This window comes from Pseudomonas sp. WS 5021, from assembly GCF_012985535.1.
In the GTDB taxonomy this organism is placed as follows: domain Bacteria; phylum Pseudomonadota; class Gammaproteobacteria; order Pseudomonadales; family Pseudomonadaceae; genus Aquipseudomonas.
Window position 1 is genome coordinate 57,672 of the sequence record NZ_JAAQWP010000010.1, and the last position, 57,671, is coordinate 115,342.

General features: G+C 58.7%; 44 protein-coding genes, 1 other RNA gene and 1 pseudogene (2 of these 46 cut by a window edge). 25 read left to right on the forward strand and 21 right to left on the reverse strand.

Annotation, left to right across the window (positions count from 1 at the left end; genetic code table 11):
- The 6 genes from carB to grpE form a co-directional block, all read right to left on the reverse strand.
- A protein-coding gene (carB, locus tag HBO19_RS25115) for a carbamoyl-phosphate synthase large subunit (RefSeq protein ID WP_169955084.1) crosses the window boundary here: on the reverse strand, positions 1–1,689 show its 5' portion. The gene continues 1,533 nt to the left of window position 1, outside the view; only the first 1,689 of its 3,222 coding nucleotides appear in the window; the start codon lies at positions 1,687–1,689; its stop codon lies off the left edge, out of view.
- 105 nt (positions 1,690–1,794) lie between these two features.
- Positions 1,795–2,931 (reverse strand): glutamine-hydrolyzing carbamoyl-phosphate synthase small subunit, encoded by a 1,137-nt coding sequence (gene carA / locus HBO19_RS25120; protein ID WP_170058511.1) that lies wholly within the window; start codon positions 2,929–2,931, stop codon positions 1,795–1,797.
- Between the two features lie 259 nt (positions 2,932–3,190).
- Entirely contained in the window at positions 3,191–3,997 is an 807-nt protein-coding gene (gene dapB / locus HBO19_RS25125; RefSeq protein ID WP_170058512.1) for a 4-hydroxy-tetrahydrodipicolinate reductase, read from the reverse strand.
- Positions 3,998–4,007: 10 nt separating this feature from the next.
- Positions 4,008–5,132, reverse strand: a complete 1,125-nt coding sequence (dnaJ, locus tag HBO19_RS25130; protein ID WP_169955087.1) for a molecular chaperone DnaJ — start codon at positions 5,130–5,132, stop codon at positions 4,008–4,010.
- Positions 5,133–5,448: 316 nt separating this feature from the next.
- A complete protein-coding gene (dnaK, locus tag HBO19_RS25135; RefSeq protein ID WP_170058513.1) occupies positions 5,449–7,368 on the reverse strand; it encodes a molecular chaperone DnaK in 1,920 nt (639 codons plus the stop codon).
- A gap of 103 nt (positions 7,369–7,471) precedes the next feature.
- Positions 7,472–8,041, reverse strand: a complete 570-nt coding sequence (gene grpE / locus HBO19_RS25140) for a nucleotide exchange factor GrpE (RefSeq protein WP_169955089.1) — start codon at positions 8,039–8,041, stop codon at positions 7,472–7,474.
- 232 nt (positions 8,042–8,273) lie between these two features.
- Here grpE and recN point away from each other — a divergent pair, with 232 nt between their 5' ends.
- The gene (recN, locus tag HBO19_RS25145; protein ID WP_170058514.1) at positions 8,274–9,947 is read left to right on the forward strand and encodes a DNA repair protein RecN; all 1,674 of its coding nucleotides are present in this window, start codon (positions 8,274–8,276) and stop codon (positions 9,945–9,947) included.
- A gap of 85 nt (positions 9,948–10,032) precedes the next feature.
- Here recN and fur read toward each other — a convergent pair whose 3' ends face one another.
- The gene (fur, locus tag HBO19_RS25150) at positions 10,033–10,437 is read right to left on the reverse strand and encodes a ferric iron uptake transcriptional regulator (RefSeq protein ID WP_038448157.1); all 405 of its coding nucleotides are present in this window, start codon (positions 10,435–10,437) and stop codon (positions 10,033–10,035) included.
- Between the two features lie 98 nt (positions 10,438–10,535).
- On the opposite strand from fur, the gene HBO19_RS25155 reads away from it, so the two are divergent.
- Positions 10,536–11,063, forward strand: a complete 528-nt coding sequence (locus HBO19_RS25155) for an outer membrane protein assembly factor BamE (protein WP_169955091.1) — start codon at positions 10,536–10,538, stop codon at positions 11,061–11,063.
- A gap of 61 nt (positions 11,064–11,124) precedes the next feature.
- On the opposite strand, the gene HBO19_RS25160 is transcribed toward HBO19_RS25155, so the two are convergent.
- A complete protein-coding gene (locus HBO19_RS25160; RefSeq protein WP_169955092.1) occupies positions 11,125–11,439 on the reverse strand; it encodes an RnfH family protein in 315 nt (104 codons plus the stop codon).
- On the reverse strand, positions 11,432–11,866 hold the full coding sequence (locus tag HBO19_RS25165; protein WP_032862891.1) for a type II toxin-antitoxin system RatA family toxin: 435 nt from the start codon (positions 11,864–11,866) through the stop codon (positions 11,432–11,434). The genes HBO19_RS25160 and HBO19_RS25165 overlap by 8 nt, the downstream gene beginning before the upstream one ends.
- Positions 11,867–12,034: 168 nt before the next feature.
- Between HBO19_RS25165 and smpB the strand changes: the two genes are divergently transcribed.
- Positions 12,035–12,517 carry an SsrA-binding protein SmpB gene (smpB, locus tag HBO19_RS25170; protein WP_029299012.1) on the forward strand — a complete coding sequence of 161 codons (483 nt, stop codon included), beginning with the start codon at positions 12,035–12,037 and terminating at the stop codon, positions 12,515–12,517.
- Between the two features lie 66 nt (positions 12,518–12,583).
- On the opposite strand, the gene HBO19_RS25175 is transcribed toward smpB, so the two are convergent.
- The gene (locus HBO19_RS25175) at positions 12,584–13,351 is read right to left on the reverse strand and encodes an FCD domain-containing protein (RefSeq protein ID WP_070994380.1); all 768 of its coding nucleotides are present in this window, start codon (positions 13,349–13,351) and stop codon (positions 12,584–12,586) included.
- A gap of 260 nt (positions 13,352–13,611) precedes the next feature.
- Between HBO19_RS25175 and HBO19_RS25180 the strand changes: the two genes are divergently transcribed.
- The 16 genes and pseudogenes from HBO19_RS25180 (at position 13,612) to HBO19_RS25255 (ending at position 38,021) form a co-directional block, all read left to right on the forward strand.
- On the forward strand, positions 13,612–15,306 hold the full coding sequence (locus tag HBO19_RS25180; RefSeq protein ID WP_169955093.1) for a lactate permease LctP family transporter: 1,695 nt from the start codon (positions 13,612–13,614) through the stop codon (positions 15,304–15,306).
- Between the two features lie 126 nt (positions 15,307–15,432).
- Positions 15,433–18,267, forward strand: coding sequence for an FAD-binding and (Fe-S)-binding domain-containing protein (locus tag HBO19_RS25185; RefSeq protein ID WP_170058515.1), 2,835 nt, complete (start codon positions 15,433–15,435; stop codon positions 18,265–18,267).
- Between the two features lie 101 nt (positions 18,268–18,368).
- On the forward strand, positions 18,369–18,653 hold the full coding sequence (locus tag HBO19_RS25190) for a hypothetical protein (RefSeq protein WP_169955095.1): 285 nt from the start codon (positions 18,369–18,371) through the stop codon (positions 18,651–18,653).
- Between the two features lie 102 nt (positions 18,654–18,755).
- Positions 18,756–19,149: a transfer-messenger RNA gene (ssrA, locus tag HBO19_RS25195) on the forward strand.
- A 186-nt stretch (positions 19,150–19,335) separates the two neighbouring features.
- A complete protein-coding gene (locus tag HBO19_RS25200) occupies positions 19,336–20,592 on the forward strand; it encodes an integrase domain-containing protein (protein WP_170058516.1) in 1,257 nt (418 codons plus the stop codon).
- A 907-nt stretch (positions 20,593–21,499) separates the two neighbouring features.
- A complete protein-coding gene (locus HBO19_RS25205) occupies positions 21,500–22,867 on the forward strand; it encodes a YfjI family protein (protein WP_048377115.1) in 1,368 nt (455 codons plus the stop codon).
- Positions 22,851–23,210: a hypothetical protein gene (locus tag HBO19_RS25210; RefSeq protein WP_048377114.1), complete on the forward strand. Its 360-nt coding sequence runs from the start codon at positions 22,851–22,853 to the stop codon at positions 23,208–23,210. The genes HBO19_RS25205 and HBO19_RS25210 overlap by 17 nt, the downstream gene beginning before the upstream one ends.
- Positions 23,188–24,168, forward strand: a complete 981-nt coding sequence (locus HBO19_RS25215; protein ID WP_048377113.1) for an integrase domain-containing protein — start codon at positions 23,188–23,190, stop codon at positions 24,166–24,168. Before HBO19_RS25210 ends, HBO19_RS25215 begins: the two co-directional genes overlap by 23 nt.
- Positions 24,165–24,437: pseudogene (locus HBO19_RS25220) on the forward strand (hypothetical protein); the annotation flags it as partial. The gene HBO19_RS25215 and the pseudogene HBO19_RS25220, both read left to right, overlap by 4 nt.
- A 328-nt stretch (positions 24,438–24,765) precedes the next feature.
- Positions 24,766–27,261, forward strand: a complete 2,496-nt coding sequence (locus HBO19_RS25225) for a class I SAM-dependent DNA methyltransferase (protein ID WP_048377111.1) — start codon at positions 24,766–24,768, stop codon at positions 27,259–27,261.
- Positions 27,254–28,540, forward strand: coding sequence for a restriction endonuclease subunit S (locus tag HBO19_RS25230; RefSeq protein WP_048377110.1), 1,287 nt, complete (start codon positions 27,254–27,256; stop codon positions 28,538–28,540). The genes HBO19_RS25225 and HBO19_RS25230 overlap by 8 nt, the downstream gene beginning before the upstream one ends.
- A gap of 1 nt (position 28,541) precedes the next feature.
- Positions 28,542–30,194 (forward strand): ATP-binding protein, encoded by a 1,653-nt coding sequence (locus HBO19_RS25235; protein WP_070413828.1) that lies wholly within the window; start codon positions 28,542–28,544, stop codon positions 30,192–30,194.
- Between the two features lie 77 nt (positions 30,195–30,271).
- On the forward strand, positions 30,272–33,598 hold the full coding sequence (locus tag HBO19_RS25240) for a type I restriction endonuclease subunit R (protein ID WP_070413829.1): 3,327 nt from the start codon (positions 30,272–30,274) through the stop codon (positions 33,596–33,598).
- Positions 33,595–34,296: a SprT family zinc-dependent metalloprotease gene (locus HBO19_RS25245; protein ID WP_048377107.1), complete on the forward strand. Its 702-nt coding sequence runs from the start codon at positions 33,595–33,597 to the stop codon at positions 34,294–34,296. Before HBO19_RS25240 ends, HBO19_RS25245 begins: the two co-directional genes overlap by 4 nt.
- A gap of 5 nt (positions 34,297–34,301) precedes the next feature.
- A complete protein-coding gene (locus HBO19_RS25250) occupies positions 34,302–36,680 on the forward strand; it encodes an AAA family ATPase (RefSeq protein ID WP_048377106.1) in 2,379 nt (792 codons plus the stop codon).
- A gap of 12 nt (positions 36,681–36,692) precedes the next feature.
- Positions 36,693–38,021 (forward strand): McrC family protein, encoded by a 1,329-nt coding sequence (locus HBO19_RS25255; protein ID WP_048377105.1) that lies wholly within the window; start codon positions 36,693–36,695, stop codon positions 38,019–38,021.
- Positions 38,022–38,379: 358 nt separating this feature from the next.
- On the opposite strand, the gene HBO19_RS25260 is transcribed toward HBO19_RS25255, so the two are convergent.
- The 6 genes from HBO19_RS25260 to HBO19_RS25285 all read right to left on the reverse strand — a co-directional run bounded on the left by HBO19_RS25260 (position 38,380) and on the right by HBO19_RS25285 (position 47,054).
- Positions 38,380–39,291, reverse strand: coding sequence for a restriction endonuclease (locus HBO19_RS25260; RefSeq protein WP_170058517.1), 912 nt, complete (start codon positions 39,289–39,291; stop codon positions 38,380–38,382).
- A 27-nt stretch (positions 39,292–39,318) separates the two neighbouring features.
- Entirely contained in the window at positions 39,319–42,519 is a 3,201-nt protein-coding gene (locus HBO19_RS25265) for a DEAD/DEAH box helicase family protein (protein ID WP_170058518.1), read from the reverse strand.
- Positions 42,519–43,877, reverse strand: a complete 1,359-nt coding sequence (locus HBO19_RS25270; protein ID WP_170058519.1) for a restriction endonuclease subunit S — start codon at positions 43,875–43,877, stop codon at positions 42,519–42,521. Before HBO19_RS25270 ends, HBO19_RS25265 begins: the two co-directional genes overlap by 1 nt.
- Complete coding sequence (locus HBO19_RS25275; protein ID WP_170058520.1) at positions 43,874–45,850, reverse strand: class I SAM-dependent DNA methyltransferase; 1,977 nt, start codon at positions 45,848–45,850, stop codon at positions 43,874–43,876. The genes HBO19_RS25270 and HBO19_RS25275 overlap by 4 nt, the downstream gene beginning before the upstream one ends.
- Positions 45,851–46,177: 327 nt before the next feature.
- A complete protein-coding gene (locus tag HBO19_RS25280) occupies positions 46,178–46,606 on the reverse strand; it encodes a TOBE domain-containing protein (protein WP_170058521.1) in 429 nt (142 codons plus the stop codon).
- A 94-nt stretch (positions 46,607–46,700) separates the two neighbouring features.
- Entirely contained in the window at positions 46,701–47,054 is a 354-nt protein-coding gene (locus HBO19_RS25285) for a gamma-glutamylcyclotransferase family protein (RefSeq protein WP_169955100.1), read from the reverse strand.
- 116 nt (positions 47,055–47,170) lie between these two features.
- On the opposite strand from HBO19_RS25285, the gene HBO19_RS25290 reads away from it, so the two are divergent.
- Positions 47,171–47,824 carry a TetR/AcrR family transcriptional regulator gene (locus HBO19_RS25290; RefSeq protein WP_170058522.1) on the forward strand — a complete coding sequence of 218 codons (654 nt, stop codon included), beginning with the start codon at positions 47,171–47,173 and terminating at the stop codon, positions 47,822–47,824.
- On the opposite strand, the gene HBO19_RS25295 is transcribed toward HBO19_RS25290, so the two are convergent.
- Positions 47,818–48,117, reverse strand: coding sequence for a hypothetical protein (locus HBO19_RS25295; protein ID WP_169955102.1), 300 nt, complete (start codon positions 48,115–48,117; stop codon positions 47,818–47,820). The genes HBO19_RS25290 and HBO19_RS25295 overlap by 7 nt on opposite strands.
- 189 nt (positions 48,118–48,306) lie before the next feature.
- On the opposite strand from HBO19_RS25295, the gene HBO19_RS25300 reads away from it, so the two are divergent.
- Genes HBO19_RS25300 through dapF form a run of 4 tightly spaced genes read left to right on the forward strand, consistent with a single transcriptional unit; the run spans position 48,307 to position 52,846 of the window.
- A complete protein-coding gene (locus tag HBO19_RS25300) occupies positions 48,307–49,650 on the forward strand; it encodes a gluconate:H+ symporter (protein ID WP_170058523.1) in 1,344 nt (447 codons plus the stop codon).
- Between the two features lie 26 nt (positions 49,651–49,676).
- Complete coding sequence (locus HBO19_RS25305; protein WP_170058524.1) at positions 49,677–51,032, forward strand: D-serine ammonia-lyase; 1,356 nt, start codon at positions 49,677–49,679, stop codon at positions 51,030–51,032.
- Between the two features lie 33 nt (positions 51,033–51,065).
- Positions 51,066–52,001 (forward strand): DNA-binding transcriptional regulator DsdC, encoded by a 936-nt coding sequence (dsdC, locus tag HBO19_RS25310; RefSeq protein WP_169955105.1) that lies wholly within the window; start codon positions 51,066–51,068, stop codon positions 51,999–52,001.
- 44 nt (positions 52,002–52,045) lie between these two features.
- Positions 52,046–52,846, forward strand: a complete 801-nt coding sequence (dapF, locus tag HBO19_RS25315) for a diaminopimelate epimerase (protein WP_170058525.1) — start codon at positions 52,046–52,048, stop codon at positions 52,844–52,846.
- Here dapF and HBO19_RS25320 read toward each other — a convergent pair.
- The 3 genes from HBO19_RS25320 to HBO19_RS25330 all read right to left on the reverse strand — a co-directional run bounded on the left by HBO19_RS25320 (position 52,843) and on the right by HBO19_RS25330 (position 56,830).
- The gene (locus tag HBO19_RS25320; protein WP_170058526.1) at positions 52,843–55,251 is read right to left on the reverse strand and encodes a TonB-dependent siderophore receptor; all 2,409 of its coding nucleotides are present in this window, start codon (positions 55,249–55,251) and stop codon (positions 52,843–52,845) included. The two genes, dapF and HBO19_RS25320, sit on opposite strands and share 4 nt — an antisense overlap.
- A gap of 104 nt (positions 55,252–55,355) precedes the next feature.
- A complete protein-coding gene (locus tag HBO19_RS25325) occupies positions 55,356–56,318 on the reverse strand; it encodes a DUF4880 domain-containing protein (RefSeq protein ID WP_346266513.1) in 963 nt (320 codons plus the stop codon).
- 2 nt (positions 56,319–56,320) lie between these two features.
- Positions 56,321–56,830, reverse strand: coding sequence for a sigma-70 family RNA polymerase sigma factor (locus HBO19_RS25330; RefSeq protein WP_057440199.1), 510 nt, complete (start codon positions 56,828–56,830; stop codon positions 56,321–56,323).
- Positions 56,831–56,987: 157 nt separating this feature from the next.
- On the opposite strand from HBO19_RS25330, the gene HBO19_RS25335 reads away from it, so the two are divergent.
- Positions 56,988–57,491 carry a hypothetical protein gene (locus tag HBO19_RS25335; RefSeq protein ID WP_170058528.1) on the forward strand — a complete coding sequence of 168 codons (504 nt, stop codon included), beginning with the start codon at positions 56,988–56,990 and terminating at the stop codon, positions 57,489–57,491.
- Here the strand turns inward: HBO19_RS25335 and HBO19_RS25340 are convergent.
- On the reverse strand, positions 57,488–57,671 hold the 3' portion of the coding sequence (locus HBO19_RS25340) for a benzoate/H(+) symporter BenE family transporter (protein WP_170058529.1). It continues 1,019 nt past the right edge of the window; 184 of the gene's 1,203 nt are visible here — the last part of the coding sequence; its start codon lies beyond the right edge, outside the window; the stop codon is at positions 57,488–57,490. The genes HBO19_RS25335 and HBO19_RS25340 overlap by 4 nt on opposite strands.

A 57,671-nucleotide genomic window follows, 5' to 3' on the forward strand; every position in this document is an offset into this window, starting at 1 on the left:
GATGATGATCTTGTCGCGACCCGACGGCGCGGCTTCGCACTCTTCCTCGTAAGTGGAGTACAGGTACGCGGTGTCGGTGGCGAACTCTGCAGCGCACGTGTCAACACGCTTGTAGACCGGGAAGATATCCAGCTTGTGGCGGTGGGTGCGCAGGTTTTTCTCGGTCACACCCAGCAGCTTGGCCAGACGCTGGTCGGAGAAGCCTTTGCGCTTGAGGCGGAACATCAGGTCGCGGTCGATAGAGGAAAGACCCAGGGTCTTGACCTTCTCTTCTTCCTTGATCAGATCTTCGATCTGCACCAGGAACCACGGGTCAATCATGTTCATGCCGAAGATGTCTTCGACGGTCATGCCCGCGCGGAAGGCGTCAGCCACGTACCAGATACGCTCGGCGCCCGGGACGGTCAGCTCGCGCTTGAGGATGCTCATGCTTTCCGGGTTGCTCAGGTCGAGCTTCTCGTCCAGACCGCAAACGCCCACTTCCAGGCCACGCAGGGCTTTCTGCAGGGACTCCTGGAATGTCCGGCCAATGGCCATGACTTCACCGACCGACTTCATCTGAGTGGTCAGGCGGGCGTCGGCTTTCGGGAACTTCTCGAAAGCGAAGCGCGGCAGCTTAGTGACGACGTAGTCGATCGACGGCTCGAAGGACGCCGGCGTAGCACCGCCCGTGATTTCGTTTTGCAGCTCGTCCAAGGTGTAACCGATCGCCAGCTTGGCAGCGATGCGTGCAATCGGGAAGCCGGTAGCTTTTGATGCCAGCGCCGAAGAACGCGATACACGCGGGTTCATCTCGATCACGACCATGCGGCCTGTGTCCGGGCAGATACCGAACTGAACGTTGGAACCGCCGGTTTCAACGCCGATCTCACGCAGTACCGCCAACGAGGCGTTACGCATGATCTGGTATTCCTTGTCCGTCAGGGTTTGCGCAGGTGCAACGGTGATCGAGTCACCGGTGTGCACGCCCATCGGGTCGAAGTTTTCGATCGAGCAGACGATGATGCAGTTGTCCTTTTTATCGCGGACAACTTCCATCTCGTACTCTTTCCAGCCGATCAGGGATTCGTCGATCAACAGCTCTTTGGTCGGCGACAGATCCAGGCCGCGGGCGCAGATTTCTTCGAACTCTTCACGGTTGTAAGCGATACCGCCGCCGGTGCCGCCCATGGTGAAGGACGGACGGATAATGCACGGGAAGCCCAGCTTTTCGAGAACCGCGTTGGCCTCTTCCATACTGTGGGCGATACCCGAGCGCGGGCAATCCAGACCGATAGACTTCATGGCCTTGTCGAAACGCGAACGGTCTTCAGCCTTGTCGATGGTGTCGGCATTGGCGCCGATCATTTCTACGCCGAACTTTTCCAGGACGCCTTCGCGCTCCAGGTCCAGGGCACAGTTCAGTGCAGTCTGGCCACCCATGGTCGGCAGCAGTGCGTCCGGACGCTCTTTCTCGATGATCTTGGCAACGGTCTGCCATTTGATCGGTTCGATGTAGGTGGCGTCGGCCATGTCCGGATCGGTCATGATGGTGGCCGGGTTGGAGTTCACCAGGATGACGCGGTAACCCTCTTCGCGCAGGGCCTTGCAGGCCTGGGCGCCGGAGTAGTCGAACTCACAGGCCTGGCCGATAACGATCGGGCCAGCGCCGAGAATCAGGATGCTTTTTATGTCTGTACGTTTTGGCATGGGTTTGTCACTCAAATCCGCAGGTCAGTCGGCAAGCCGTCTTGAACAATCTTTGAAGAGCCTGCGGGGGCCACCGAAATTCGGGGCCGCCCGCAAGCCACTCAGTCAGCGTCGCTTGGCCATCTCATTGATGAAACGGTCGAACAGCGGCGCTACGTCGTTCGGGCCCGGGCTCGCTTCAGGGTGGCCCTGGAAGCTGAACGCGCTCTTGTCGGTGCGCTCGATACCCTGCAGGGAACCGTCGAACAGCGACTTGTGAATGGCACGCACATTGGCCGGCAAGGTAGCTTCATCCACCGCAAAACCGTGGTTCTGGCTGGTGATCATCACCACGCCCGTATCCAGGTCTTGTACCGGGTGGTTGGCACCGTGATGGCCATGGCCCATTTTCAGGGTCTTGGCGCCGGAGGCCAGGGCCAGCAGTTGGTGACCGAGGCAGATACCGAATACCGGGATCTCGGTGTCCAGCACTTGCTTGATGGCCTTGATGGCGTAGTCGCATGGCTCCGGGTCACCCGGGCCGTTGGACAGGAACACGCCATCCGGTTGCAGGGCCAGTACGTCGGCGGCCGGGGTTTGCGCCGGCACCACGGTTACGCGGCAACCGCGCTCGACCAGCATGCGCAGGATGTTGTACTTGATGCCGTAGTCGTAGGCCACGACGTGGTACGGCAGCTCGCTGGCTTCGATAGTCGCGTGGCTATCGGTCTTCAAGTCCCAGACAGTGGAGCGCCACTCGTACTTCTCTTTGGTGCTGACAACTTTCGCCAGGTCCATGCCTTTCAGGCCAGGGAAGCCCTGCGCTGCAGCAATCGCAGCTTCTTCGGAAATATTGTCACCGGCCATGATGCAGCCGTTTTGCGAACCTTTTTCACGCAGGATGCGCGTGAGTCGGCGCGTGTCGATACCAGCGATTGCCACCACGTTGTTGGCTTTCAGGTAATCGGACAGAGACATCGTGTTACGCCAGTTGCTCGCAACCAGTGGCAGATCACGAATCACCAGACCGGCCGACCAGACACGATCAGACTCGACGTCTTCCGGTGTGGTACCGGTGCTGCCGATGTGCGGATAGGTCAGGGTAACGATCTGTTGGGCGTAGGAAGGATCGGTAAGGATTTCCTGATAGCCGGTCATGGCGGTGTTGAACACCACCTCTCCAACGGTCTGACCGTCGGCTCCAATGGCTTCGCCGCGAAAAATGCTGCCATCAGCAAGGGCGAGTATGGCTGGCTTAGTCAAGAAGACCTCCCGTAAATAAAGCCTGAAAGGGCGATCGCAGGTTGTAAAAAAGCGGAGTGACGTATGGACACGTCACCCCGCTTCTTCACTGAATTATTCTGCGCGCTTTTAGTGGACACACTAAAGCTGTAGCTTACAGAAAAAGGCTTTTTTGGTCCACCGCTAATGAGCCGAAAAGGCAGGAGAATGCGACAGGACGTCGCTTAGCGGGTAAAAACGGGGCCCTAGAGTAATACCCGGGGCCCGTTTTTGCTACTGATTAACGCAGATCCAGCACATCTTGCATGTCATAGAGGCCCGCTTCGCGCCCCTCCAGCCACAATGCCGCACGCACTGCGCCCTTGGCGAAAGTCATGCGGCTGGAGGCCTTGTGGGTGATTTCCAGGCGCTCACCTTCGGCAGCAAACAGCACCGTGTGATCACCGACCACGTCACCGCCGCGCACAGTGGCAAAGCCAATGGTCTCGCGCTCGCGAACACCGGTATGCCCCTCGCGACCATACACCGCGACTTTCGACAGATCGCGCCCCAACGCATCGGCAATCACTTCACCCATGCGCATGGCGGTCCCCGATGGCGCATCGACCTTGTGCCGGTGATGGGCCTCAATGATCTCGATATCCGCATCATCACCCAGCACCCGTGCAGCCATGTCGAGCAACTTCAGCGACAGGTTGACGCCCACACTGAAGTTGGCGGCAAACACGATAGGAATGTCCTTGCCCGCCGCGACGAGCAACTGCTTCTGCTCGGCATTCAGGCCGGTGGTGCCAATGACCATGGCCTTGCCCGCCTTGCGGCAGAACGCCAGGTTTTTCAGCATCACTTCGGGCAGGGTGAAATCGATCAACACATCGAATTCATCAACCACTTGCTCCAGGCTGCCGGACAGCGCCACACCGATCCGCCCCAGCGCAGCCAACTCGCCAGCATCGGCGCCGATCAGCGTACTGCCGGGGCGTACGATTGCCGCAGTCAACCCCGACAGAGGCGAGCGCTGCTGCACCGCCTCCACCAGGTTCTTACCCATGCGCCCGGAGGCGCCCATCACTGCTATACGTCGCATATCCACGTCCTTACAGGTCGCCGAAGAAGCGCTTCACGCCTTCGAACCAGCCAGCAGTCTTGGGCGAATGGGAGCCATCACCGGCCAGCGAGCCGCGCAGCTCTTCGAGCAACTCACGCTGGCGACGATCCAGGTTGACCGGCGTCTCGACAGCCACACGGCACATCAAGTCGCCCGCACCACCGCCGCGCACCGGCGCCACACCCTTGCCACGGATCCGGAACTGCTTGCCGGTCTGCGTCCCCTCGGGGATCTTCAGCTTGACCCGACCTTCGAGGGTCGGAATCTCCAGCTCGCCACCCAGGGCCGCATCGACAAAGCTGATCGGCACTTCGCAGAACAGGTGCTTGCCGTCACGCTGGAAGATCGCGTGCTCGCGCACATTGATCACCACATACAGGTCGCCCGTCGGACCACCCTGTGTACCCGCCTCGCCTTCACCGGACAAGCGGATGCGGTCACCGGTATCAACACCCGCAGGCACTTTCACCGACAGGGTCTTGTACTCTTCGACACGCCCTTCGCCGTGGCAGGAATCGCACGGATCGGAAATGATTTTGCCCTGACCATGGCAGCGCGGGCAGGTTTGCTGCACAGAGAAGAAACCCTGCTGCATGCGCACCTGACCAATACCGCCACAGGTTGGGCAAGTGATCGGCGAAGAGCCCTTCTTGGCGCCCGAACCATCGCACGGCTTGCAGTTGACCAGCGTCGGTACACGGATGTTGACGCTGGTGCCGCGCACGGCTTCTTCCAGGTTCAGCTCCAGGGTGTAGCGCAAGTCGCTGCCGCGCTGAGCACCGCCGCGCTGACCGCCGCGACCGCCACCAAAGAAGTCGCTGAAAACATCACCAAAGATGTCGGAGAAGTTCTGCCCGCCAAAACCGGCACCGCCGCCACCCATGCTTGGATCGACACCAGCATGGCCGTACTGGTCGTAGGCGGCACGCTTGTTCGGATCACACAGGCATTCGTAGGCCTCATTGGCCTCTTTGAACATTTCTTCGGATTCTTTGCTATCCGGATTACGGTCAGGGTGATGCTTCATCGCCAGGCGACGATAGGCCTTCTTCAGGTCCGCCTCGCTGGAGCCGCGCTCCACACCCAACACTTCGTAATAGTCACGCTTTGCCATAAGTCTTTGCACTCTTAAGGACGTTCGGCAAAACCCTCCTGAGCCTGCCAAACTCGTTGAGCCCCAATACAGGCCCGGACCCAACTCACGTCAAATTCAACGATCCTGGTCTTTACTGCTCTCAGCCGAGACCCAGCTAAAAACGCGGTGACTGTTGATCGCAAAGCAGGAGCATTCCCGATCACACCGCCAGCATCCGAACCTTGTCGCATGCTGTAAAAATTCCCGTACCCCAGACACGCCAACGCGGGAGCAAGCTCCCGCGCGGCGACATCCTACCAGTCACCGCTTGATAGCGGTCAACCGGGCGACCAAGTTACTTCTTCTGGTCGTCAACTTCTTCGAAGTCAGCATCGACAATGTCGTCGTGCTTGGCTTCAGGCTCTGCCTGTTGCGCCGCAGCGTCACCTTGCGGGTCCTGCTCGGCGTACATCTTCTGAGCGACCGGCGCGGAGACTTTCGACAGTTCCTCAACCTTGGCGTCGATGGCGGCCTTGTCGTCGCCTTTAACAGCGGCTTCCAGGGCAACCACGGCGGCTTCGATTGCGGTCTTCTCTTCAGCAGTCACTTTTTCGCCAGCATCAGCGATCATTTTGCGAGTCGAGTGAACCAGCGCATCACCCTGGTTACGGGCAGCGGCCAGCTCTTCGAACTTGCGATCTTCCTCGGCGTTCTTTTCAGCATCGTTGATCATCTGCTGAATTTCTTCCTCGGACAGGCCGGAGTTGGCCTTGATCACGATCGACTGAGTCTTGCCAGTAGCCTTGTCCTTGGCGCCTACGTGCAGAATGCCGTTGGCGTCGATGTCGAAGGTCACTTCAATCTGTGGCACGCCACGTGGAGCTGGTGGAATCTCGGCCAGGTCGAACTTGCCCAGGGACTTGTTCTGCGCGGCCTGCTTACGCTCACCTTGCAGCACGTGAATGGTCACTGCGCCCTGGTTGTCATCGGCAGTCGAGAACACTTGCGATTTCTTGGTAGGAATCGTGGTGTTTTTCTCGATCAGCGCGGTCATCACGCCACCCATGGTTTCGATACCCAGGGTCAGCGGGCTGACGTCCAGCAGCAGCACGTCCTTCACGTCACCGGCCAGTACCGCACCTTGGATGGCAGCACCCATGGCAACTGCTTCGTCCGGGTTGACGTCTTTACGCGCTTCTTTACCGAAGAACTCTGTGACCTTCTGCTGCACCAGCGGCATACGGGTCTGACCACCGACCAGGATCACGTCGTTGATCGAGCCAACATCGATACCCGAATCTTTCAGGGCGATGCGGCAAGGCTCGATGGTGCGTTGAACCAGGTCTTCAACCAGCGATTCAAGCTTGGCGCGCGAAATCTTCACGTTCAAGTGCTTAGGACCGGTGGCGTCTGCAGTAATGTACGGCAGGTTCACGTCGGTCGAATTGCTCGAAGACAGTTCGATCTTGGCTTTTTCAGCGGCTTCTTTCAGACGCTGCATCGCCAGCGGGTCACCCTTGAGGTTCATGCCGCTTTCTTTCTTGAATTCGTCAACGAGGTAGTCGATCAGACGAATGTCAAAGTCTTCACCGCCGAGGAACGTGTCACCGTTGGTCGCCAACACTTCGAACTGGTGCTCGCCATCAACTTCAGCGATTTCGATCACGGAAACGTCGAAAGTACCGCCACCCAGGTCATAAACGATCACAGTGTGGTCGCCCTTGGCCTTGTCCATACCGTAGGCCAGAGCGGCCGCGGTAGGTTCGTTGATGATACGTTTTACGTCCAGGCCCGCGATGCGGCCGGCGTCTTTGGTCGCCTGGCGCTGGCTGTCGTTGAAGTAGGCAGGAACGGTGATCACCGCTTCAGTCACTGCTTCACCCAGGTAGTCTTCGGCGGTCTTCTTCATCTTTTTCAAGATTTCAGCCGAGATTTGCGGTGGCGACATTTTCTGGCCGTTCACTTCAACCCAGGCGTCACCGTTGTCGGCCTTGGCGATTTTGTACGGCACCATCTTGATGTCTTTCTGTACGACTTCTTCGTCGAACTTACGACCGATCAAACGCTTTACCGCGTACAGAGTGTTATGCGGATTGGTCACAGCCTGACGCTTGGCGGACTGGCCTACCAGGATCTCGCCGTCGTTGGCATAAGCCACGATGGACGGAGTGGTACGCGCGCCTTCTGCGTTCTCAATAACCTTGGATACGCCGTTTTCCAGCACGGAGACGCAGGAGTTGGTAGTCCCCAGGTCGATACCGATAATTTTGCCCATGATTCACTCTCCCGAAACTTTGGATTTGGTTGCCGCAGCAGTGGTGGCTAACTGCGGTAGCACTTAAACGCTTGACTTATAAATGGGGTCGTTACGAACGATTTCAAGCCTGCTCGTCAATCGATGGCGAAACCGGTGCGGGAGCCTTGCTCACCACCACCATCGCCGGACGCAACAGGCGACCGTTGAGCTGGTAGCCCTTCTGGAACACCTTCAACACGCTATTGGGCTCAAGGTCAGCATTTTCCTGCATGGCCATGGCCTGGTGATGCTCCGCGTTGAACGGCTCGCCGCCTTGTGGATCGATGGCTTCCAACTGATAACGCTTCAGGGTGTCCTGGAACATTTTCAGGGTCAGTTCGATCCCTTCGCGCATGGCTCGGATGTTTTCGTCGTCCGGGCTGGACAGCTCCAGGCCGCGCTCCAGGCTGTCGATGATCGGCAACAGATCACCGGCAAACTTTTCCAGCGCGAACTTGTGGGCTTTCTCTACATCCTGCTCGGCGCGGCGGCGGACGTTCTGCAGATCGGCAGCAACACGCAAAGCCTGATCCTGAGCGCCTGCCAGTTGCTCTTCGAGCACCTGCACACGAGCCACCAGGTCTTCACCCGCTGCCTGCGAGGCCTGGTTGGCGTCTGGGTTTTGCGTATCCAGCGTCTGTTCGTCAGCCATAGTTTTCTCCTTTCAAAATCCTGCGCGAACTCAACTCGCGCTTCTGTTCCGGTATATGGGGCCACAATTTCCAGGTTCAAGGGCCGACATGTCCTGACCGACACTTTCCCGCACATTCCACATCGCGCTAAAAAACATCGCCATCCAAGCAAATTGAGCTAAGCCGCAGGATTGTCAGCGCCAAACAAAACACTGTATAAATAACCAGACCTAAAGCCTGGGAGCAGCCATTATGCTGGTTCACCTGTCCGTACATAACTACGCCATCGTTGAGCATCTGGATCTTGAACTGGATCGCGGGATGAGCGTAATCACAGGCGAAACCGGCGCCGGCAAGTCGATCATGCTCGACGCCCTGGGCCTGACCCTGGGCGATCGCGCCGACAGTGGCGTGGTTCGCCCGGGTGCAGACAAGGCCGATATCCTGGCGACCTTTGACCTGGCAGATATCCCGGAAGCCAGCGCCTGGCTCGCCGAACGTGACCTGGACAACGACGGCCCATGCATCCTGCGCCGCGTGATCACCGCCGAAGGCCGCTCCCGAGGCTACATCAATGGCACGCCCTGCCCCCTCGGCGACCTGAAGGCCCTCGGCGAGTTGTTGATCGACATCCACAGCCAGCACGAGCATCAATCCCTGCTGAAAACCGACACCCACCGCCGCCTGCTGGATGAGTACGCCGGCGCCACCGACCTGGCTCGCCAAGTGCAGTTAGCCGCGCAGCGCTGGCGCCAGACCCGCCTGGAACTGGAGCGCCTGTCCAATTCCGGCGACGAACAACGCGCCCGCCACCAACTCCTCAGCTATCAACTGGAAGAGCTGGAAAGCCTGGGCCTGGGCGAAACCGAACTGGAACAGTTGGAGCAGGAACACAAGAACCTGACCAATGCCGAAACCCTGCTGGGCATCTGCCGCCAGGTTGTCGAGCAATGCAGCGAAAGTGACTCCGGCAATGTGCTGAACGCACTGACGGCAAGCCTTAACCGCCTGTCGAGCGTAAACAGCGGCTCCGGCTCACTAAATGAAGCCACCACACTGCTGACCAGTGCGCAGATCCAGGTAGAAGAGGCGGTTGGCGAGTTGAACCGCTTCCTTGACCACTTCGATGCCGACCCGGCTCGCCTGCAAGAGATCGAAGAACGCCTCGACACTATTTATACCTTGGCGCGCAAACACCGGATCCAACCAACAGAAGTCGCAGCCATGCAGCAAAAACTGCTGGATGAGATCGAAACCCTGAACGCCAACGATGAATCCATTGAGCGCCTGGGTGATGAACTGGCCTCTTTCGCCCGCCACTACCAGGAAAAAGCGCGGGAGTTGAGCGACCTGCGACACCAGGCCGCAACCGCACTGGCCTGCGCGGTGGAACAGGAAATCCAGCGCTTGGGCATGCCCGGCGGGCGCTTCACCATCGAGCTACACGCCAATAGCGGCAATGAACTGCAGCCCAACGGCCTTGAGCAAGTCGAACTGCTGGTCAGCGCCAACCCGGGCCAACCCCTCAAGGCACTGGCCAAGGTGGCGTCTGGTGGCGAGCTGTCACGGATCAGCCTGGCGATCCAAGTCATCACCGCCCAGACCTCTCGCGTACCGACCCTGGTCTTCGACGAAGTGGACGTGGGGATCGGCGGGCCAACCGCAGAAATCGTCGGCCAACTGCTGCGTCGCCTCGGTGAGCGCGGGCAGGTATTGACCGTTACCCACTTGCCCCAGGTGGCAGCCCAGGGGCATCAGCATCTGTTTGTGCATAAGGTGCGGGGCAGTGATGCAACACACACTGCGGTGTCCAAGTTGAACAAGACCGAACGGGTGGAAGAAGTTGCGCGCATGCTCGGCGGCATCGACCTGACCAAGGAGTCCCTGGCCCATGCGAAGAAAATGGTGGTGACGGCGAAGGTCTGATCGCGAGTTTCCCCTCGCTAGAAAGCACGAAGGCGACCCTAAGGTCGCCTTCGATCGTTTCGCAGAGCGAATCTGCGTAGCTTTCTTACTTTTTCTTACGTATGTACAGGACCAGATTATGGTCCACCAAATCGAATCCGTGCTGCTCAGCGATCTCATGCTGGAGCTTCTCGATTGCAGGACTGGTGAACTCGATTACCTCATTGGTATCCAGGTCAACCATATGGTCGTGATGACCACCGTCAGCCAGTTCAAACACTGCATGACCGCCGTCGAAATTATGACGAACCACCAGCCCTGCGGCTTCAAACTGGGTCAGTACACGGTAAACCGTGGCCAGGCCGACGTCCTCGTTAGACTCCATCAGTGCCTTGTAGACATCCTCGGCACTCATGTGGCGCTGCTCGGCGGAATCGAGCATTTGTAGAATCTTGACTCGTGGCAGAGTCACTTTAAGACCGGCTTTGCGTAGTTCGCTATTTTCAACCATGGTTAGCTTTCTCGCGGATGCTGCTTCGCAGCTTCTCTTAATACGGGTATGATCGGCGTTTACGTTGTCCCAGCCAAGATAGTGGAAGTCGCCCACCGATGCAAAACACCAAGCTCTTGCTAACCAGTTTCACCCTTGTGGGACTGCTCGCACTCGCCGGTTGTTCATTCCCCGGGGTTTACAAAATCGACATCCAGCAGGGCAATGTCGTCACGCAGGACATGATAGACCAGTTACGCCCGGGAATGACCCGACGGCAAGTACGGTTTATCATGGGCAATCCCCTGCTGACCGACACATTCCATGCCGATCGCTGGGATTATCTCTATAGCCTGCAGCCTGGAGGCGGGGAACGCCAACAGGAGCGCGTCAGTGTCATCTTTAATGGCAATGACCAACTCGTCAGCCTTTCCGGCGACTTCATGCCTGGCGTAAGCCGCGATGAAGCCCTGTTGGGCAAGGACAGCGGGACCAGCGTCACTGCGCCAGCGCAGAATGCTGAAAAACCCAAGTCCGAAGTGCCGGCCAAGCCTGGCTCCTTGCTGGACACCATCCAGAAAGATATCGACAGCGTCGAAACCGTTCCGGTGCCAACACCAGAACCTCTGGATACAGGCCCGCAATAATTTGCATCGCTCAACAAAAAGCCCGGCATGCCGGGCTTTTTGTTGCCTGCTATTTCGCAGGTTATGGATTTTGCCGTCGCGCTTCGGCTGCTTTAGCCGCTCGCAAGCGCCTTACCTCTTTGGGATCCGCCAACAAAGGGCGATAAATCTCGATGCGATCGCCGAGCTGCACGCTACGCGTTTCAGCATCCGCCACAACCTTGCCGAAAATTCCCAAGGGGCAACTGGCAACATCCAGTTCAGGAAACTGAGCCGCAATACCTGAAACCAGCACCGCCGCCCGCAGGCTCGTCCCCGGCGCAACCGCCAGATTCAACAACAATTGGCGATCCACTGCCGCACAGACCACCTCAATCTCAATCATGGACTCAGCCATGCAGTTGCTTGGCGCGCTGGCAAAACGCATCCACCAGGGTGTTCGCCGCCTGATTGAACAGCGGCCCCAAGGTCGCCCGCACGATGGAGCCTGCGTAATCAAACGTCAGGTCCAGGCTGATCTTGCACGCCTTCTCCCCCAATGGCTTGAATACCCAGACACCATGCAGTTGAGTGAACGGCCCCTCTTCCAGATTCATCTCGATGGATCGACCAGGCACCAGGACGTTGCTCGTCACAAACTTCTGACCAAGCCCGCCCTTGGACACCTCCAGACTCGCACGCATATGCTCATCGCTGCTCTCCAATACCGTGGATGAGGAGCACCAGGGCAGGAAATCCGGGTAGCTCGCCACGTCGTTGACCAGGTCATAAAGCGCTTGCGCCGGATACGGCAGCAGGGCCGAGCGTTGAATATGCGTCGTCATGGGAACGTTATTTCCGAAGCTGAGCGGCAAACATCGCGAAAAGACTGCCCGATTCGCGAGAGAAAAAAACCAGAAAACTGGCGGTATTGTCCGGGATTCGTCCAACACGCTCAAGCACGCAGGTTGACCGTAGCCGACACGCTCGCAACTCCCTATAATGCCGCCCCTATGGCTAAACAAAAGAAACACCCAACAGGGACCATCGCGCAGAACAAAAAGGCGCGACACGATTACTTCATCGAACATCGGTTCGAGGCTGGTCTGGTCCTGGCCGGCTGGGAAGTAAAAAGTCTGCGCGCCAGCAAGTTGCAGCTGGTCGACAGTTACGTGCTGCTCAAGGATGGCGAGGCCTGGCTGCTCGGCAGTCATATCACGCCGTTGATGACCGCCAGCACCCACGTCATTGCCGACCCAGTGCGTACGCGCAAGCTGCTGCTCAATGCGCGCGAACTGGAAAAGCTCGCCGCTGCCGTACAACAGAAGGGCTACGCCTGCGTCTGCCTGTCGTGGTACTGGAGCAAGCACCTGGTCAAGTGCGAGATCGCACTGGGCAAGGGCAAGAAGGAATACGACAAGCGTGATACCGAGCGCGAGCGCGACTCCAATCGGGAATTGCAGCGCGCCGTACGCAACAAGGGCAAGGAAGACTGATCTTCCCCGGCCCTTGATGCGAGCCCGTGTGGCCAGGGAGCCTGCTCCCTGCGCCGCAACTGCCGGTCACATCCCCTTGCGCCGCTCCGCCCGCGCCATGCGCTGGACTTCCTGACGCACTTCTTCCAACACTTCCTGCACGTACAGCAGGTGACGTGTTGAAACCTCCCGCGCCTGTTCCGCCCGCCCTTCGATAATCGCCAGGTACAAGTCGCGATGCTGATTGATCAGCATGTCGCGGGTTTCGCTGCGTTGCTGGTACATGCCACCGATATTGGTCACCACGTTACGCTTGAGCAGATCAAACAAACCGCGAATAGTGTGCAGCAATACCGCATTGTGGCTCGCTTCGGCGATAGCCAAGTGAAACCTGGCATCGGCCGCGCCCTCTTCAATACGGCTCACCTCATCGTCACGCGTGTAGCAATCCTGCAAGGCATCAAAGGCTGCCGTCAGCCGCTCACGGTCCACTTCCGTGGCGCGCAACGCCGCGTAATAGGCGCAAGACGCCTCGAGCGTCTGACGAAACTCCAACAGATCACGCTGGGCTTCGGGGTTGTTTTCCAGCAGATGCAGCAATGGGTCGCTGAAGGTTGAACCCAGCGTCTCCACCACATAGTTGCCGCCGCCCTGGCGACTGACCAGCAACCCCTTGGCCGCCAGCTTCTGGATCGCCTCGCGCAACGACGGCCGCGACACACCAAACTGTTCAGCCAGTGCGCGCTCGGCTGGCAATCGCTCGCCCGACTTCAACGTGCCCTCAAGGATCATGCCCTCAAGCTGCTCGACAATATCGTCGGACAAACGGCGCTGACGCACCTGATCAAACGCCATAACTGACTCTCCACGATCCCGGCCACTCGCCGGGCCCTCTATTCTGGCCTATTGCCGCGCTGTCGGCACCTATCAGAGCCCCTTTGATTACACCGATCAGACCCCACGCCCGCCGACATGCGACCAAAGTTTCTCAGGCGGCAAATTGACACATCACCCCGAAGGCTCTTAACCTAGCCATCAGCGATTGTAAATTGGTCTTACCAATTACCCAAATCAGCTGAGCATGCATGACCAACAACAATTAGGGGCCACCCCATATGCAAACCTGGCAACAGCTTTACAGCCCACTCGGCAGCCTTGGCCTGTCCGCACTGGCCGCCGTTATTCCCATCGTATTTTTCTTCCTGGCCCTGGCGGTGTTTCGCCTTAAAGGCCATGTTGCCGGGAGCATCACCCTGGCGCTGTCGATCCTGGTGGCGATCTTCGCCTTCCAGATGCCGGTCGACATGGCATTCGCCGCTGCCGGCTACGGCTTTGCCTACGGCCTGTGGCCAATCGCCTGGATCATCGTCGCCGCAGTGTTCCTCTACAAACTGACGGTCAAGAGCGGCCAGTTCGAAGTAATCCGCAGCTCCGTGCTGTCGATTACCGATGACCAGCGCCTGCAAGTGCTGCTGATCGGCTTCTGCTTCGGTGCATTCCTCGAAGGCGCCGCCGGTTTCGGCGCACCCGTGGCGATTACTGCCGCACTGCTGGTAGGACTGGGCTTCAACCCACTGTACGCCGCCGGCCTGTGCCTGATTGCCAACACCGCGCCAGTGGCGTTCGGCGCCCTGGGGATCCCGATCATCGTCGCTGGCCAGGTCACCGGCATCGACGCCTTCAAGATCGGCGCCATGACCGGCCGCCAACTGCCACTGCTGTCGCTGTTCGTACCGTTCTGGCTGGTGTTCATGATGGACGGTGTGCGCGGCGTCAAGGAAACCTGGCCTGCGGCACTGGTGGCCGGCTTGAGCTTTGCCATTACCCAGTACTTCACCTCCAACTTTATCGGCCCGGAACTGCCGGACATCACCTCGGCCCTGGCCAGCCTGATTTCCCTGACCCTGTTCCTGAAAGTCTGGCAGCCCAAGCGCACTGCGGGCGCACAGATTGCTGGCGCCACCTCCAGCGTTTCGATCACCGGCAGCGTCGGCGGTTTCGGCCAGCCGCGCACTTCCGTGGCATCGCCCTACAGCCTGATGGAAATTTTCAAGGCCTGGTCGCCGTTCCTGATCCTGACCGTGCTGGTGACCATCTGGACCCTCAAGCCGTTCAAGGCGATGTTCGCCGCCGGCGGCTCGATGTACAGCTGGGTGTTCAACTTTGCGATTCCGCACCTGGACCAGATGGTGATCAAGGTTGCGCCGATCGTCACCAACCCGACCGCCATCCCCGCGGTGTTCAAGCTGGATCCGATTTCCGCCACCGGCACGGCGATTTTCTTCTCCGCACTGATCTCCATGCTGGTGCTGAAGATCAATTTCAAAACTGGTCTGACCACTTTGAAAGAGACCTTCTACGAGCTGCGCTGGCCGATCCTGTCCATCGGCATGGTGTTGGCGTTCGCGTTCGTGACCAACTACTCCGGCATGTCTTCGACCATGGCCCTGGTACTGGCCGGCACCGGTGCGGCATTCCCGTTCTTCTCGCCGTTCCTTGGCTGGCTGGGCGTGTTCCTCACCGGTTCCGATACCTCGTCCAACGCCCTGTTCAGCTCCCTGCAAGCCACCACCGCCCACCAGATCGGCGTCAACGACACCCTACTGGTAGCGGCGAATACCAGTGGCGGCGTGACCGGCAAGATGATTTCCCCGCAATCGATCGCCGTGGCCTGCGCCGCGACCGGCCTTGTGGGCAAGGAGTCCGACCTGTTCCGCTTCACCCTCAAGCACAGTCTGTTTTTCGCCACGATTGTCGGCCTGATTACCTACGCCCAGGCGTACTGGTTCACCGGCATGCTGGTGCATTAAGACCACAGGCAATACCGTAAGAACCGACGCCGCAGCCGCCTTGCGGCGTCAGCTATTCACAACCCAGTCTGCTGGACCGTGGCGTCCAGGCTCCCCAGACTGGGTGCTGCTGATCCTGGAGGACCCATGAGTCTGCCCATCGCGTTCCTTGATGCTGTCGCACGACTGATCCCGAAAGATCGGCGCTTCGACGATCCTCTTTCCACCCTGGCTTTCGGCACCGACGCCAGTTTTTACCGACTGATCCCACAGCTGGTGATCCGCGTCGAATCGGAAGATGAGGTGGTCGAACTCCTGCAACTGGCGCAACGCGACCGCGTGCCAGTGACCTTTCGTGCAGCCGGCACCAGCCTCTCCGGCCAGGCCATCAGCGATTCGGTACTGATCGTACTCGGCGATAACTGGAACGGCCGCGAGATTCGGGGCCAAGGTACGCAAATCCGCCTGCAACCGGGAGTGATCGGGGCCCAGGCCAACGCCTGGCTTGCGCCGTTCGGGCGTAAGATCGGCCCGGATCCGGCGTCGATCAATGCCTGCAAGATCGGCGGAATTGTCGCCAACAATGCCAGCGGCATGTGCTGCGGCACTGCCCAGAACACCTACCACACCCTGGCCGGGATTCGCCTGGTGCTGGCCGACGGCAGCCGTCTCGACACCGAGGATGCCGCCAGCGTCGCGGCCTTCCGCGAGCAACACAGCCAGTTGCTTGAGCGCCTGGCCACCCTGGGCCGCGAGACCCGGGCCAATTCTGAATTGGCGGCGAAAATCCGCCATAAATACCGTCTGAAAAATACCACCGGCCTGTCACTCAATGCCCTGGTGGATTTCGACGAGCCGCTGGATATCCTCAGCCATTTGCTGGTGGGCTCCGAAGGCACCCTAGGCTTTATCAGCGCAGTGACCTACGACACGGTGATCGATCACCCCCACAAGGCATCGGCCCTGATCGTGTTCCCCGATGTAGAAACCTGCTGCAACGCCGTGACCGTGCTGAAAACCCAGCCCGTGTCGGCGGTCGAGTTGCTGGACCGACGCAGCATGCGCTCGGTGCAGGACAAACCCGGCATGCCCGCTTTCGTACAACAGCTATCGGAAGGTGCCTGCGCGCTATTGATCGAATCCCGTGCAGCCTCCTCCACATTGCTGCATGAGCAACTGGCGCTGATCATGGCCTCGCTGGCCGACTTCCCGGTCGAGAAGCAAGTCGACTTCACCGAAGACCCGCTGGAAAACGCACGCCTGTGGGCAATCCGCAAGGACACCTTCCCTGCCGTCGGCGCCGTACGCAAGACGGGCACCACGGTGATCATCGAAGATGTGACCTTCCCGGTAGAGCAACTGGCCATTGGCGTGAATCGCTTGATCGAGTTGTTCGACAAGCATCACTACGATGAAGCCATCCTTTTCGGACACGCCCTGGAAGGCAATCTGCACTTTGTGTTCACCCAAGGCTTCAACAGCGCGGAAGAAGTCACACGCTACCAGGCGTTCATGGATGACGTGGCGCAACTGGTGGCCGTGGAGTTCGGCGGTTCGCTGAAAGCCGAGCACGGCACCGGGCGCAATATGGCGCCCTTCGTCGAACTGGAATGGGGCAGCGATGCCTATCAATTGATGTGGCAGCTCAAGCGCCTGCTCGACCCCAACGGCATTCTCAACCCGGACGTGGTGCTCAGCGAAGACCCGCAAATCCACCTCAAAAACCTCAAGCCCCTGCCGGCCGCCGATGAGATTGTGGATAAGTGCATCGAGTGCGGTTTCTGCGAGCCGGTATGCCCCTCCAAGGGCCTGACCCTGAGCCCGCGCCAGCGCATTGTGATCTGGCGCGATATCCAGGCACGCAAACGCGCGGGCATCGACACCACCGAACTGGAAGCGGCGTATCACTATCAAGGCATCGACACGTGTGCCGCCACCGGCTTGTGCGCCCAGCGCTGCCCGGTAGGCATCAATACCGGCGACCTAGTGAAAAAACTGCGCAGCCGTGAAGCAGGCAGTACGAAAACCGCCGAGTGGCTGGCCAGCCATTTCTCCACCGCGCTGCAAGGTGCACGCTTCACCCTGCATGTGGCCAACGGCGCCCGCATGCTACTGGGCGCGCCACGCCTGGCGAAACTCTCAGCCTCCGTGACCAAGCTGTCCAAGGGACAAATCCCGCAGTGGACCAGCGCTATGCCGCAGCCAGAAAAAGCCATCCGCTTCAGCCCTGCCGTCACCGATGAACGCCCACGCGTGGTCTACCTCGCAGCCTGTGTATCGCGGGCAATGGGCCCGGCAGCCGGCGACAAAGAGCAAATGTCGCTGTACGACAAAACCCGCGGCCTGCTGGAAAAAGCCGGCTACCAGGTAGTCATTCCGGACAATCCCGACAGCCTATGCTGCGGCCAGCCCTTTGCCTCCAAAGGCTACGCCGAACAGGCCGAGCACAAGCGCCAGGAACTGATCGGCGCCCTGCTCCACGCCAGCCGTGGCGGCCTCGACCCGATCTACTGCGACACCAGTCCCTGCACCCTGCGCCTGGTCCAAGACCTGGGGCAAACACGCCTGGACCTCTACGACCCGGTCCGTTTTATCCGCACCCACCTGATGGACCGCCTGGACTTCACACCCCAGGACGCGCCGATTGCCGTGCATGTCACCTGCAGCACCCAGCACCTAGGCGAAAGCCAGGCCCTGATTGACCTCGCCCGGCGTTGCAGCAACAACGTGGTAATCCCCGAAGGCATCCACTGCTGCGGGTTCGCCGGCGATAAAGGCTTCACCACGCCGGAACTCAATGCCCACTCCTTGCGCTCCCTAAAAGACGCGGTGCAGTACTGCAGCGAAGGCATCTCCACCAGCCGCACCTGTGAGATCGGTCTGACCCAGCACGGTGGGATTGATTACCACGGCCTGGTCTACCTGGTCGACCGGGTGACCCAGGCCCGCGCAATAAAAACGAACCCCTGCGCACTGGCGTAGTCACTTGCTTAAGCCCCGGGCAACCGGGGCCGACCCATGACCTCGCCGGCTGCCCGCACGTACCGCGCAGCATCGAGACCTCTTTGCACAAGGAGATACCCATGAAGCGTTCCGTACTGGCTGGTGTATTCGTTACCGCTGCGATGCTGGCCTCACCCGTGTTTGCCGCAAGTAACGAGGCAGATCTGTGCCAGATCAACCTGGATAAAATCAACAACAGCAAGGCCTTGCTCGCCACTGACAGCACAGGCAAAAGCGGCGAGATCGACACTGCCGTCTCCCAAGCCAAGGCTGCCCACACGGCCGGTGATGAGAAGAAGTGTATCGAGATCACCTCCAAGGCCCTGCAAGACCTGCAGAACCTGGACAAAGGCGGCAACCCATAACCCGCCAACCGCTCAAGGCCAACCTTTCGGGTTGGCCTTCTGTGACCGTTTGACGTACACTGCGTAGGCTTGTCGCTCACGATCACATCGAGCAACAAGCACGGGGCCGTTTAGGATTCGACGCCGGTTGCGAACCTTTAGGTGCATGCCGAGTTGGTAACAGAACTCGTAAATCCACTGTTGCAACTTTCTATAGTTGCCAATGACGAAACCTACGGGGAATACGCTCTCGCTGCGTAAGCAGCCTTAGCCCTTCCCTCCTGGTACCTTCGGGTCCAGCAATCATCAGGGGATGTCTGTAAACCCAAAGTGATTGTCATATAGAACAGAATCGCCGTGCAGTACGTTGTGGACGAAGCGGCTAAAACTTACACAACTCGCCCAAAGCACCCTGCCCTTCGGGTCGCTGAGGGTTAACTTAATAGAAACGGCTACGCATGTAGTACCGACAGCAGAGTACTGGCGGACGGGGGTTCAAATCCCCCCGGCTCCACCATTTGATCATCTAAAGACGTCCACGGACGTCTTTTTTTGTGCCTGAAATCCAGTGAAATCACAGGGTTCAGGGCCATTGGCTTCCGCAGATGCATTTAGAGTTCCAGGCGTTTTGGTATCCCATTTGGTATCCCGGACCCACCGGTGTTATTTTTGGGATACCAAAACGGTGTCGGAGGTAGCTCTCATGCCTACTAATGCAACCCGCCTCTCAGACCGCCAACTCAAGGCAGTCAAGGCAACAGGAAAAGACTTCGTTCTCACTGACGGCGACGGTCTTCAACTCAGAGTCAGAGCCAGTGGCTCGATGATATGGAATTTCAACTACCGCGAGCCGGTAACCAAAAACCGCCTCAATATGGCGCTGGGCCCTTACCCGGCTCTCTCGTTGGCGAACGCCAGAAAGAAAGCTCAAGAAGCACGTGAACTACTGGCGCTAGGCATTGACCCCAAGGCTCACCGCGATGAGCTCAGGCAAGCCAAGCTGGCGAAGACCGAACACACACTCGAGAAGGTGGCCACCGCCTGGTTCGAACTGAAAAAGCACTCCGTCACAACGGCCTACGCCGAAGACATCTGGCGCTCACTCACGCTGCATGTTTTTCCCAGCCTCAAAGCCACACCCCTCGCAGACATCACCGCCCCCATGATCATCAAGCTCCTACGCCCGATCGAGGCCAAAGGCAGCCTGGAGACGGTCAAGCGACTTTCCCAACGTCTCAACGAAATCATGGCCTACGGCGTCAACTGCGGGCTGATCTTTGCGAACCCGCTCAGTGGCATTCGGGCAGCCTTCAAGAAACCGCAAAAACAAAACATGGCGGCACTTCCTCCCGAAGAACTACCCGACCTGATGCTGGCGATTGCCAACGCCAGCATCAAACGCATCACCCGCTGCCTGATCGAATGGCAACTGCACACAATGACCCGCCCTGCCGAGGCTGCTGGGACGACCTGGGCAGAAATAGATTTCGAGAAACGCATCTGGACCATTCCAAAGGAGCGCATGAAAAAACGCCGTGCGCACCCCATCCCCCTAAGCGACCAGACGCTCGCGCTGCTAGAGACACTCAAGCCCTACAGCGGCCACCGGGAACATGTATTTCCGGCCGACCGAAATCCGCGTACACACGCAAACAGCCAGACCGCGAACATGGCATTAAAGCGTATGGGCTTCCAGGATCGGTTGGTCAGCCACGGCCTGCGATCAATGGCCAGCACCATCCTCAACGAACATGGATGGGACCCGGAGTTGATTGAAGTCGCACTCGCCCATGTCGACAAAGACGAAGTCCGAAGCGCGTACAACCGAGCGGACTACATCGAGCGAAGACGCCCGATGATGACTTGGTGGAGCGACTACATTCAAAAAGCCGCCACCGGCAATTTGTCGGTGACGGCCATTCATGAAAACAAAAACGGGAACGTCATCCCGTTTCGTTAATCAGTTCCTACTGGCGACAGCGGCGACACTGGCGACAACCCACTTATTTAGCGGTCCTGCGCATGGCGACAAAGCGGCGACCGTCGCCACCATCTGCATCGCCCACAAGCTTTTAAGGCCCAGCCCCTGAGGGCAGGAAGGCTTTGCCTTCCCGTCCTCAGGGGCTCACTTTAAAAACCGACGAACGGCCCACTGTCCATTCAAAGCCACCGTCTTCCATACACATCCATCGCCTAAAAACCCCACCCCATACACGGTTGACCACCCTCCGAGCACGCGCTACACCAGAGCCGTAAAGCGCTGTCATCGACAGCATTGCCCAGGTAGCCAGGGATCTTTAAGGCTACGCCCTACAGTGGTGGTCCCAGCCATGCGCGCTCGCTTCCAATTAGGCGCGCAGTCACGCCCAACGTGATCGAAGCCAACTTATCCACAGTGCAAATGCGGCAGCCCGCGCCCGTCTCTTTCTCCAGGAAAGAGACGGGCGCCGAAACCACTGCCGCAGCCCTTGCCGGGCAACACATTGCAGCGTTTGTCCCTGTGACAATCGGCGTGACAAACCCCGATGTCACCCGCAGCAGCAATGCAGATGATGGTGCCGCATCCCACGGAATGGACTGCACCTGACTGACAGTCAGGCACGCCCCGGTCATCGCATCACTGCCTGCAACAGACTCAGGATTTCGCGGCGCTGGTCTCGTCAGCCAACGCAGCCTCCACCCGCCCACTTCAGTCGAAGTGTTCAGGAGGCCAGATCATGAGATGCCCAAGCTCCCGGTCGTAAAGAGCCGCCCGTCCCGCGTAAGTGGACAACCCTCACAGGCTGCAGGGGCCTTGATCCCTGATAACACTCAACAACCGTGGCGGGGAGAGTGAGGGGGAAATTCGAAGCACCAGGAGAATGACGATGCAATTGTGCGAAGTGTTCGACCTGCCACAGCCGCTTCTGGAATACCGGCCCGAGCCGCTGGTGTATCCAGTCGAAGCGTTGGGACAAATCTTAGGGCCAGCCGTCGAACGTATGGCCGAGGTGATCGGCGTGCCCTGTGCCATGGCGGCGCAATCGGTGTTGGCCACTGCCGCCCTGGTGACCCAGTCGCATGCCAATGTGCATCTCGATGGCCGTGTTTATCCGTTGTCCCTGTACATGCTGACGGTGGCATCGTCGGGTGATCGTAAAAGCGCAGTGGATCATCTGGCGCTAGCATCTGCACGTGAGTGGGAGCGGAGGCAGTGGACTTTGTATTTGGAGCAACTGAAAGCCAATCGCGCCGCCATTCGAGGAAAGCACGAAGCTCGTGAGTTATCCGACCCCGTCCCGCCCAGGTTGATCATCGCCGAGCCCACCATTGAGGCGCTGATCAAAAACCTATGCCAGGGCTTGCCCAGCATGGGGTTATTCAACGATGAGGGCGGACAGTTTTTAGGCAGCAGCACTATGAGCAAAGAGAACCAACTCAAGGCCATCACCACCCTGTCAGCGCTCTGGGATGGCAGCCCCATCGACCGGGCGCGCTCCATGCCTGGCGAAAGCCTGCGAGCTTATGATCGTCGCCTCAGTCTGCATCTGATGCTGCAACCTTACCTGGCCAACCAGCTACTCACAGACCAGATGATCAATGGCCAAGGCATCCTTGGCCGTTGCCTTATTAGTTGGCCCGAACGCCTTGTGGGGCGGCGCTTGTACAAGGCAGTCGACCTAACGCGAGATGCCAAAATCCTGCGTTACCAAGCACGCATCATCGCTCTGCTGGATAAGCCGATGTCGTTGCACAAGGATGATTCACTTAACCCTGACAGGCTGGAACTGACACCCAGCGCGCGCGCTGCCTGGATCGATATTCACGACACCATCGAATGCCAATCTGGTGAATTTGGCGAGCTGTCCGGCATTCAATCCGTCGCGGGTAAAGCAGCCGCCAACGTACTGCGTATCGCCGGGGTATTGGCGGTGATTGAAGACGCGCATGCAGTGGACAAACCCCATATACAGCGTGCCTCGACGCTTATGGATTACTACCTGGCCGAAATCCAGCGCCTGACGGAGCAAGAGCCCATCAACACTTTACGCGAGGAGGCGGATCGACTGCTGCGCTGGCTGACACAAAAAGGCTGGACCCAATTTACCGTCCGCGACCTCAACCGCAACGGCCCCCGTTTTGCCCGCAAAAGCAGCCGTCACACCATTACGCTACTGGTCGAATTGATCTCACATAGCTGGCTGGACTCTCATGACGGAAAGACCTTCGAGGTGCGCCATGTTCCGCCTCAATGATGCGGTGCGCCGTTATCAGGCGCAGCATCAGACTCGGCCTGCGTTGCGGAGTGTCGCCACTTCCGTCGCCGCCTTGTCGCCATGCTTCAGACCAGCAACTAAAAGGGTTGTCGCCACTGTCGCCGTTGTCGCCATCCCCGCCTTAGGGCCTGTCGAGATCGGCCAACTGATCCACCAACTGCGCGAAGAGGGAGCAATGTTGCGGCATCAGCAAAACGCCCTGATTATTCGTCCCACACATTGGCAACAAGTGAACAAGATCAGCGCCCACTGGAAAGCAGTGCTGCGCTTTCTGCAAGACACGGAAAACGGTGAAGCCGATGGCATTGGTCGGCCGGCGTGATGGCCGCAACTTTGGCTACGGCCGTCAGCTCAGCTATGCCGGCCCACAAGCGCTGAAAGATATGTTTGCCGGCGGCCACTTCGCTACGGTCAAAGCACACAGTGATCGCTGGCAGGCTTTCGTGAAGTGGTGTCGGTCAGCGGATGGCCCCGGTTACAACGACGCCCGCCAGATAGATCGCAGTACCTTGCACAGCTACGCCACACACCTGCGTCAGCAAATTCAACAAGGTGAAATCTGCATCGCCACCGCGCAGAACCGCCTGAGTAGCGTAAACCGTACCCTCGCAGCACTACGCGGCGACCAGTACGTGAAAATCGCCAGCCCGAGTAAGGCACTCGGCATGCCGCGATCAAGCGTACGCATCCGCGCACCGGATGGCCAAGAGCACCAACAACTGAGTCGAGTGATTGAAGCGCTTCGCGAACAGCACCACCACCGCGTCGCTGCGATTATCTGCTTGGCCCGCGCAACCGGCATGCGCTTGCGCGAAACGATCTTGGCTGACCTGCCACGCTTGCAACGTGAGGCTAAACACTTAGGCCGCATCAATATTCAGGATGGGACCAAAGGCGGCCGGGCTGGCGCTTCAGCTCCGCGCTGGATCATCGCAAATAACGAGGTTAAGGCAGCCTTGCAGATGGCTCATCACGCTTCGCCACCCCACAGCCGCAATTTGCTGGCCCAAGATGAAAGCTACGCCAAGTTCCAGCAACAGACGGTGAGGCCAGCCCGTGAATTGCTTCAGAAGCTGGGACTGAAGGGGGTTCATGAATTGCGAGCCGCTTATGCGTGCGAGCGTTACGCACAACTCACTGGCCACGCGGCCCCCGTCAACGGTGGCCGATGCTATCTCATCGACCACGCTCTGGACCAAAAGGCGCGACGGCAAATCAGTCTTGAGCTTGGGCATAACCGGATCGATGTCATTTCGGCCTACATTGGAGGTCGAGCGTGACCAAACCCTTCAATATGGAGCTGTTCCTGAGCGGCGTAATGACTGGTTCAAAGGTCACGCAGCAACGTCACCTACGGCAAGCTCGATTCATGCAAGTGGCCATTCAAGAGCGCTGGCAGCGTGATAATCCTTGGACTTGGCAGCTTAAGCATGTGCGCTGGTTTCTCACTGAGTATCTGAAAGATCATTCAGACGCCACCCGGTATTATTACCTACTCACGGCTTCATTGGTCTGGAAGCGATTAGGGAAGGACCGAGACTTGGTGATCGCCCCTGCCGTGTGTCGCAACTTGCTGACAGTGGTTTGCTCAGGTGATCGTAAAAGCGCGGTGGAGCAAGTACCCCTGCAAGCCGTACGCGACTGAGAGATACAGCAAGTGGGTCATTTTTGGGGAACAGCTCAATGCTCAACGCGCTGCAATGAGCATCAGCGCGAATCACCGACATGAAAAAGTCAGTACAACTAGCGCTAGACGCCCAACCTGGCCCGTGTAACCGAGACTGCTCAGTGCCGAGCTCGGATTGAGATACAATCCCCGGCATTTAATACCATGGGGACCGGCATCCGCTCCCTGGGTGCCCACAAGAGATTCCGCAATGCCCCTCACGCTGCAACAACTGGAACGCCATCTGTTCAAGGCTGCCGATATTCTTCGCGGCAAGATGGACGCCTCGGAGTTCAAGGAATACATTTTTGGCATGCTGTTCCTCAAGCGCTGCTCCGACGTATTCGAGGAGCGGTATGAGCAGGTCGTTTCCGATGAAATAAACGCCGGCAGGAGCAAGGCCGAGGCCTTTGTCTCGGCGGAAAATCCGCGCTGGTACAAGCGCGATGGTAATTTCTGGGTGCCCAGCCATTCACGCTTCCACTATTTGCTCAACGAAGCGCACATCAATGTTGGCAACTTGCTTAACAAGGCGCTGGGCGGCATTGAGGAAAATAACGTATCCCTGGAAGGAGTGCTGGAGCACATTGACTTCACTCGCAAGGTCGGCCAGAGCAAGATTCCCGATCAGAAGCTGCGCCAACTCATTACCCACTTCGGTGAGGTGCGTCTGCGCAATAGTGACTTCGAATTCCCCGATCTGCTTGGGGCAGCCTACGAATACCTGATCGCCGAGTTCGCTGACTCGGCCGGCAAGAAAGGCGGTGAGTTCTATACACCACGCTCTGTTGTGCGTCTGATGGTTCATCTGCTCAAGCCGACTCTGGCTCACGATGTCTACGACCCCTGCTGCGGCTCGGGCGGCATGTTGATTGCTGCCAAGGAATATATCGACGAGCACGGTGAGGACGGCCGCAAGGCCAACCTGTTCGGCCAGGAATTCAACGGCACCGTCTGGTCCATCGCGCAGATGAACATGCTGCTGCACGGCATCAGCAACGCCTGGCTGGAGAACGAAGATACCCTGGCCGACCCTCGGCATATCGAGGGCGGCGAACTGCGCCGCTTCGACCGCATCCTCACCAACCCGCCGTTCTCCATCAACTGGGGCCATACCGAGAAAAGCCCGGATGGCAGCCTGGCCTGGAACCCGACATTCCGCGAGCAGCGCTTCCGCTTCGGCGAGGTGCCACTGGGCTCGAAAAAGGCCGACTTGATGTTCCTGCAGCACATGCTTGCCGTCACCCGTGACGAAGGCATGATCGCCACCGTACTGCCCCATGGCGTGCTGTTCCGGGGCGGAGAGGAACGCGGCATTCGCGCTGGCATTATCGAAAACGACCTGCTCGAAGCCGTGATCGGCCTGCCGGCCAACCTGTTCTATGGCACCGGTATTCCCGCCTGCATCCTGATCCTGCGCCAACAAAAGCAGGAAGGCGCCAACCGTGTCAGCGCCAAGCCTGCCGAGCGCCAGGGCAAGGTGCTGTTTATCAACGCCGACCGCGAGTACTTCGAGGGCCGTGCGCAGAACTACCTGCTGCCCGAGCACATTGAGAAAATCACCACTGCCTTCGACGAATTTCGCCGGATCGACGGCCTTAGCGACGTGGTGGATATCGCCACATTGCGCGACAACGACTACAACCTGAATATCCGCCGTTACGTGGATAACGCACCACCACCCGAGCCACATGATGTGCGTGCTCATCTGCTGGGTGGTGTGCCCAAGACCGAAGTCGAAGCGAAAACGCCGCTGTTCGCCGCCCACGGCCTCGACCCTCATGACCTATTCATCGCACGCGATGCGCAGTATTTCGACTTTCGCGGCGAGCTGACCTGCCGCGTCGACCTCAAGCCAGCCATCGAAAGCAACCCCGGCCTACAGGCGAAGGAAGCCGCCCTGCGTGATGCCTTCGAAACCTGGTGGCACGTACACAGCCCGCGGATCACCGCCCTGGCTGGGAAGCTGGATAACAGCGCTGCCCTGGTCGAATTGCGCGGCGAGCTACTGGACAGTTTTAGCCAGACGCTGGAAGGCATCGGCCTGCTCGACCCTTTCCAAGTCAGGGGCATCGTCGCGGGCTTTTGGTACCAGAGCAAATATGACTTCCTTGGCTTGATGGCCCGCGGTTGCCGGGGCGTAATCGACGCTTGGCGCATCAGCATCATCACCGCTCTGGAAGACAAGGCCAGCAAGCAAAGCCCGCTGGAGCACAAGCTGGTGAAATTCCTGCTCGGTGATTTTGTTGCCGCGTTGGCCGAGCTGGAAGCAAAAAAGACCGAACTGGATAGTCAGCTCAAGGCCGCATCCCCACCCAAGGGGGAAGAGGCTGACGAGGCCGACAGCTCGACGGATACCGATGACGAAGAAAACACCGTCGACGAAGCCCAGCTCAAGGCCTGGAAAGCCGAGTTGACCAAGGTGAAGAAACAGCTCAAAACCCGGCAGGAGAACTTCGCCAGCCACCTGAATCAGGCCGTCGACGGGCTGGACGAGCAGCAAGCCGCCGAACTGCTGCTGACCATCCTGCACAACGATATGCAGGCCATCGTCGAGCGCTATATCGCCGCCCAGCGCAAGCAGATAGTCGCCGCCTTCGAGAACTGGTGGGACAAGTATCGGGTGACGTTGAATGAGATCGAGCACAAGCGCGACAAGGCGGCGAGGGCATTGCAGGGATTCTTTAAAGGACTGGGATATGTCTGATCAGTGGCAGCAACGCAGCCTAGCCTCACTTGGAAGCTACGAGAACGGTTTCGCATTCAATGATTTGCATTGGTCCGAGCACGGTCTGCCAATCATCCGAATAGCTCAAATTACCGGTAGCCAAGGCATTGTTGATCGCTTTCCCGGCCTGTTACCGGACAGCTACCGAATTGATGACGGTGATCTGATCTTTTCTTGGAGCGGAACACTCGCAGTCGTGCGTTGGGCTGGTGGCTCAGCATGGCTGAACCAACATCTCTTTAAAGTTGGGCCTGCTGAAGGGATTGATCGCTCATTCCTGTTTCATGTGCTGCAAGCGTCTGTTGCTGAAATGGGCAAGCGGACACATGGCAGTACGATGAAACACATCAAGCGCGGAGAGCTTCGAGAGTTTTTTGTTGAAATACCGCGCATCGAGAGTGAACAGAGGAAGATCGCCCAAATCCTCGACACTCTCGACACCGCCATCCGCGAAACCGAAGCGCTGATTGATAAGCTCAAGGCCCTCAAACAGGGTCTGCTGCACGACCTGCTGACCCGCGGCATTGACGCCAACGGCCACCTGCGCCCACCACAGAGCGAAGCGCCGCAACTCTACAAGGAGTCAAAGTTGGGGTGGATTCCGAGGCAATGGGAGGTGGTCCCGCTGGGTTGTTGTGCAGATATCGCAAGCGGTATAACCCTTGGCCGCACCTTAAACAGCCCTGTCGCGATTGAGCTTCCATATCTGCGAGTGGCTAATGTCCAAGATGGCTACCTTGCCCTGGGAGAAATAAAGACTGTCTCGATCCTGCCGTCAGAGCTGAACCGCTTTGCTCTGAAAGTAGGTGATGTGCTGATGAACGAGGGTGGAGACTTCGACAAGTTGGGTCGGGGGGCCGTATGGGAGGGGCAGATAGAACCCTGCCTGCACCAGAATCATGTTTTCCGCGTGCGCTGTGATGACTCAAAGCTATTGCCTGCATTTTTGGCAGCCTACTCCAGCTCTGTGCGTGGAAAGAGCTACTTTGTCCAAGCATCGAAACAGACAACCAACCTGGCCTCAATCAATTCGACGCAGCTGAAAGCATTTGGCATTTCTTGCCCATCAGTCGCTGAACAGTTGCTTATTACCCAACGCCTGTCGACCTTCGATAAGAAAATGGCAGTCGAGCAGAAGGCACGGGAAAAGTTGCGCCAGCAAAAGATCGGCCTGATGGACGACCTGCTATCCGGCCGCGTCCGAGTCAACCCGCTGCTGGAATCTATGCAACAAGCTGCAGCACAAACGGAAGCCTGATATGCCACAGCGCCTGCCACCTCGCGAATCCCTTACCGTCGAGTTCAAAAGCGACCGCATCAAGCTCCCCGACCGCGAACTAATCGAAGCGCTGGTCTGCCTGGCCAATGCCGAAGGCGGCGAGCTATGGCTAGGCGTCGAGGACGATGGCACACCCACCGGCCTGCATGCGGAGCATCACCTGCTGGAGGGCCTGGCCGGCATGGTCGCAGCGCGCACCTCGCCTTCGCTGAACGTACAGGCCGAGGCGATCGACCTGGATGGCGTGACCGTAGCGCACATCCATGTGCCCAAAGCCCAGAGCGAAGTGGCCACCACCAGCGGCGTCTATCTACGCCGCCGCTTGAAGCACGACGGCACGCCCGAATGCATAGCCATGCTGCCCCATGAGCGCAGCAGCCGCGCAAGCAGCTTTGGCCTGCTCGATGTCTCCGCCCAGCCGGTGGCCGGTGCCACCTTGGCCGACCTCGACCCACTGGAGCGTGAGCGCCTGCGCCAGGCGGTGCAGCAATACGGCGGCGACCGCGTGCTGCTGGAACTGGACGACGAAGCCCTCGACGGCGCGCTGCTGCTCACTGCGCGCCAGTCCGATGGCTCGCGTGTGCCAACCCTCACCGGCCTGCTACTGATCGGTAGGGAAACCTCCCTGCGCCAACTGGTGCCCACCCACGAGTTCGCTTTCCAGGTGCTGGCCCAGCAGGCAGTGCGCTTCAATGAATTTCGCCGCTTCCCATTGCTCAAGGCACTGGACTGGCTGGAAACCAACTTCCGTCCCTACAACCCAGAGGAAGAACTGCAGGTAGGCCTGTTCCGCGTGCCAGTGCCCAAGGTTGACCTCGGCGCCTTCCGTGAAGCCGTAGCCAATGCCTTGGTGCATCGCGATTACCACGGCAGAGGCGCGGTGCATGTGCGCCTGGAGGACGATGCTCTGGTGGTTAGCAACCCCGGTGGCCTGGTCGATGGCGTGACCCTGGCCAACCTGCTGGTGACCGAACCGCGCCCGCGCAACCCGGCCCTGGCCGACGCCATGAAGCGCGTCGGCGTAGTCGAACGCTCCGGCCGAGGCGTGGACAAGATTTTCCGCGGCATGCTCAAATTCGGCCGGCCGGCCCCGGACTACAGTTACACCACCGCCCAGAGCGTGGTGCTGCGCTTACCCACCGCAGAGGCCGACCTTGACTTCCGCCGCCTAGTGGTCGAGCACGAGCGCGCCACCAACGCCGAGCTGCCCATCGACAGCCTGATCGCCCTGGCCGCCCTGCGTGAGACCAAGCGCGTCACGGCCGACGAACTGGCCGTACAGATCCAGCGCGACACCGCCAGTGCCAAACGCACCCTGGAAGCCCTGACCGAAGCCGGCTTGGTCGAGGCCCACGGATCTACCCGAGGGCGCAGCTACACTCTGTCAGCCAGTCTGTACCAGGCCGTGGGCGACAAGGCCGGTTATACCCGCCAGGCAGGCTTCACACCCATTCAACATGAGCAGATGGTGTTGAACTACGTGCAGCAGCATGGGCAGATTCAGCGCGCTGAAGTAATGGATCTTTGTCGGCTTTCGCCTGATCAAGCGGCAAAACTGCTCAAGCGCATGAAAGACAAGGGCACACTGATACAGCAAGGTGAACGACGCTGGTCGGTCTATAAGCTCGGCTAAAAATTCTATGAGCCGCTATGAGCCGCTATGAGCCTGTATGAGCCCATACACGCCTGAACTGGATTAAAGGAGTAACCGTGGGCTGGGAATTGGATGACGTCGAAAAACCCTTTGTGGCTCAGTTACAGGGGCTGAACTGGAAGCATATCGAGGGCAGCCTCGACGACCCGGCCATCACTGGTCGCAGCAGTTTCAGTGAAGTGATTCAGCGAGCTGCACTGGCCGAGCGCTTGCGTACCATCAACCTGCGCGACGGTCAGCCCTGGCTGGATGAGCAGCGCATTGCCGAAGCACTGGCGGCCATTACCCGCGTGGGCGCCGGCAAGCTGATGGAAGCCAACCAGACAGTCACTGAGCTGCTGCTCAAAGGCATCACGGTCGATGGCCTTCAGGGCTGGGAAGGCGGGCGCGGTCAGACCATCCAGTACATCGACTGGGCCAACCCGGCCAATAACCACTTCAGCGTGGTCAACCAGTTCCGGGTGGATTGCCCACCGGGGTACAACAGCGGCAAGAAATTTATCGTCCCCGATCTGGTGTTGCTGGTGAACGGCATCCCGCTGGTAGTGGTGGAGTGCAAGAGCCCCTCCATTCCAGAACCGCTGGCCGAAGCTGTCGATCAATTGCGCCGCTACAGCAACCAGCGCAAGGCAGCCTTCGAGGTCGAGGAAAACGAGGGCAACGAGACTCTGTTCGCCAGTGTGCAGCTATTGGTCGCCAGTAGCTACGACGAAGCACGGGTGGGCTGCATTGGGGCCGGCTTCGGGCATTTCTCCCAATGGAAAACCGTGGTTGGCCCGGAAGGTAGCGGCAGCGAGCAGTCAGTAGCCGAGCAGCTAGGCAAAGCCAAACTGTCCGAGCAGGAGCGCCTGGTGGCAGGCATGCTGACGCCGGCCCACCTGCTCGATCTGATCCGGCATTTCATGCTGTTCATGCAGGTTGGCGGGCAGACCATCAAGACGGTCTGCCGCTACCAGCAGTACCGCGCGGTGAACCGCACGGTGATCCGCATGAAACGCGGGCAGACACGCCTTGAGCATGGCGAGAGCGACCAGCGCGGCGGCATCGTTTGGCACACTCAAGGCTCAGGCAAGAGCCTGACCATGGTATTTCTGGTGCGCAAGATGCGCACGGATACACAACTGCGCCGCTTCAAAATCATCGTGGTCACTGACCGTAAAGACCTGCAAAACCAGCTCTCCGCCACCGCCACGCTGAGCGGTGAACTGCCGGAGGTGGCCTCCAATATCCAGGGTGTTAAAGCCTTGGCACGTCGCCAGGGCCCCGGCTTGGTATTCGCCACCATCCAGAAGTATCGCAATCCCGAACAGGAAGAAGATGGGGAGGCGTCGATCCCTACGCAAGCTACTGCACCCCTCAAAGCCGCAGAAAAGCGCGCGCCCTACCTGGTAAGCAAACCATTCGAGGTGCTCAACCACGACGAGAGCATTCTGGTATTGATCGATGAGGCGCACCGCACCCAGGCCGGCGATCTGCAGGCAAACCTGCTGGCGGGCCTGCCCAACTGCGTGCGCATCGGCTTTACCGGTACACCGATCATCATGGGCGATAAGAAACGCACCCACGAAATTTTCGGCGCGTTCATCGACAAATACACCATCAAGGAAGCCGAGGCAGATGGCGCTACAGTGCCGGTGCTTTACGAAGGACGCACTGCCCAGGGCGCATTAAAAGATGGAGCGAGTCTGGATGAACTGTTCGAGGATTTGTTCCGCGAGCACAGTCAGGACGAGCTGGAGCTGATCAAGAAAAAATACGCCACCAAAGGCCATATCTTTGATGCCCCCGCGCTGATTGCAGATAAGGCGCGCGACATCCTCAGACATTACGTCACCAATATCCTGCCCAATGGCTACAAGGCGCAGGTGGTAGCCTATAGCCGGATTGCGGCAATCCGCTATTTCCACGCACTGCAGGCCGCCCGCGATCAGTTGTTGGCCGAGGCCGAAGCGTTGCCAGCAGCCGACAAGGACCTCGACGATGAAGCACTGTGCCAGCGGCCACCCAAGCTGCAGGCGCGCGTGCAGGCGTGGCGCTATCGCGACAGGCTACGCAGCCTGGAATTCGCACCGATTATTTCCGGCTCAAATAACGATCCGGCCGAGTGGAAAACCTGGACGGATGGCAGCAAGCACGAGCAGTTGATCCAGCGCTTCAAGAAGCCGCTGAATCATGAGCAGCCGGGCAAGACCGATCCGTTGGCGTTCCTGATCGTTAAGTCTATGTTGCTCACCGGCTTTGACGCCCCCATCGAAGGGGTGATGTACCTTGACCGGCCAATCAAGGAAGCCGAGCTGCTGCAAGCCATTGCGCGGGTCAACCGTACTGGTTTCGGCAAGCGCTGTGGCATCGTGGTCGACTACTACGGGGTCGCCAACCACCTGCGCGAAGCCCTGGCAGCCTATGCCGACGAGGATATCGAAGGTGCGCTGAGTAGCATTAAGGACGAGGTGCCGGTGCTGCGCGATCGTCATCTTCGCGTGGTGGATGTGCTGCGTCGCCAGGGCATCGAGTCGCTGGAAGATGCCGAAACCTGCATTGCCGCACTGGAGTCGGAAAAGGTGCGCGCCGAATTTGCGGTAAAACTCAAAGCATTCCTAAACTCATTGGACACCGTGCTGCCACGCCCCGAGGGCCTGCCCTTCGTCAAGGATGCGAAGCGCCTGGCCTATATCCATGCACGTGCGCGCGGGCGTTACAAGGACCTGCCGCAACTGGGCAAGGATGTCGGCGCCAAGGTGCGCAAACTGATCGACGATCACGTTATTTCGCTGGGCATCGACCCGAAGATTCCGCCGATCCAGCTCACCGATGCAGACTTCGAGAAGCAGTTGTCGCGAAGCGTCAACGACCGCGCCAAGGCCTCAGAGATGGAGCACGCCATTCGCTCGCATGTGCGCAAGCATACTGATGAAGATCCAGTGCTCTATCGCAAGCTGTCCGAACGCCTGAACGAGCTGCTCAAGTCGCTGGGCGAGCAGTGGGATCAGTTGGTTGAACAGATGCAGAAGATCATCAACGAGCTGCGCAGCGGTCAAATGAGCGATGGCTACAGCCCCCTGGATTTGCCCGAACACTATGCACCCTTCCTGCGCACCCTGCTGGATGTGGTGTGTGCCGACGCCAATCCGCAGCCCGCCGAGCTGCTGCGTTTGAAGGATGTGACAGTGGAACTGGTCGATCTGTTGGTGGGCGAACTCCAAAGCCACCGCGATATCTGGAGCCCGCGCAAGCGAGCAGCACAGGAGGAGCTCGCCGGGCAGCTATTTGATTACCTGATGCGACTGCGTCCGCCCTTGGTGGATAGCGATACGGCGGGGGTGCTATCTGACCGCCTGATGGATCAAGCGAGAGCCAGCCATGAACGGTTGATGCAGCTGTGAGCAATCAAACCCTCATCGTAAACGATCTGCAACTGACGCTACGCCGCAGCGCGCGGCGCAAGACGCTACAGATCACTGTCGAGCGTGACGGCGCACTTATCCTGTCTGCTCCGCCAGAGGTTGAGGAGCAAGCGCTGCGGCAATTCGTAGCGGAAAAAAGCTTCTGGATTTACTCGCGTCTTGCCGAAAAGGAACGCCTGCAGCGCTCAATCCCCGCCAAGGAATACGTCGACGGAGAGGGGTTTCTGTATTTGGGACGAAGTTATCGCCTCAAACTGGTTGATGAGCAGGATGGGCCATTAAAACTTTCTGCTGGTCGCTTCCGCCTGCTGCGTAGCGAACTGCCAAGAGCCCGCGAACATTTCATCCGTTGGTATAGCGAACATGCCCGCAGCTGGCTCGCCTTACGAGTCGAGAACCACCAAGCGCGAATGGACCTGACCCCCAGCGGTGTGCGTGTGCAGGATCTGGGCTATCGCTGGGGCTCATGCGGTAAGGGCGCACAGCTCTATTTTCATTGGAAAACAATCCTACTGCCCAAGCCCATTGCGGAGTACGTGGTGGTGCATGAGATGGTGCACCTGCAAGAGCCACATCACACCCCAGAATTTTGGCTCCGCCTGGAACGCGTCATGCCTGACTATGCACAGCGCAAGACATGGTTGGCAGAACATGGAATTGATGTTGAAGGAATCTGAGTACCATGACGGACTATTTCACGAGCAACCACTTCGAGTTGTTGAACAAGTGGGCAGGACACAAGCGTGACGAGTCCAACCCCGAGCAAAACCAAGCTTACGATGATCTGAAAAAGGCCTATGCAGTCACACAGGCATGGGCTAACAAACTCAAGACCACGCTGTTTCCAGTAGGGCGCGTCGAAATTCGCAAGCGGCCTACCAACCAGGGTAATCATTTCTCTGGCTACAACTGGGCGAAAATTTACCCCTCACCGGAAGCGCCTAAGGAACTGGCCATTACCGTAGGGATCGATGCCGACGACGGCTTTGTGGTCAAGATCGATACCGTCGGGCTGGGCGAGTCTAGTAAAACGCGCAAAACCTACTTAGCCCTGCGAGGTGACTATTACAACGCTCCCTTTGTAACAACAATGCCCGCAGGCGATGGTTTGGAAAAATCGCTGGACCAGCTCACCGAATGGAGCGCTGAAGCCATCCGCAACTTCAAGCTGCATTACGAAGAGTTAGTAGCCAAAATGAATCTGAGTAAGTCACTGGACGACGAAGACCTGCTCAAGCACTTCGACAGCAAGCCAGCGTTTCAGACCTTCCGCGCCTCATGGACTCCAGAGGACAAAGCGGAGTTCTGTCGATTGGCGCGTGCTGTACATATGGCCGGCTTGGACTGGTGGCACTCGAGCAAAGATATTCAGGTGCGATTTGGCCGCAAGAACCCCGGAAGCGAACGGGCGATTGGCGTACTTGGCATTGTGCGGGGCACGCGAGTGCGGAAGCTCTCCTGGAAGCGTGAGGTGGGCGCCCTCCCCATCCTCCACCGTGAGCCGCTAACTAATGAACTGCTCACGAAGGTTGAAGCATCCCTTGCCGACAAGCATGATTTACCCAACGACTGGCTATTACTTGAAGCCGAACGACCTGGACTATGGCCGGATCAACTGAGGGACGATCCGGTGGAAGACAACGATGAGACTGGCGAAGACGACATTGCTGATTCTGATGCGATAAGGCTTCCTCTCAATCGTATCTACTACGGCCCACCTGGCACAGGCAAGACATACGAATTGTCGAAGCTAATGAAGCGAGAGTATGAGCAAGTCACGACCTCGGTATCCAAGGAAGAATGGCAAAATCAGTTTGTGAGCGAAAGGATTGCGAGCCTTACCTGGTGGGAGGCAATCGCAGCAACTCTGTACCACTTGGGCGGAAAAGCAAGTGTCGATGTCTTGCTTGATCACCCATTCATGAAATCGATTGCCGCCGCCAAAAGCACGAACAAGAGTGTGCGAAACACCGTTTGGGGTGCTCTCCAATACCATGCTATCGAGTCCTCCGAAACCATCAAGATGAGCAAGCGAATGGCACCGGCTGTCTTCGATAAGCTATCGGACTCATCATGGATACTAACTGGAGACTGGGCGGACGCAGCTGCCAATCTGAAGCGGCTGGTAGACGAGTACAATGCCGGTCCTCCCTCAGCCGAATACATCAAGCGTTACAGTTTCGTCACCTTCCATCAATCTTACGGGTACGAGGAGTTCGTGGAAGGTCTGCGTCCGGTTCTCGAAGGCGATGCGGAATCCGGTGAAGTCCAATACGAGATCCGCGCTGGTGTCTTCAAGGACTTGTGCCGCAAAGCACGTATGGCGCCAGATCAGCAGTTCGCGATGGTGATCGACGAGATCAACCGGGGAAACATCAGCAAGATCTTTGGCGAGCTGATCACTTTGATCGAACCTGATAAACGCGAAGGTGCTAAAAACGCCATCTCGGTGACGTTACCGTATTCCGGAGAGAGTTTTTCGGTACCAGCCAATGTCGACATTGTCGGCACTATGAACACGGCAGACCGATCCCTTTCGTTGCTGGACACCGCGTTACGTCGCCGATTCGAGTTTGTGCCGTTAATGCCGGACGCTCGCGACGAGCCAGGCGCGCCGCTTGCAAACCTCCGAGTCAGTCTGGGGGAGCAAGTAATGGATGTGCCTCGTATGCTTGATGCAATAAACCAGCGCATCGAGATGCTCTACGACCGCGACCATTGCATCGGCCATGCGTACTTCACAGCATTAGCGCTAGTGCCTGATGGAGACGAGCGATTTGTAGCCCTGCAACAGGTGTTCAGCACACGTATTCTGCCCCTGCTCGAAGAGTACTTTTTCGAAGACTGGCAAAAGATCCGCCTTGTCTTAGCAGACAATCAGAAATCCCAAGCCGCACGCTTTATCGTTGAGGGTGAAGATCAGGAGGATGATCTGGCTCGCCTGTTCGGCAGCGATCATGGCATGGACAGCTATTCCACTAAGCGCCACTACGCTCTGCAGAAGGCTGCGCTCTCTAATCCGGATGCCTACATTGGCATCTACAAGACGCTGTCGACCTGAAGGCGGAGGCACGTGAGCGGAATATCGATTTACGAATTTGACGTGTTGATGGCAGCGACTTCGACTGGCTCGTTGTCCGAGGGGCTGCACATTGTCCCGGATACGGTCTACGCATGGCTAGAACGCCAGTGCCTGCGGGCCTCCAACAACAGTAAGCCAGCGTGGCTGCGCCTGACTCAACGGCGCGGGCATCGAGCCGTTCAGGTCACTAGTTTTGTTGGAGTGATACGTGCACCAGACGGTTACCAAATCGAGGTACTGCCGAAAGTCGGAAAAGTAATAGGTGCGGGCGCCTCGAAGGCTCGTCAGCTGTTGATCGAAATGCTCTGCTGCCTTCAAGAGTTTCGCCACCTCCAAACTGACACCGCCAACCTCGCCGCGGCACGAATGCCCTTACTGGAAGTTTTTATTGCCGAGTTCCTACGCACCGTCGGGCATATCGTCAAACAAGGCCTGCGCAGCACCTATACCACTCAGCAAAGCAACCTGTTTGCCCTTCGCGGCAAACTGATGATGGCATCCCATCTGCGGCAAAACCTTTGCAGGGCGGACCGGTTCTTTACAGAGCACGACGAGTTCTCGATTAATCGTCCGGAAAACCGTTTATTACACACCGCATTGCAACGAATCCTGCAACTGACGGCATCTCAGACACATCAGCAACTGGCTCGAGAACTGAGATTTGTCTTCGCAGAGGTCCCGATTTCAGCAGACCCTAATATGGACTTCCAGCGGGTACGCCTTGAGCGGGGCATGGGTTACTACGAAGAAGCACTCGCTTGGTCAAAGTTGATTCTAGAACAGCAATCACCCATGACAGGCCGCGGAGGCAATCACGCTCCGTCGCTGCTGTTCCCAATGGAGGCAGTGTTCGAAGCGTTCGTCTCCAAGCATATAGCGAAGCAACTGGCGAGGCCGCTTCACCTGAAAACCCAAGCACGCAGCCATCACTTGGTTCGCCATCAAGAACAGAATTGGTTTTGTCTAAAACCAGACCTGTTGATCAAGGATGCCAAGAAAGATGTGCTGGTTCTCGATACAAAGTGGAAACTGCTCGATGGTCTCAAGGCAAATGGGACGAATAAATACGGCCTCGCACAGGGTGACTTCTATCAGTTGCAGGCCTATGGGCAAAGCTATCTGAATGGGTCGGGAGATGTGGTGCTGATTTACCCTAAGACTGGGGCATTTGATCGACCGCTACCAGTATTCGAGTTCCCCAAGACAGGTGGGCTGCGGCTATGGGTACTGCCTTTTTGCTTGAAGTCACGCCAGCTGTTGGTCCCTAGCGATGCGCCGTTCAAAATGGTGTTCAAAGACTTGTTTGAGCGGGTTACTTAAGTAGCGGGCTGAGCTGGGTTTGGCAAACCCGCGAGAGATGGCCTCGTTAGCTTGGCCAGTTCGGATAAACAGATGTTCTTGTCGGCCATGCCTACAGGACGGCAATGAGGCATGTTGCTCAATTCAGCTCTGCCTGTATTCCAACTGGTATTCCAGAAAATTTTACAAACCCAAATTAGTCATTTAGATCAAATGCCTAAGTAATGAATTCAACTTACCCCGGCTCCACCAAATAAGCTATACAAATTAGGCACTTAGCGCTTAGCAAAAGTGCCTTTTTTGTGCCCGTCAGATTTTTCTTAACTGGGTAGTACCCGTTTTGTGACAGCCCTCTCTCCGCGGCTAGCAGCGTTGCTGATTACTCACCCGCAAAGTAATCACTGTCCAACTGCTTCACCTCATACACCTGCTTAACGCTCACGCCCAGGTTGTTTTCCACCATCAATCGCGCCAGCTCGACACCGTCAATCAGCACTACTTTGATATCCAGCCCCAACGCGGCAGTGCGGGCACCATCGGAGAACTCTGAAGTGGTGATAAACACACCCTTGCGCGCACGCTGGCGGGTAAGCGCACCGATAAATTTGTCAATTTCCGGACGATGTACCGTGTTACTCCAGCGCTTAGCCTGCAGGTAAATAACATCCAGGCCGAGTTTGTCCTCTTTGATGATGCCGTCGATACCATCATCATTGGTCGCCTGGGTCGCTTTACCGGCCTCCTTGCGCGAGCCGCCATAACCCATGGCGATCATCAGATCGACCACCAACTGTTCAAAAAAGCTGGGAGTGGCTGCCAAAACTTGTGTCAGCAGCTCGTCTGCAAGGGATTGCACCAGTGCCTGATGCGCCTCTGACAACTGTTCGTCAGGCGTGGTTTCGGCAATATCGACGTTCAGCACGGCCGGCGCATCAACAGATTGCGGCTTGGCCGTATGAAAGTCCGCAAACTCAGGAAACTGCTTCAACCAGCTCACTGTGATGCGCTGCGGACCATCGGCCAAGGCGTCGAGTCCGCGCGGAGTAATCTGCACCAGTCCCTTGGCAGGAATGCATAACAGCCCCGCCTTATTGAGATAGGTGCGAGCCCAGCCCACACGGTTGTTGATTACCGTCTGGTGGCCGGAGGGCAAACGTTCCTTACGTTCGTCCTCGGTCAGTCGGAACTGATCAGCCACTCGCTCGCGCAACTCATTAAGAGGCAGCGGCGCACCGCTCTGCACAGTAGCCAGCACCGGCCGCATAACACTTTGAAAGTCCGGAATTGCCATCTTCACTCCTATCCCTGCTAGCTACTTTCAGGCACCGCGTACGTCGCTATTATCGAGAGCAGCCGCAGTTTTGAGCATCTTCAAAATCACCAACGCAAACGCCCGGCTCTTAGTCTCGTTATCCAACACTTCCAACGACAGTTTCTCGTGATCGGTCATGGCATCAAGCACGGTGTCGAGCACGCGTTTGGGGAACAAACCGTGCATCACTTGATCGACCGAGTGGTTGTTCACCTGAGCCATTACATCCTCCTGGCGGCTGATGCGCTGGGCGATGCCTGTGAGGAACTGCAACTGATCATCATCGCTCACTTCTGCACCGAAGATATCATTCAGCGCCTCGATGATTTCTGACAGACGCTTCTTCTCCGGATCATGCGGCTTACCACTACCTACGTCGCTACCTGGCTTGAGGTTGTATTCGCCGGTTTCGTCGCTGAGGCGTAACTGGTGTGCGGCACGCTTGCTCAGACGATAGTGGCTCAGTTGCAGCTCGCCGACGTCCACATCGTCTTGTAGTAGACGATCTACCCGTAGTAGCGGATGCAGGTGCTTGGCGTACACGCACAGTTGCTCTAGTTCGCGATCTTCGTAAGGCACGATCTGCGACAGAAACTCGTACAGGCGCACAAAGCTTTGCAGGTTCTTGCGGAACAGGTCGAGCTGATCGATCTGCTCGCCAGTTTCTTTCAATGCGTGCTCGGCTTTTTTCAAACCAGCGCTATCCCCATTGGCTTCGGCAGCGCGCTTGTGATCCAGCGCCTGCTGACGAGAATCCAGCGAGAAGGCATAGCGCTTAGCAAAACGCTCCTTGGCCGGCACGCAGTAATAACTGAGCTTGCTGGCTTGCGCCTTAGGGTCGAAGAAGGCTAAAGCGAACGCTTCGACCTCTTGCCAGTGATAGATGCCCTCGGCATCCAGCTTCTTCTGCAGGTCATAGATGATCTGCGGGTCTGTTACGTCGGTCAGCTCGGCCTTGGTGTAGTACGGTAAGAAGGCGTCGAGAATATCCTGCGGCTCGTTAAAGAAGTCGAGGATAAAGGTTTGCTTGTTGTCACCAAAGGTGCGGTTCAACCGTGACAGAGTTTGCACGCAGTCCACGCCTTGCAGTTTCTTGTCCACGTACATGGCGCACAACTTGGGCTGATCAAAACCGGTTTGATACTTGTTGGCAGCGATCATCACGTTGAAGTCTTGGGTGTCGAAAGCGTCCGCTAGATCGCGGCCATTCAGGCCCGCGTTGAGCAGGCTGCTGTTTTCCGTGACCTCTTCGGGGATAACCTCATCCGGCAACACGCTGCCGGAGAACGCCACCAGCGGGTGCACATCGTTGTAACCCATTTGCTGCACATAAGCTTTCAATGCCAACTGATAACGGACAGCTTCTTGACGGCTGCTTGTCACTACCATGGCCTTGGCCTGACCATTGAGCAGACCGCGAATGTTCGCGCGAAAATGCTCGACGATTACCTCGACCTTCTGACTGATGTTGTACGGGTGTAAACGCACCCAGCGCGCTAACTTGATGCGAGCTTTTTTGCTGTCCACCTCGTCGTCTTCGCCATCCGGATGGGCGATCTTCCAGGCGGTGCTGTAGGTGGTGTAGTTGCGCAGCACGTCGAGGATGAAACCCTCTTCAATTGCCTGGCGCATGGAGTACAGGTGAAAAGCCTCCGGCTTATTGCTGGCACTGGCCGGCAGCGTCGGGTCGGCCGGGCGACCGAATAGCTCCAGGGTCTTGGCCTTGGGTGTGGCGGTAAAGGCGTAGTAGCTGATGCGCTCATTCGGTTGGCGTGACTGCACGGCGGCGTCCAGCAGCTCTTCGACGCTGACTTCTTCACCCTCCAGTGCATCGCTGCCGAGAATCTGTTTCAGCTTGCTGGCCGATGAGCCGGTTTGCGACGAATGCGCCTCGTCGGCGATTACCGCATAGCGCCCGCTGGCCAGCTTGGGATATTTGTCCAGCGCATCGAACAGCGCCGGGAAGGTCTGGATGGTGACGATGATGATGCGCGTCTGCTCGGCCAGCGCTTCGGCCAACTGTTCGGACTTGCTTTGGTTGCCGACATCCCGGCTGATCGGTTTGACCACACCCTGGGCGTGCTCGAACTGGTAAATAGTGTTTTGCAGTTGGCTGTCCAGCACCGTGCGGTCGGTGACCACGATCACCGAATTGAACAGGCGCCGGCCGGCATCGTCGTACAGCGAGGCCAGTTGATGGGCGGTCCAGGCGATGGAGTTGGACTTGCCCGAGCCGGCGCTGTGCTGGATCAAGTAGCGCTTGCCTGGCCCTTCCGCACGGGTGGTGTTTATCAGCGTGTTGACCACTTCCCACTGGTGGTAACGCGGGAAGATCATTGTTTCCTTGGTCACGGGCGTGCCGTCGAAGCCTTCGCTGGTTTTCTTCTCCAGGTGCAGAAAGCGCCCCAGCACCTTGAGCCAGGCGTCCGGCGACAGCAGGCGTTGCCATAGGTAGCTGGTGGCGTACTGGCTGTCATCTTCAGGCATGGGGTTGCCCGCGCCGCCTTCCGCGCTGCCGAGGTTGAACGGCAGGAAGAAGGTCTCCTTGCCCGCCAGTTTGGTGGTCATCGCCACCTCGTTCTGGCCCACAGCAAAGTGCACCAGTGCGCCGCGCTTGAAGGTCAGCAGCGGCTCGGGCTTGCGCGTGAGCGGGTCTTTTACCGGGCGATCTTGGCGATACTGGCGCTTGGCGTTTTCCACCGACTGCTTGAACTCGCTTTTCAGCTCCAGGGTGGCGGTGGGAATGCCGTTGACGAACAGCACCAGATCCAGCCGTGGGTTGTAGCTCTGCCCGCCGCTAGCGGCATCACGCGCATGCGGCGAGTAGGACACCTCCGGCACCACGCGCAGGCGGTTGCACTGGTAGCGTTTGAGGGTGTCCGGGTTCATCCCGTGGTCGGGCTGGAAGCTGCACAGCTCGACCTTTACCGCCGGCAGCTTAAAGCCGTGGCGCAGCACATCCAGGGTGCCGCTCTGCTCCAACTCGCGCACCAGCTTTTGCACCAGCACGCTATCCGGATCATTAGGGTTGGCCTTGGCGAACTTGTCCCAACGCTCCGGCCAGGCGTCCTTGAAGTAGCCCAGCACATCCTCGGTATACAGCGCCGTGCGGCGGTCGTAGCCACTGGCGGTGCCGACCAGCCAGCCTTGGACGGCCAGGGCGTCGATAATGTCCTGCTGAAATTGCGCTTCCTTGCTGTCCGCCATTACACGGCCTCTTTTACTAATTTGGGAGTTGGCACGCTGGCGGGTGGCTGCCAGGCGCGCACGTCGATTTTGCCTGTGACGGCGGCGGAGATCAGGGCGGAGCGGCGTTCTTTTAATAGCCCCATTGTGCGCCATGCTTCGCTAGACAATTGGCGTGCAGCTACGCACTGCAATTGCAGAAAACCAGCAATAAGTGCTTGCTCTTCAAGTGGAGGGAAAACGCCAACAACCTTTGTAAGATTTTGAATTGACAAGCGAGGCAAGCCCGCGCCTTTCACAAAACCGTCTACCTGCTGGGAAACTACCCAAGACTGGCACAGGAAGTCGAGATATGTTGGCAGTAATTCCGCTCTGTTGGGCCTGATAATAATCAGTGAAGACGCAACGACAAAATCTGGCGAATTTTCACCGACTACAATAGTCCGGCCTATAGTCCCATCCTTGCTAAATAGAACATCACCGGTCGCTGGCTGGCAGCCTGTTTTTACTAGGTACTCATAACTGGCAGCAGAAGTTCGAAGACAACCATCAAAGTCTATACCGTCGTCTGATACATCTCTGGTAGAGACAAAGCAGTAAACCCCGCTTTCCGTCTCAGGAGAAATATGCGCACCATCAGTAATCAGATCACATCGACGTTTAATTTGAGTGATTTCCCAATGTGCCGGTACCTCTCCCAGCCACTTCACACCGGAGCCTTTCATCGGCACCGTGGGGTCGAGGCCTTTGGTGACGGCATGGGAGATCACGGCCTGGCGCTTTTCCTTGAGCAGCTCGATCAGGCGCTGCTGCTCTTCGATCAGCGCGTCGATGCGAGCGGTTTCGTAATTGAGGAAGCGGGCGATTTGGGTTTGTTCAGCCCGCACTGGAGCAGAAAACCTCACAGAGCTAATAAGCTCCTGATTAAGCAAGGTCGCGCCGTAGATATTTTCTCTGCCATACCTGGGAATAAATTCTGGGGCGGCGTATTTCCAGTATTCAAGATCAAGTGGCCCGCAAGGGAGAAACCCTGCTATCGCTTCGTTTGTATACGAGTCAATTGTTAAAAAGGCGATTTTCCCCACAGACAGCTTGAACGAAAAGAGCATGCTGCCAGCAGGAACAACTTTTGCACCTTTATCTTGAACCGCAAGGTGGCTGATTTTCGATTTCGTATCCTGGACGGACATCTGTGTCATGTCCGCAATCGTGACCCAAGGTAAATCACCGTCGTAGTATTCATCCTTGCCTGATGGCGGCGTCCAACCGACCACGAAAGGGATATCCCTTGCAATCTTCCTATCCACCCAATGTGAAGGAACTTCAGGCAACCAATCAAAACCAGATTGTTTGTATTCCGGATAGGCAGGAAAGCTCATGCTGACAGCTCCTCGATCATCTTTTTGATGATGTTGGTGCAGGCTTTTAGGTCCCGGTCGATTTCAGCCAGCGGGCGTGGCGGCTGGAACACATAGAAGTGGCGGTTAAACGGAATCTCGAAGCCGACAATGCCAACCTCGCCGTCCAGTGCATCGGTTTTGCTTTCGTCGATCCAGGCATCCGGCACATGGGGGAGGACTTCGCGCGTAAAATACTCGTACACCGACTCGCCCAACGGCACATTCTCGTTGTCGCGCAGGCCAGCATCGGCTTCTGGTTGGTTCTTGGTGGTGCAGATATCCGCCTCGGCGTCGCGCTCGCTGAGGGCATTCAGCAGGGCTTTTAGCTCCGGCGTGCTGAGACTGACGCCGTGTGTGGTCAGGGCTTTCTTCAATAGTTTGCTGAACTGCTCACGGTTGCGGTGCAGCACTCTGGCGTCCATCGCTTGCAGGACAGCCAGCAGGTGCTGCTGAGCGGCGCTGTCGAGCTTCTGCAGGGCTTTTTCTTCCAACACCTTCGCGATGCGTTCGGCGCTGGTCTGAAAGTTCAGGCGCAGCGGGCGTTCGACAGTGATACGCCGATAGCCGAAGGCGTCGATGGGGAAGATCTTGCTCTGCGCGCTGTGCTCGAAGCTGCCATATAGGCGCACCAGCTCGCTGATTTGATCCTCGGTGATGTACTGGCGCTTGCTGCCCAGCGACTTGCGCATTTTGGCGTAGTGCTGGCTGCCGTCGATCAACTGAACCTTGCCCTGGCGCGCAGCGGCTTTGTGGTTACTGAGTATCCACACATAAGTGGCGATGCCGGTGTTGTAAAACATGTCCGTCGGCAGAGCGACGATGGCTTCGACCAGATCGTTCTGCAGCAGGTAGCGGCGAATCTCCGACTCACCCGAACCCGCACCACCGGTAAACAGCGGCGAGCCGTTAAGGATTATGCCGATGCGCGAACCACCGTCGCGCGGGTCACGCATCTTGCTGACCAGGTGCAGGAGGAACAGCAGCGAGCCATCAGACACCCGCGGCAGGCCGGGGCCGAAGCGGCCGTCGAAGCCTTTGTGGCTGTGCTCGTCGGTGATCTGCTTCTGCACCTTCTTCCACTCCACGCCGAAGGGCGGGTTGCTGAGCATAAAGTCGAAGTGCTTGCCAGCCAGTTGGTCGTTGGACAGGGTGTTGCCGAGCTTGATGCTGGCCACGTCTTGGCCCTTAATTAGCATGTCCGCCTTACAGATGGCGTAGGACTCAGGGTTGAGCTCCTGGCCGTGCAGCGACACGCTGACCTTCTCGCTGATGGACTGGATGTACTCATCGCCCTCAGACAGAAAGCCGCCAGTGCCGGCGGTTGGGTCATAAATGGTGACGATGCTATTAGGCGCGAGCTTGTGGTCCTGATCGGTGATCACCAGCGAGGTGGTGAGGTGCACTATATCGCGCGGGGTGAAGTGCTCCCCGGCGGTTTCGTTCGAGCTTTCCGCAAACTTGCGGATCAGCTCTTCGAAGATGATGCCCATACCAAAGTTGCTGATGAACTCGGGGCTCAGATCCGTGGCAGCGAATCGCTGCACCACCTGATACAGCAGGTTGGCGGTTTCCAGTTGCTGAACGAAATCTTCAAAGTGGAAATGCTCAAAAATCTCGCGAGCATCCTTACTGAACGCCTGTACGTAGCTCATCAGATCGGCGGCGGTCTGGGTATCGGACAGCGTCCCAAGGGTCAGCGGCGAGCCATTGAAGAACTGCTGACCGGCAGCGCGGAGCAGAATCATCTCACGCACTTGGTCCGGACGGCCTTCCTGAGCGAAGGTTTGTTTGATCACCTCAACTTTGGTCGGCGCAAGTACGCACTCCATCCGCCGTAACAGGGTGAATGGCAGGATGATGCGACCGTATTGCGATTGTTTGAAGTCACCGCGCAGCAGATCGGCAATGGACCATAGAAACGCGGCCGTCTGGGAATGATTTTCCGTGTTCACGCAATAACTCCTTGGAGTACGGGCAAAAACGCAAGTCTAACACCTGAGGGTACCCATCCGGAGCGTGCACTTTAGGTTATGAGGGCTCCACTTTTGGGCGGCTTTGCCAGTGCTAATAGCTAGCCATACGCAGTTTCACTACCAACCGTGGTTACAAGACTGATCGCACACAAGTGATCTCGTGGAATGTAATACTCCAGCCAAAATTAAAACTTAAAGACTCAACTCAACTTACGCCGGCCCACCACTTCATCATCTAAAGACGCCCAAGAACGTCTTTTTTTCACCCCACAATTAATCCTATCCCCCCCCCCCCCAAAAAAAACCTCAACCCCGCACCCCCAAAATAATATGCGAAGCCTTAATCACCGCAGTAGCACCAACGCCCGGCATCAGCCCCAGCTCTGCAACGGCATCGCGGGTGACGATGGAGTAGACCTTCGACCCTCCTGCCAGCTCGATAACTACTTCAGCGTTGACCGCACCATCGTTGACGCTCAACACCTTGCCTTCCAGGCAGTTGCGCGCCGACAGGCGAATGTCGCTGGATTCGGTCATCAGCATCACCCACGGTGCCTTGATCAGGGCGACTGCGTCTTTACCCACCGCAATTCCGAGGTTGCGGATGCTTTCCATGGTCACCACGGCAACCAGTTGCTCGCCGCCCGGTAGGGTCAATACCACTTCGGCGTTGACGGCCCCTGCCTGGACCTGGCTGACACGGCCGTTGAATACGTTGCGTGCACTGACTTTCATGAGAGAGGCCTTTTTTGACTTTTCAGTTAAGAATTCCAGCCATCATTACGCTTAGCGCTGTGTAAAGACAACGACAGCGATTCGCGCAGCAGGCTCAAGCCCGTACATACACCCAGGCCCGGCTGCCCGATTTGAGGGCCACGCTGACTCGTTTGTAGTCCGCCACCTCGTAGGCATCGGCGGCAATCAGTTCCTGCTGGGTAATCTCGAAAACAGTGCCGGCGATTTCATCCTGCAGGTTGGCGCTCTCCTGCACGATGGGATGATGGGTTTTCCCACTAGCGGCCAACACCGCGGGGTCGGTGATTTCGACCAGTTGTTGCGTGTAACCGGGCAGCGTATCGGGGCGGCCCTTCAATTCGCGGCCAAAATTGGACAGCTGCACGGCCTTGTCCTGCAAGGTGCCGTAGGAAAACAACAGAACCGCTTGCTCGATGTCATGTGTCATGGGGTGTCCTTGGGTAAGTCTTCATAAAACCTGCCGCTGTTAGAAAGCGCAGGTCATTCGCTATGTAGTTTTGTATATTGCGATATTCGTCAATGATACAGCCATGAGCCCTCATCATGACCACCTCTAGCGCGCAAGACGGTGCCGAGCGTTGCCGCACCCGTGAGCATCATCAACGTGTGATCCTGCAGGCTGCCTGCGAGGAATTCGCCGCCACAGGCTTCGACGCGACCCAGACCCGCACCATCGCCGCACGCGCCGGGGTCCCTAAGGCAAACCTCTATTACTACTTCCACAGTAAAGAAAACCTGTACGCCCAGGTGCTGCTCAGCTTTGTAGAGCCCCTGCTCCAGGCGTCTGCAGAACTGCGCGCCAGCGACGATCCGGTGGTGGCACTACAGGCCTATGTCCATGCCAGGATTCGCATCCTTGAGCAAAACCCGCTGACCTCGAAGGTCTTCAGCCACGAACTGCTACTTGGAGGCAAGCAACTCCCGGATGAATGCAGGGACCTGCTCCAGGCCGAGGTGCGGCGTAATGTCGAATGCCTGCGCAACTGGATCGACCGTGGCCTGCTCGGCCCTTTTGATCCGGAACACTTGATGCTGTTCATCTGGTCGGCAACGCGGACCTACACCAACCTCGGCTGGCAGATGTCGTTGATTACCGGCAAGCCAACACCCGACGACGCCAACTATGCGTGCGCGGCCGCGACTATTACGCGAATGGTGCTGCGCGGGGTAATCCCCGGTACACCGCCAGGTTACTGACCGCCCTCTTCACAAACAGCCTTCAACCCCAAGACGGTGGTCGGCGTGCTGCCAATATGCGTCTGCGTGGCAACCACCATATTGGCCCCGGTATCACCTTCCAGATGATATGGCTTGCCATCACAGGCCTTGGCGGCCTTTTGGTTGATGTTTTCCAACAAGCCTTCGCGGGAGTTAAAGATGCTGCCGTGGCTGGTGATCATGTATTGGCCGGGAGCGATTTCATTGACGCCGGTGAAGGTGCAACCCGTCAGGGCCAGGGCAATACATCCGGTTAACAGTAATGCTTTCAAGTGCTCGAACTCCTGTAAGGGCCTGACGATTGCGCAGGCGCCGCGCATTGTCGAGCAATCGCCAGCCCCTGGCCATAAGTGAACAGGCTTCAACTAGCGCCTGACGAATCATCGTTTGTCCCCGCCATAGGCCTGAAATCTAATCCCTCGCAAACAACTAACAATAACTGCGATGGAGCAGACCCACCCATGTCCCCTACCTTTTCTCTATTGATCCTCGGCGCGTCAATCCTGTTGATCGTCATGCTGATCGGTAAATGTCGCGTCCATCCATTCCTCGCCCTGATCGCCGCCAGCCTGCTGGTGGGGGTCGGCACGGGCATGACTCCCACCGCGATTGTCTCGGCATTTGAGAAGGGCATGGGCAGCACGCTCGGCTTTCTCGCCGGCATCATTGGGTTGGGCAGTATTCTCGGCAAGTTGCTGGAAGAGTCTGGCGGCGCCAAGCGCATTGCGACCACGCTGCTACGGCTGCTGGGTGAGCAGAACGCCGCGTGGGCGATGATGCTGGTGGGCTTTATTGCCGGGATTCCGGTGTTCTTCGAGGTGGGATTTGTGCTGCTGATCCCGCTGATTTATGTGGTTGCCCGTCAGACCCGGATCAACCTGCTGTACCTGGGCGTGCCGCTAGCGACCTCGCTGATGGTGGTGCACTGCATCCTGCCGCCGCACCCTGCCGCCACGGCCATTACCGGCATGCTCAATGCCGATATCGGCAAGGTGATTCTGTACGGGCTGATCGTCGGGTTGCCGACCGCCGTGATCGCCGGGCCGATCTGGGTCAAGCTGACCTGCGCGCGGCAGGCCCCGGCCGGCCAGGCGCAGTTCCTGGCCGAGCGCGGCGAAGGGAACATCGACGACAGCCAATCCCCCAGCTTCGCGATCGCGATGATCACCGTGCTGTTGCCCTTGGCGCTGATGGTGGGCAAAACCCTGGCCACCCCCTTGCTGGCCAAAGGCTCGATGGCGTTTGAGTGGGTATCTTTTATAGGCAACCCGCTGATTGCGCTCGTACTGTCGATTTGCTTTGCCTACTGGTCCCTGGGCCTCCGCCGTGGGCTGGACATGGGCGACCTGCTTGACCTGACCCACCGCTGCTTCCCGCCACTGGCCGGCATTTTGCTGGTGATCGGTGCAGGTGGGGCGTTCAACGACATGCTGGTCGGCAGCGGCATCGGCAAAGTCCTGGCGGACGTGCTGGGCCAGTCCAACATCAACCCGATCCTCCTGGCGTGGCTGATCGCCGGGCTGATGCACTTCGCCGTGGGCTCGGCCACCGTCGCCATGATCAGCACCGCCGGCATGGTGCTGCCGATCCTCGGACAGAACCCGCAATACAGCCCCGAGATCCTGGTGATCGCCATCGGTGCCGGCGCCATCGGCTGGACCCACGTGACCGACTCGGCGTTCTGGGTCGTAAAAGAGTACCTGGGGATTTCCCTCTCCGAGGCCCTCAAGAAATTCACCGGCGCCACCGTGCTCGCCTCGGTAGCGGCCCTGGTCTTTACCCTGATTCTTTCCCGGTTTGTGTGATGAACCCCACCCCAAAGGCAGTTCCCATGATTCAAGGCAAAACCCTAGACGCCTGGTATGCAAGTCATCCCGTTATCCAGCAACTGGTCGCGCTTGAGCCGGTCAGTTGGTTCAACCCCGCGATCGCCCCGGCCGCTGTAGGGCTGGGGGATGTCGGCCTGACCCTGGACGATGTACAAGACGCCAGCGCGCGCCTGCTTCGCTTCGCGCCCTATCTCGCCAAGGTGTTCCCGGAGACGGCGGCGGCGGGCGGCATCATCGAGTCCGCGATCCAGCCGCTGAAGGCCATGCAGCACGCGCTGTTGAGCGAGGCCGCCCTCCCCGACAGCGGCGCGCTGTGGCTGAAAAAAGACAGCGACCTGCCGATCTCCGGCTCGATCAAGGCCCGTGGCGGTATCCATGAAGTGCTCAAGCACGCCGAAGACCTGGCCCTGCAGGCAGGCCTGATCACCCTCGACGACAACTACGCAGCCTTGGCCAGCGAGCGCGCACTGGCGTTTTTCAGCCATTACAAAATCGCCGTGGGCTCCACCGGCAACCTGGGCCTGTCCATCGGCATCATCAGCGCCAAGCTGGGTTTCCAGGCGACGGTGCACATGTCCTCCGATGCCCGCCAATGGAAGAAGGACAAACTGCGCGCCAGCGGCGTGACGGTGGTGGAATACGCCTCTGACTACAGCGTTGCCGTGGAAAACGGCCGCCTGCAGGCGCAAAACGATCCGGCCTGCTATTTCATCGACGATGAAAACTCGCCCCACCTGTTCCTCGGCTATGCCGTGGCCGCCGAGCGCCTGGCCCGGCAATTCGACGTGGCGGGCGTGCGGGTAGACGCCGAGCACCCGCTGTTCGTGTATCTGCCCTGCGGTGTTGGCGGCGGCCCTGGTGGCGTGGCGTTTGGCTTGAAGCTGGCGTTTGGCGATGCGGTGCATTGTGTGTTTGCCGAGCCGACCCACTCCCCATGCATGCTGCTCGGCGTGTACAGCGGGCTGCACGACCAGGTGAGCGTGCAGGACTTCGGCATCGACAACGTCACCGCGGCTGACGGCCTGGCAGTGGGCCGCCCCTCCGGCTTCGTCGGCAAGGCGATGCAGCGCCTGATCGATGGCTACTACACCGTCACCGACGAAGAGCTCTACCGCCTGATGTTCCTCGCCCACGACCTTGAAGGGGTAAAACTCGAACCTTCGGCCCTGGCCGGCGCGCCAGGCATTGTGCGGGTACTCAAGGACGCGCAGTATTTGCAGCGCATTGGCGTCGGTGCCGCACAACTGGCCAACGCCACGCACTTGATCTGGGGTACCGGCGGCAGCATGGTACCTGCGCAGGAGTACGCGACTTATCTGGATAAGGGGCGTGCTCTGCAAACGACAATCCACCGCTGATCGCCGGCGGCTGACGCGAAGAGGGATACCCACATGGCAGTACTTGGCCTGAGCAAAGCGCCCAAGCTCAACGGCGCCCACCTGTCCAACCTGCATACGTTCCTGGTCGCCGCCCGCCACCTCAGCTTCGCCCGCGCCGCCGACGAACTGTGCCTGACCGCCAGTGCGGTCAGTCACCGCATAGCGCGCCTGGAAGAAGAACTGTCGCTCAAGCTGTTCCATCGCTTGCCGCGCAAGGTCGACCTGACCGATGACGGCGAGCGCATTTTCAAGGTCATGCAGCACACCATGGACACCCTGTCCGAGGCCGTGCAGGAGCGTTCCGATACGCAGATCGAAGGCCAGCTGTGCTTCTACGCCAGGCCTTCCGTCGCGCAATGCTGGCTGGTGCCAAGGCTGGCCGATTTCACCGCCCGCTACCCCGGGATTCAACTGGATGTGCGGGTCGGCAACGAACCGATCGACTATCGCACCCGGCGCATTGACCTGGTGCTGTGCTACTCCAACGGCGAGCATCCGGGCCTGGCAAGCCTGCGCCTGATGCCCGAGCGGATTGCCCCGGTGTGCAGCCCGCAATATGCCCAGGCCCATGGCCTGATGGGGCACCCGGAACGCTTGGCACAGTGCACGGTGCTGCACGATGTGGCGGCATGGGACAACATTTCATTCGATGCAGAATGGCGTTTATGGCTGGATGCGGTGGGCGACAGCAGCCCATTGCCAAGCCGCTTCATGACCTTTGACCGCTCCGACTTGAGCACCCTCGCGGCAATCAACCACGCGGGCGTCGCCATCGGCCGCGAGCAACTGGTGCGCAAGCGCGTGCAGGATGGCGAGTTGGTACTGCCGTTCGGCGGGTTCAGCGAGGCGGTCAATTACGGTTACTACCTGGTCCACCCCGCCCACGAAACCCTGCCCAGACGGCTCAAGGCGCTGATCGACTGGCTGGTCGAGCAAGCGGACAATTGACGCCTCTACCCGCGCGCAAATCACGCTGACCTCAGGACTTCGCCATGCCGCTGAACTTTCACAAGATGCACGCCAATGGCGATGATTTTGTCGTTGTCGACGCACGCAACGCCACCAACCCTATCACCAGCGCCCTGGCCAAGCGCATGGGGGATCGCCACCGTGGGGTTGGCTTCAACCAACTGGCGGTGATGCTCGATTGCGACGATGCACAGGCGCGGGTGGAGTTCTGGAATGCCGATGGTTCTGCGCTGGATACCTGTGGCAGCGCCACGCGAGGGGTTGCCCAGCGCTTGATGCGCGAATCCAACAGCACCTCGGTGATACTGCGAACCAACCGTGGCCTGCTTACCTGCGAACAAACCAGCAGCGGCGCGATTACCGTGAGCATGGGCGAACCGCTGCTCGGCTGGTCGCAGATCCCCTTGGCCACGGCCATGGATAGCCTACGGCTGCCACTGGCCGGAGAGCCCACCGCATGCAGCATGGGTAATCCGCACTGCACCTATTTTGTCGATGATCTGGCGAACATTGACATCGCGGCCGTCGGCTCGTTGATTGAAACCAACCCGCTGTTTCCCGCGCGCACGAATGTGCATTTCGTCAAAGTCATCAACCGCCGGCATATCCGGCTGCGCATTTGGGAGCGCGGTGGTGGCGTGCCGTTGGGGTCTGGCTCGTGCTCGTGTGGTGCGGCGATCAATGGGATACGTCGGGGGCTGCTGGACGATTGCGTTGAGGTTGAATGTGATGGGGGCAGCGTCACGGTGCAATGGCGTGGCACCGGCCCGGTGATGCTTACCGGGCCGGTTGAATGGGTGTTTTCAGGGACGTTTGCGGCCTAGAAATCCCAGCGCGTAGTCACCATCACATTGCGCGGGTCGCCGTAATACGCCGAGTCATAGAAGCCGATGTTGGTGTAGTACGCCTTGTCGAACAGGTTGTTGACGTTGAGCGTGGCCGACAGGTTTTCCGTCAGTTGATAACGGGCCATCAGGTCCACCAGCCAGTACGGGTCCTGGGTGAATTTTTCGCTCTGGCGCGTGCCGGGGTTGTTGACGTTTTGCCAACCGGCAGCCTGCCAACGCGCGCCACCGCCCAGGGTGAGTTTGTCCAGGCGGCCCTGGAGTTTGTAGCTGGTGTAGAAACTCAGTTGATCTTCCGGCTCCCAGGTGGCGACCTTTTTCTTGTCGGCATCGCGGGCGATCTTGTGGGTGTAGCCGGCCTGTAGCTGCCAGCCGGGGCTCAGTTCACCGGAGATTTCCGCTTCGTAGCCCTTGGTCTCGGTTTTAGTGCCGATGTAGGAGTAGTCCACGCCCGGCTGGGAGTTGTAGGCCGTATCAGCAACCGGGCGATTTTTTTCGTGGACCTCGAAGTAAGCCAGGCTGGCGTTCAGGCGCCCGTCGAAGAACTCACTCTTGAGGCCCAGTTCGTAGTTCTTGCCTTCGTTGGGATCAAGCATGGTGCGCGTACGGTCGCGATACTGGGTTTGTGGCTGGAAGATTTCGGTGTAGCTGGCGTAGGCCGTGAAGTTGTCGTTGAGGTCGTAGGTCAGGCCGGCATAGGGCACGACCTTGCCGCTTTCCCGGGTGTCGCTGGTGCCCGTGACCTGGTAGTTGGCGATGCGCGTGCCCAGCAGCAAGTGCAGGTCATCCATCAGGCTGAAGCGCCCGGTGATGTAGCTGCCGGTCTGGCGCGTGGTTTCGTCGCTGATCCTGGTCGGTTGGTTCCACAGCGGCTCGATGGCTTCGCCGTGCCACTTGTAGAAGTCGTAGGAGTTGTCGAAATAGGTCGCGCTGCCGTAGTCCTTGCCCTTCCATTTGGAGATGGACAACGACTGGCCCACCACCAGTTGATGCTCACGACCAAACAACTCAAACGGCCCGGACGCGTACACATCGACGCTGTCACTGGTGGTCTCGCCGGTGTATTTACGCGCAAAGATCGAGCTGGCGGTCAGGGAGTCCTGGGAGATGTAGCCCAGGGGCGCGTTGTAGCCGTTGATCTGATGGTTGTACTGGCCCTTGGTCACCCAGCCATTGTCGAAGGTGTGTTCCAAGGTGGCGAACAGGGTGCGGGTGTACTGCTCCCAACTGCTCCACTTCGGCCCGTTGTTGAACGAGCGCGGCAGGTCCAGTTTGTTGCCGGCCGGGTCGAAGATGGTCCGCGTACCGGTCCAGCTGGAGCCTTTCGGGTCGCTGTCCTGATAGTCGGCGCCCAGGGTCAGCAGGGTGTCGGGATCAAGGTCGAATTCAAGGATGCCGTAGTAAACGCCGGTCTTGCGCGAATAGTGGTCGAGGAACGATTTTTTATCCTGGTACGCCGCCACCGCCCGGCCGCGTACGTTGCCGGTTTCGGTCAACGGGCCGCTGACGTCGATCTGCGAGCGGTAGTTGTCCCAGGAGCCGGCGCCCAGTTCGATGCTGCTCTTGAACTCCGAGGTCGGCTTCTTGCGAATCAGGTTGATGGTACCGCCCGGGCCGCCCGCGCCGGTGAGCAGGCCGGTGGCGCCCTTGAGCACTTCGACGCGGTCATACAGGGCCATGTCGGTCAGGGTCTGCCCCGCCGAGTACTGGGCGTCGCGCAGGGTGGGGATGCCGTCGTACTGGAAGTTGACGATGGAAAAACCACGGGAATAGTAGTTGGTGCGCTCGGTGTCGTAGGTCGACACGGTGATGCCGGGCGTGTGGCGCATCACGTCGTCGATGGCATTGAGGCCGAAGTCATCCATCACCTGGCGCGTGACCACCGAGATCGATTGCGGCGTTTCCCGTGGGGTGAGCACCATCCGCGTGGCGGTGGCAATCGTGCCCGGGGTGTAGGAGCCAGTGCCTTCGGTGATCGAGCCCAACTGGTTGGCGCTGATCTGCGTGGCCTGCAATTGCACTTGCCCGTCTGCGACGGCCCGCGCCACCACGCGATAGCTGCCCTGCTCATACTCGGCCTGCAGGCCCAGCGGTGCCAGCAGGCGCTCAAGCCCCTCGGCCAGGGCAAAACTGCCGTGCAAGCCCTGGCTGTGCACACCCTTGGCCAGCGCCGAATCGATGGCGATCATCACGCCCGCCTGATTGCCGAAAGCACCCAGCACGCGGTCCAGGCTGCCGGCAGCAATGTCGTAGGACTGGCGCGGGGCCTGTTCGGTAGCCGGTTGTGCAGTGGCGGCCATGGCGCCGTGGCTGGCCGTGGCCACGGTTAAACCAACGATTATGGCGCGCAGGGCGCTGGCAAGCGGAGTGACGCGGCTGTGCATAAAGACTGTCCTGTGGTGAAAGGTTGGGGGCGCTCTTATTCAGCGTCTTCCCTGTCTTGATGCACGAGATGGCAAATACTGCCGGCCCCATGGAATTTTTTTACCTAGGCCGCCACCACCGTCGCCAGGTAGCCGAAGACCCGCTGCACGCGCACCGGCAGCACCTTGGCCAGCAGGTCGAGGCTGGCATCAGGGCGGTCGAGGGAGAACGAACCCGAGACTTGCAGACCGGCAACCGCCGGGTCACAGCGCAACACCCCGCGCCGGTAACGGTTGAGCTGATCGACCACCTGGGCCAGCGGCATGCGCTCGGCAATCAGCAAGCCACGGCTCCAGGCATCGGCGGCGGGCGCAAGGGGTTGTGCCGGGCCGCTTTGGCGGTTGTCGAAGGCCAACTGCTGGCCGGCGCCGATCGACACCCGGCCACCTTGCTGCGGTTCGATCCAGACATGGCCTGCGAGCACTTGCACCAGGGTCCCGCGCTGGCCTGGCAGATCCTGGCTGATGATCAGCCGCGACAGCGCCACCGGCCGCACCCAGCCATGGGCGGTCTTGACGCCGACGAAGGTGTCCGCCGCCGTCGCCAATAGCAAGCGTCCCTGGTTCAGGGCCAATTGCGGGCCGCGCACATCCACCGCCGTCTGGGTGTCCAGTTGCACCGCGCCAGCGCCGGCCAACTGCAAGGGCCGCCGCTCGCCGGTGGTGGTGCGGTAGTCACTGAACAACTGCGGCAACACCACGCGCTCGCGCACACCCAGGCCCATGGCCGCCGCCATCCCCAGGCCGGCGAAACCCTTGAGCAGCGTGCGCCGCGAGGTCAGGCTGCGCGCCCGCAACAACTGGCGGGCGGCGGGCGCCGGCAGGGCAACGGTGCTGCTACGCAGGTCGCGGCTCAAGCCGGTCAAGCGCTGCCAGGCCAGTTCATGCTGGGGATTTGCATTGCGCCAGGCTGCACACGCGCGTTGCTCGGCGGCGCCGCTGACGCCCGATTGCAGGGTGACCATCCACATCAGCGCCTGGTCCAGCACGTATTCATCCAACAATTGATCGTCGGTTGGCTGGAACATCGTCATGCCTGGTACACCGCCAGGTAACAATGCCGATAGGCCTTGAGCATGGCCTTTTGCACAACATTCACGGTCAGGCCCAGTTGCTCGGCGATCTGTGGATAAGTCAGGCCGTCCAACTGCGACAGCAGGAAAATCTCCCGCACCTTGCTCCCCAACCCGTCCAGCACCTGCCCGACCGCATCCAGTGCTTCAAGTACCAACAAGCGGGTCTCCGGCGACGGCGCGTGTTCCGGCTCGAGGATCAACAGGGATTGTTCGTACGCACGCTCCAGGGCCTGGCGGCGAAAATACTGGCCGCACAGGCGGCTGGCGACCGTGGTGAGATAAGCCCGCGGCTCACGCAACAGCGGCAAGGGCCCACTGCTGAGGATGCGCACGAAGGTATCCTGAGCCAGGTCCAGTGCCTGCTCCTGCCCACCCAGCTTGCGCCGCAGCAACTGCACCACCCAGCCGTGATGCTGGGCGTAGAGTTCACCCACAGCACGGTGGGAGGAAGAGGATGAGGCCATCGAGGTGATTTCCGGACTGGCAGCTGACGGGAGGCGCGTATGATAATACTTCTCATTAGAGACAAGTAGAAGTTTATACTCCCTGCTGTTTTATCCGACCCAAACACAGTGCCTGTCGCGTTTACCCCTTTGCTTCACTGCATGGAAGCCATTTGAATTGAGAAGACCGCTGACCTCTACACGCCTGCTCGTCGGCCTGGGCGTAGTACTTTTCGTGGCAACCATCGGGTTATGGGTGTTCTGGCTCGACCGCATCGTGTACTTCAATACGTTGAGCGTGATGATCTGCCTGGTGACATCGCCCCTATTGGCTGCGGTGGCATTTGTGCTGGGGGTGCGGCGCAGGAGTCCGCGCCTCAGATTTACAATAATGGACTCGTTGCAAGAGGCGATCTCGCTGCTCGCCGTTATCGCCGTGGCCGAATTTTTCGTGTTGTCATTGCTTGTGTTTTTTTCAAGCACAAGGCCGGGCGCCTACATCGCCAGCTACGAATACACCTCCAGCGGCAAGGGCTGTAGCGGGTTAAAGGTCTACGATCGAGAACTCGAAAAACGTATAAGAATCTGCCACCCGGATGCGCTTCGGGCGGGTGGCAAGGTCAGGGTCGAAAAGCTCAGCGGCCCGTTGGGTATCGCGGTGAAACGCGCCGAACTCCTTTAGCCCGCCGCGCGCGTCTGAACCCCGCGCCCACCGTGAATCACCCCATGCACCAACAACCCCGCCACCAGCCCCCAGAACGCGCCGCCAATCCCCAGCAGCGTGACATTGGCCGCCGTCGCCAAAAAGGTGATCAACGCGGTTTCCCGGGTGCGTGTATCGGCCATGGCATTGGCCAGGCTT

Bases quoted from the DNA above. Each gene is read 5' to 3' on its own strand.
- HBO19_RS25235 (WP_070413828.1), top strand. From the start codon at position 28,542: ATGCCACAGCGCCTGCCACCTCGCGAATCCCTTACCGTCGAGTTCAAA.
- dnaJ (WP_169955087.1), bottom strand. From the start codon at position 5,132: ATGGCAAAGCGTGACTATTACGAAGTGTTGGGTGTGGAGCGCGGCTCC.
- recN (WP_170058514.1), top strand. From the start codon at position 8,274: ATGCTGGTTCACCTGTCCGTACATAACTACGCCATCGTTGAGCATCTG.
- dsdC (WP_169955105.1), top strand. From the start codon at position 51,066: ATGGCAGTACTTGGCCTGAGCAAAGCGCCCAAGCTCAACGGCGCCCAC.
- fur (WP_038448157.1), bottom strand. From the start codon at position 10,437: ATGGTTGAAAATAGCGAACTACGCAAAGCCGGTCTTAAAGTGACTCTG.
- HBO19_RS25225 (WP_048377111.1), top strand. From the start codon at position 24,766: ATGCCCCTCACGCTGCAACAACTGGAACGCCATCTGTTCAAGGCTGCC.
- HBO19_RS25330 (WP_057440199.1), bottom strand. From the start codon at position 56,830: ATGGCCTCATCCTCTTCCTCCCACCGTGCTGTGGGTGAACTCTACGCC.
- dapB (WP_170058512.1), bottom strand. From the start codon at position 3,997: ATGCGACGTATAGCAGTGATGGGCGCCTCCGGGCGCATGGGTAAGAAC.
- HBO19_RS25175 (WP_070994380.1), bottom strand. From the start codon at position 13,351: ATGGCGTTTGATCAGGTGCGTCAGCGCCGTTTGTCCGACGATATTGTC.
- HBO19_RS25270 (WP_170058519.1), bottom strand. From the start codon at position 43,877: ATGAGCTTTCCTGCCTATCCGGAATACAAACAATCTGGTTTTGATTGG.
- HBO19_RS25205 (WP_048377115.1), top strand. From the start codon at position 21,500: ATGCAATTGTGCGAAGTGTTCGACCTGCCACAGCCGCTTCTGGAATAC.
- smpB (WP_029299012.1), top strand. From the start codon at position 12,035: ATGGCTAAACAAAAGAAACACCCAACAGGGACCATCGCGCAGAACAAA.
- HBO19_RS25190 (WP_169955095.1), top strand. From the start codon at position 18,369: ATGAAGCGTTCCGTACTGGCTGGTGTATTCGTTACCGCTGCGATGCTG.
- HBO19_RS25210 (WP_048377114.1), top strand. From the start codon at position 22,851: ATGTTCCGCCTCAATGATGCGGTGCGCCGTTATCAGGCGCAGCATCAG.
- HBO19_RS25160 (WP_169955092.1), bottom strand. From the start codon at position 11,439: ATGGCTGAGTCCATGATTGAGATTGAGGTGGTCTGTGCGGCAGTGGAT.
- HBO19_RS25200 (WP_170058516.1), top strand. From the start codon at position 19,336: ATGCCTACTAATGCAACCCGCCTCTCAGACCGCCAACTCAAGGCAGTC.
- HBO19_RS25300 (WP_170058523.1), top strand. From the start codon at position 48,307: ATGTCCCCTACCTTTTCTCTATTGATCCTCGGCGCGTCAATCCTGTTG.
- HBO19_RS25285 (WP_169955100.1), bottom strand. From the start codon at position 47,054: ATGACACATGACATCGAGCAAGCGGTTCTGTTGTTTTCCTACGGCACC.
- HBO19_RS25155 (WP_169955091.1), top strand. From the start codon at position 10,536: ATGCAAAACACCAAGCTCTTGCTAACCAGTTTCACCCTTGTGGGACTG.
- HBO19_RS25320 (WP_170058526.1), bottom strand. From the start codon at position 55,251: ATGCACAGCCGCGTCACTCCGCTTGCCAGCGCCCTGCGCGCCATAATC.
- HBO19_RS25265 (WP_170058518.1), bottom strand. From the start codon at position 42,519: ATGGCGGACAGCAAGGAAGCGCAATTTCAGCAGGACATTATCGACGCC.
- HBO19_RS25260 (WP_170058517.1), bottom strand. From the start codon at position 39,291: ATGGCAATTCCGGACTTTCAAAGTGTTATGCGGCCGGTGCTGGCTACT.
- dnaK (WP_170058513.1), bottom strand. From the start codon at position 7,368: ATGGGCAAAATTATCGGTATCGACCTGGGGACTACCAACTCCTGCGTC.
- HBO19_RS25185 (WP_170058515.1), top strand. From the start codon at position 15,433: ATGAGTCTGCCCATCGCGTTCCTTGATGCTGTCGCACGACTGATCCCG.
- HBO19_RS25325 (WP_346266513.1), bottom strand. From the start codon at position 56,318: ATGTTCCAGCCAACCGACGATCAATTGTTGGATGAATACGTGCTGGAC.
- HBO19_RS25215 (WP_048377113.1), top strand. From the start codon at position 23,188: ATGGCATTGGTCGGCCGGCGTGATGGCCGCAACTTTGGCTACGGCCGT.
- HBO19_RS25180 (WP_169955093.1), top strand. From the start codon at position 13,612: ATGCAAACCTGGCAACAGCTTTACAGCCCACTCGGCAGCCTTGGCCTG.
- HBO19_RS25250 (WP_048377106.1), top strand. From the start codon at position 34,302: ATGACGGACTATTTCACGAGCAACCACTTCGAGTTGTTGAACAAGTGG.
- HBO19_RS25280 (WP_170058521.1), bottom strand. From the start codon at position 46,606: ATGAAAGTCAGTGCACGCAACGTATTCAACGGCCGTGTCAGCCAGGTC.
- HBO19_RS25165 (WP_032862891.1), bottom strand. From the start codon at position 11,866: ATGACGACGCATATTCAACGCTCGGCCCTGCTGCCGTATCCGGCGCAA.
- HBO19_RS25230 (WP_048377110.1), top strand. From the start codon at position 27,254: ATGTCTGATCAGTGGCAGCAACGCAGCCTAGCCTCACTTGGAAGCTAC.
- dapF (WP_170058525.1), top strand. From the start codon at position 52,046: ATGCCGCTGAACTTTCACAAGATGCACGCCAATGGCGATGATTTTGTC.
- grpE (WP_169955089.1), bottom strand. From the start codon at position 8,041: ATGGCTGACGAACAGACGCTGGATACGCAAAACCCAGACGCCAACCAG.
- HBO19_RS25305 (WP_170058524.1), top strand. From the start codon at position 49,677: ATGATTCAAGGCAAAACCCTAGACGCCTGGTATGCAAGTCATCCCGTT.
- HBO19_RS25290 (WP_170058522.1), top strand. From the start codon at position 47,171: ATGACCACCTCTAGCGCGCAAGACGGTGCCGAGCGTTGCCGCACCCGT.